Here is a 50399-nt window from a genome sequence, read left to right as displayed (position 1 = left end):
GATTAAAGGTATAAGAGTCATAGTTATCAATAATTAATGTTTGCATACATACTAAATTAACTACTATATAGAACATTTTTGCACTTAGAATAGCAACATTTTAGACGTAGGTTGGGTGGAGCGGAGCGCAACCCAACATATATCAGGATGTTGGGTTACGCAAAGCCTCCACCCAACCTACAATTTTTTTGCCACATTTTAGTGTCCTCCGCGCCTCTGTGGTTCGTTATTTTTTATTTAATGTATACTATAGCAATCCTGAATCATTCGTAAGAAACAAGAGCCTCGACTTCTTCAAGAAGTCGAGGCTCTGAATTAAATAAGATTACTATATGTCTAAGAAAACTTTCGCGGATGAAAAATCGTAAAGTCTTGCATATTGCTTGTTTGCCAAAGGTCGGGTTTATATGGGATTTTCGCTAAGTCTCGCCCCATTTCTGGACTTTATCTTCTTATTCTTGACCCTGATTTGCGGTAAATCTTTTTTATCTTTGTAAAAGTAACAGATTTCCACTAGAGTTGGCCATATTTCTAGAGAACCGTGAAATTGACTAATGACATCATCGATAATTCTGGAAACGTTTTGCTGAAAAAAGTCGGGTTCAAACCCATAAAATGCTCTCGATAAGTTCTCAGCAAAAAATTGCAGGGACTGCTTACGTTCTTCATTCTGGGTAGACATTGAAGCTTTGACTACCTGGCTGTGGATAGCAGAGATTTTTTCCAGGATTTCTTCCGAATCTAGCAACGTCACCTCGCCAGAGTAATCAAACTTGATTCCCAGGTCATCAAGATGATAAACACTGCTTTTAATCTTCTTTTTCAGCAGGCTACATATTTCCTCATTAAAGAGTTCACTAGCGAGAGGATTACGCATATAGTTATTTCTTATGTGGTTTTGGACAGCATCAACGTGTGCAGCGACAATCCCCTCTTGCTGTATCCAAATCCTGTAAATATAATCTTCAAACCTCAGGCGAGTTGGGAAAAAGGGTGGTAAACCTAGCTGATTATCATATCCAGCGACTCCACAATCCATTCTCCAGTTTTTGTTAGTAATAACAGGTCGAAAATTCGTAAGAATATAAAAATCATTCAGGTCATTTGGACTTATTTGGTTTTCATCATTGAGATACATCTGAATAAAATCAAGTGTATCGATATCATTAGTTCCTGTGCGAAAAGTCTGAGCAATCTTGACGATGGCATTATTCAATACTCTTCCCTGTTGTAATAAGAGACTATTTTCCCGAAAGTAACCCTTAGTCGTATTGGTTTCTAAATCCATTGCTGTATCGACAACCAACTCTCCAGCCTCGAAGTTTTCCGGTACATGGCAGGCTTTTTGACCTAGAACATCACTAAAGGCTGTGAGTAAGTCAAAAGATTTATGGATGTACCCGCCTTGCTGATTTGACTTGATTAATTTACCTCGACATATTTCATCGCCTGTTAAAGATTCTGGGCTAGTTTCAATTAATGCATCTGGTCGCATATCGTCATCTGCACTAACCATTAAATGACCAAGGGTATACATCAGTGTGAAGTTGCGATTTCCTCCATAACTAGGTCGGAATAAGTTTTTGACTAATGATTCTAGTTTCTTATCGCGCAGTCTTTCATTTAAAAATGTAATAAATTCCTCTTTCTGTTGGGGTCCGACATAAAACACGTCATTGACAGTCTTAGTCTGTTCTAAAATTGGGTAATATTTCTCGTGGTTGGCAATGCTTGAATCATCAAATACGATAATTTTTAAAGCATGACCATTTGCCCAGAAATTCTCATCATATTTTTCGATGGTCTGTGCTACATCTCTCAATCGATGAGTCGGAATAACAAATATCGTCTCTTTTTGTTTCATAAAATGTGTTCAGGTTTATAAAAGTAGATTTCAACACTTCAAACTCTGTTTAAATGTTCTCAGCTTACTAATCACTGCATCGCTGTTATTGCTCTTTCATCAAGATTAGTCAACTAAATTAAACTGATACATCGTTACCGATTTCCAGCTTATTTTTACTACGCTCCAACTCTTCCCAGAGTGCTTCAATTTTACCGAAAGCTTCTTCAGGAGATAGTTTTCCACCCGTTTCTAAACTACTAATGTAGCCAACTTTTTGAGCAAATTTTTGGAGATTGGCATTAAATACTAAGTTCTTTGGCTTAACTTGACCGTAGTAGCTACTGCGAGGGTAGAGAAAGCTATTTTTATCTTTATAATTCAATTGTGTCATTAATTTACTCATGATCAAAAACCTAGTTTTTTAACTCCAAAAATTACGAATTAGGAATTAGTCAAAGGTTATCGGAGTGCTGTAATCGTGCTATTTTCCGATGGCGATTTGAAAGGCTTCAGCAACAGGCCCTAAAACCAAAACCGGAAAAAATGTCAATGCTCCCAGAATCAAAATGGTGGCGGCAGTCACGCTGGTAAATAGTTTGGTATCTGTACTTAGGGTTGCCCTTGAGGGAGGTACGGGTTGCTTGGATGACAGGCTATCTGCTAGCAGTAACAAAACAATGATCGGAATAAACCGTCCCATCCAGAGGGTAAATGCTGTTGTCAGGTTCCACCACAAAGCAGTGGGAGCGGGTTGGGTGTCTGCCAAGCCTTCAAAACCGGAACCGTTGCCCGCCGCTGCCGATGCATACTCGTAAATCACTTGTGTAAACCCGTGAAAGCCAGGATTACTCATGCCTGAAAGTTGCTCAGGAAAAGCTAGGGTAATACCACTGGGCAGCAAAATTAATAGTGGGTGGATCAGAATAATTACGCTTGCTAGGGTAATTTCGCGTTTCTCAATTTTTCGTCCCAAAAACTCTGGCGTTCGTCCCACCATTAAGCCAGTCAGGAACACTGCCAAAAACATATAAACTACCAAAGAAGCGGCACCAGTGCCCATTGCTCCCCAGATCACTTGCAAAAACAGGTTGAGCAAAGCACAAAATCCACCAGACGGCATTAACGAGTCGAACATACCGTTAGCAGAACCAGTCATGGTTGCTGTTGTAGTGATGGCGAATAACGCAGTTTCCGCCCAGCCCAACCGGACTTCTTTACCCTCCAAATTGGGCTGCTGACTACCCAACAGGGCATTGACGGCGGGATTGCCCTGATACTCACCGATCGCAGTCACACCAATTAAGACTACAAAAATGGTGAACACCATCCAGAACAGCAAACGAGTCTGTTTTAAGTTACCGATGAAGATACCATAGGTATGAAGTAATGCTGTGGGAACCAGCAACATTGCCACCACTTGCAGCAAATTTGTACCGCCATTGGGATTTTCAAAAGGATGAGCAGAGTTGCCACCAAAAAAGGCTCCACCGTTCTCACCTAGCACTTTGATGCTTTCAAAGTGGGCAATCGGGCCACGAGCGATCGCCTGAGTTGCTCCCTCTAAGGTAGTAATATTTACAGGACCTGCCAGGGTTTCGGGTACACCACCCAACATCAACAACACCGTACTGACAATAGCCAAGGGTAGCAGTACTCGCGTCATTGAGCGAGTCAAATCTACATAAAAGTTGCCCAAAGGTCTACCTATTAAGCCGCGAATGAAGGCAATTCCCACCGCTAATCCCGTAGCAGGTGCAATAAACATTAAGAAGCCCAAGGCTATGATCTGGCTCAGGTAGGACATTGTGCTTTCTGGGACATAGTGTTGCAAATCTGCCGCAACCAAAAAAGAAATCGTGGTGTGTAATGCTGTATCCCAAGTGGGCATTCCTAAATTAGTAGGATTCAACGGTAGTGAACTCTGAAACATCAGTAGCAACAGGGCTAAAACTGCCATTGCTGTATTGCTGAGTAGCACAGCGATCGCATATTCTCTTCCAGTCATGCTCTCTTGCGGTTCAATACCAATGAGGAGATAAATTAAGCGCTCCAATGGGTTGATCAGTGGATCGAGCCAGGTTATTTGCATCAAAAAGACTTCAGCTATGTAGCGTCCTAGTATTGGTACTGACACCACAACCAAGAATAGGGTAAGGAAGATTTGCACAAAGCCTTGGAGCATACTGGGGATTGGCATAAAGCGATCGCTATAGGGGTAGCGGGAAACTCACCTATTATAGGTAGAACAACTCTATTTAGGCATATAATCAGAGCAATTGAGTGCTTCTTTAGTTAGAGCAGTGGAAGGGTGTACTGCACACTTTAGATAGTTGTTGTTGTTAAAAAATTGGCAGTTTTTACAGGGTTGTTGCTGTAAATCTTTGATGCTTACTATTTCGTCTTTATCTTGTACTGCATTTTGGGCTGCATCTTGTACCGCTTTTGAGGCAGATGAAACGATAAAAACGACAATTCCCCAAACAATCATGAAGGAAATATGAGCCAAAAACACTGCTAAAAAGGGAATGTCTCCCTGCTGTGGTCTTGGATGATTAACTGTTGTCTTAGGTACGATTGCTTCAATTAGGGTGGACTGATGAACACTTTTTTGGGCTGATACATCAAGTCGGAAAAAGTCCGAAATATGCATATTAAAAACCTTTAGTTAGTCGAACTCACATTTAGTAAAGGTCATCTCCAATTAAACATCTTTAGAAACTAGCGAGATACAGCTTTGCTTGGTTTCCATCCCCGGTTTTTGAAGATATTTGCTATTGAAAATAAACCAGAATAATTAGTTAGTTGCAACTTTTCTCTACTTGTTACCTCATCACTATCTGCCTCAGTCTCGGTGTGGCTGCTCCAAGGAGAGGTAATAACTTTAATCTGATGAATCTTAATTAATCCGCAATAGTTGAGGACAACGGCACCCCAAGCCGTAGTTTCTGGCTTCATATGAGTAACCAAAAGTGTAGAAACTCCTGCTGCTAACCAATCCCCTTGTAATATGGGTGGAGCTTCAACAATCACAATCGATTCAGTGGGAATAGTATGGCTGGCTCTAATTCTTTGCCCACCCAGAAACAGAGTTTCGATAAAAAATATCAGATTGCCTTTAGAGTAAATATCGCTAATTTCGCCCTTAAATTGGGTTGTAATTGGAGTACCTAAATGTTTAATCATCTTCGGGTCAGCTGGATGATAAGAGAAGAAGTAAATATTCATCTATCTAATAATATGTGGAAGGTAAATTAGCTAGAACCTCTGAATCATCAGAATCAACAGATTGGCTGGCTGTTGCTCGAGCTTCCAGCAAGCAACTGTTGAGGGAATAGTAAACAGAATGAATTTTCTTGAGAGTTACTTTGAGAGCCGGAACCATCATGGGATGGGTTGCGATCGCTAAGATATAGTCTCCAGCAAAAATTGCCGGATTATCTGTTGCGGAAATGACTTGACTTTCTCGTAAAATTCCTAGAAAAACGCATTGATCGGGTAATTGAATTTCAGTTAAATGAATGCCACAGTAAACACTATTAACTTGGATTAAAACACCAAACAGGCTTGGTTCTAAAGCTTTTTTATTTTTTAACACAAAACATTTTTTAACTCTAATAGTATTGTGCAATATTCTCCAGAGAAAATATGCTTTTTTTTAGATATATTTTCAGGATATATAAAATGTATTAAACAAAATCAAATATATGTTTATTAATTAGCTTTGGAGGCATATATTTAGAGATATAGTTTTGATATAGGAATCATATTTGATTTCTGAAAAATCTATCAGGACTTACGTTACTTACAGCTATTTTCAGGTAAATAGACCACGCGGTAGGGGCACAGAAAAAGCTCATTGGTGTCAACTTAACGTAGAAGTTAGGCAAGGCATGCTTTCGAGGTTTCACCCTCACAAGAACAGCCCCTCTCCCAATTTTGGGAGAGGGGAGCAAATTCTCTAGTTCCCCGAATCCCAACTTGGGATTCGGGGTTAGGGGATGAGGGCAAAACGTCTTCTCAAAGCAACTTTTTTCTTAAGTTGACACGCATGAGCATTGCTGTGCCCCTACGACAGATATGGTTCAAATACATGAAAACTGCTGTAATTATTCGTGAACAAAAAAAATCCCCGACTTATTTAATAAGTCGGGAATCTAAACTTTTCGATTTTAAGTAATCATTAAGGATTGCTATAGATAAGCATTCCGAATAGGAGGCGTAACAGTAATCAGGAAAACTCCCTTTTCGCTATTTTCCATCCCTTTATTTCTTAGTCTGATCGAGAGCTAAATTCAGCTTTAACACATTAACCCCAGGCTCACCAAAGATGCCAAGAAAGCGACCATCGGTGTTTTGAGCAATCAAAGTTTCCAGTTGGCTCGGCTGAAATCCTCGCGCCTTGGCTACTCGTGCAATTTGGGCGATCGCAGCTTCGGGGGTAATATGGGGGTCAAGGCTGGAACCAGAGGTGTAGAGTAGATCGCCAGTCGGCTGCACACCTGCTTTTTTCAGACGATTTAAGTCACCTTCAATTTTTTTGGTGGGGTCGGGGTCATCTTTACCTTTGATGCGTTCCAGTAATGCGGGATTACTGGGAGCCAAGTTACTAGCACCAGAAACCCCAGTTTTCAAAACTCCCCCATCATCTTTTTTGGGATCGGCTGTGCTGTAGCTGGTGGTACTGGGACGGCTGTTAAAATAGCGATCGCTAGTAAAAGGTTGACCAATTAAGGCAGAACCGACAACTTGACCGGCGCCATTTTTCAGGAGACTACCGTTTGCTTGAAACGGAAACGCAGTCTGCCCAATGGCAATCATCGCAAAAGGATAAATAATTGCTGTGATTACCCAGAGTACCAAGGTAGAACGAACTGCTCTGCTAGCTTCGCGTGCAAAACTCATAGGAACATCCCCGAAACGACTGGAAATAACTTGACTACAGACAGTGGAGGAAAGCCGAACGGCAATTTTAATTGCTGTGACAGCATACGCTTTTTTGGTAAAATCGAATAACAGTGAAATTAGCCCAACGCAGGAAGTTAACTCGCTTGTCATCGCTTATGCTACTAGCTGAGTTGTCTAAGGAGTAGCAACGAAAATTGAGTCATGGGGTGTAGGGATGAGCATGCGTGTCAACTTAAGGTAAAAGTTAGGTAAAAAAAGCGTTATAGGGTTGCCCTCATCCCCTAACCCCTTCTCCCAATATGGGAGAAGGGGAACTGGAGAATTTGCTCCCCTCTCCCATTTTTGGGAGAGGGGCTGGGGGTGAGGGCAAAACTCATACGGTCAGCAGATTTTAGCTTAAGTTGACACTAATGGGGGATGAGTACATCCTCTGGTCAACCGTAACCGCGCCTGTAAGTTCCGCAAACAACATAAGTGAACAAGCAATTGTTAGTAGTGTTGGGCGGGGGACAAAGCCCTGTCTTTTTAAACCAGGGAATGGTTACTAGAATTTCTCCGGTACAAACATTACAAAAAATAAATAGATGGAAAGCCCTACTGTAACCAGTCCTAACAGCCCCAATCCCCAAGATTGACTGCGGGAAAGTTGTTCACCAGTGGCTGCATGGACTAAAGGTGCAACCACTAGATTGAAACACATTGCCAGGAACAAATACAGTGGCAGCTTTTGTCTACGCCATTGACACCAGATTTCAGTTATTTCTTCTAATACTTGGGATGCAACGATAGTGCGTCGGATCTGAACGGGTTTCATAGTGAATTAAGACAAAGGTAAGATAATATCTATCAGTTTTATGGCAATGAAGGGAGCAACGATCCCACCAAGGCCATAAATCAAGATGTTGCGACGTAGGAGTTGATCTGCTGTTAAAGGCAAGAATTTTACCCCTTTGAGTGCTAGCGGAATTAATGCCGGAATAATCAAGGCATTGTAAATCAGCGCTGAGACGATGGCAGATTGGGCACTCTTTAATCCCATAATATTCAGTGCGCCGATTCCAGCAGCTGCAAAGATCGTGGGAATGATCGCAAAATACTTGGCAATATCGTTAGCGATCGAGAATGTTGTCAATGCTCCACGAGTAATCAACAACTGTTTTCCTATGGTTACTAGGTCAATTAGCTTCGTGGGATCAGAGTCTAAATCCACCATGTTAGCAGCTTCTTTAGCAGCTTGCGTCCCAGAGTTCATTGCCACACCCACGTTTGCTTGAGCTAGGGCAGGGGCATCGTTAGTACCATCTCCGGTCATTGCCACCAGTTTACCCTGAGATTGTTCGGAGCGAATCACTTCAATTTTGTCTTCTGGAGTCGCTTCGGCAATGAAATCATCAACCCCAGCCTCTTCGGCAATTACCGAAGCCGTAATTCGGTTGTCACCTGTGAGCATAACTGTGCGAACACCCATGCGGCGGAGTTGGTCAAATCGTTCCCGCAGACCAGGTTTGACAATATCTTTGAGGTAGATGACACCATAAATCTCGTTACCTTGGCAGACAGCTAAGGGCGTACCTCCTAATCGGCAAACTCGCTCATAAGCTGCATCTGTATCATTAGGAACCTGGCCACCATTGGAACGGACAAACCCTTTAATGGCATCCACTGCTCCTTTACGAATTTGTTTGCCATCGGGTAGATTTGTGCCACTCATGCGGGTTTTTGCCGAAAACTCCACACCTTCGGCTTTGTCGATGTTAAAGTCTACCGCAGCCTGAGACTTTTCTGCTAAAACTACAATTGATTTGCCTTCTGGGGTTTCGTCAAACAAGCTAGCAGCTAGGGAGACTTGCGCCACGTCTTTTAGTGAGTGATTATTCAGGGGAATAAACTCATCAGCCATGCGGTTCCCCAAGGTGATTGTGCCTGTCTTATCTAGCACCAGGGTATTGATGTCACCACAAGCTTCTACTGCTCGACCAGAGGTAGCGATGACATTAAACTGGGCAACCCTGTCCATACCTGCGATGCCGATCGCACTGAGCAAACCACCAATAGTTGTGGGAATCAAAGCTACGAGTAGCGAAATCAGGATGGCAACGCTAGCACCTGCACGCAAACTGTTTCCCGCCTCAACCCCAAAGGCTGTGCTGATAAAGCTGGCAATATAGCCCACAAAGGGAGGTATTGTTGACACCACAATCAAGAACACCTGTGTTAGTACTGCTAGCAATACTGTCAAGGCAATTTCGTTGGGAGTCTTAGTGCGTTGTGCCCCTTCTACCAAGGCAATCATCCGATCGATAAAGCCTTGACCAGGATCAGCACTAATGCGAATTGTCAACTCGTCGGAGAGTAGGCGTGTACCGCCTGTCACCGAACTGGCAATATCTGTACCTGGTTGCTTCAATACAGGAGCAGATTCCCCAGTAATTGCAGACTCATCCACTGAGCCAATACCTTTAATTACATCCCCATCGGCGGGAATCATGTTATTTGCAATCACTTGCACCAAATCCCCCCGCCGCAGTTCCGTAGAACTGACTTTTACTATCGAACCATCAGGGAGGATTTTGCTAGCGATCGTATCCGATCGCGTCGTTCTTAGTGAATCAGCCTGGGCTTTACCGCGTCCTTCAGCTACGGCTTCGGCAAAGTTGGCAAAAAGGAGTGTGAAAAACAGAATAAAGGTAATCAACCCGTTTAAGACGCGTTGTTGGTTCATATCTGCCTGGATTGTGCCAAACAGATTTGGGTTAAGGGTGACTAGAAAGGTGACAATCGTCCCCACCCAAACAACAAACATAACTGGGTTTCTGACGGTAATTCGAGGATCGAGCTTGATAAATGACTCCCGAATTGCTCTCTGATAAAGTCCCCGCAAATCCGCTTTGGGCGTGTGCCTGCGCGAATCACGAGTTCCAGATGGAGTCCGGGCCGAAAGAGAATCAGTAGTAGTTGGCATATATTAAATTTTGGGCATGAGTCTTTGAGGTGGATGAACGGAGTTCCGAGGTGGATGAACGGAGTTCTGAGGTGGATGAATCCAGTTCTGAGGTGGATGAATCCAGTTCTGAGGTGGATGAATCCAGTTCCGAGGTGGATGAATCCAGTTACGAGGGGGATGAATCCAGTTCCGAGGGGGATGAATCCAGTTCCGAGGGGGATAAATCTAGTTCCGAGGGGGATAAATCTAGTTCCGAGGGGGATAAATCTAGTTCCGAGGTGGATGAATCCAGTTCCGAGGTGGATGAATCAGTCTCTAATTCTCCTTGTCCCCTTGTCCCTTCATCTCCCCATTCCCCACTCCCTACCCAATACCTTTGGCAATAAAAAAGGCTTCACCGATGGGACCCAATGCTAATACTGGGAAAAATGTAAGTGCGCCTAGAATTAAAATCACGCCTGCGGTGACACCTGTAAATAATCCGGTATCAGTTCGCAATGTACCAGTCGTGTAGGGAACAGCTTGTTTGCGAGACATACTATCTGCTAACAACAGCAAGCCGATGATTGGAATATAGCGTCCGGCTACTAAACTGAAGCAGGTACTTAGATTCCACCACAGGGCGGTTGCAGTAGTTTTTGTCCCCGTAGCGATCGCTAACGGAGAAGGTTGTGAATCGCCTAAACCTTCAAAGCCAGAACCGTTGTTGGCAGCAGCTGAGGCATATTCGTATATTACCTGAGAAAAGCCGTGAAACCCAGGATTGCTAATCCCTGCCAGTTGGTCAGGAAAAGCTAAGGCGATCGCCCCCGGAATCAAAATGGCGATGGGGTGAACCAGCAAAATTAGGAAGCTAGCAAGGATGACCTCACGCTTTTCAATCTTGCGTCCCAGAAATTCTGGCGTGCGTCCCACCATCAGACCCGTGACGAATACTGCCAGGATGCTATAGGCAAACAAGTAAGCTGTTCCTGTACCCTGTCCACCCCACATGATTTGCAGGAACATATTAGAGAGAAAAATAAAACCGCCGGCAGGCATGAAAGAGTCGTGGAAACTGTTGACCGCGCCGCACATGGTGCCAGTTGTACTTACGGCAAACAGTACAGATTGTGCCCAACCAAAACGGACTTCTTTACCCTCTAGGTTCGGTTGCTGACTGCCCAAAAGCGCATTTACAGCCGGATTGCCGTTATATTCCCCAATGGCGGTGACAATCAAAAATCCGACAAAAATAACACCGACCATGCCGTAGAGTAACCAGGCTTGTTTGGTGTTATTTGCAAACAAGCCATAGGTATAGATCAGGGACGTGGGAATCGAAAGCATTGCCACGATCTGAATTAAGTTAGAAAATGCGTTGGGATTTTCAAAGGGGTGTGCAGAGTTGATCGCAAAAAAGCCGCCGCCATTCTCGCCTAGCTGTTTGATAATTTCAAAGTGGGCAACTGGGCCAAGAGCGATCGCCTGACTAATATTAGGATCTTCTAAAGTCGGAAACACCGCAGGTCCTGCCAAGGTTTCTGGTACACCAAGGGCGATGAAAACGATCCCACCGACAATACTAATCGGCAGCAAAATTCGGGTTATCGAGCGAATTAGGTCTACATAGAAGTTGCCCAAAGGTCTACCCGTCAACCCTCGAATAAAGGCGATCGCTACTGCTATGCCCGTTGCAGCCGAGGTAAACATGTGGTAGCCTAGTCCCAACATTTGACTACCGTAGCTCAAGTAAGTTTCACCAGAATAGTGCTGCTGGTTGGTATTGGTAATAAAGGAAATTGTAGTGTGTACTATGGTGTCCCAGGTTGGGGCACCTATCTTGGTTGGGTTAAGGGGTAGCCATCCTTGATTTGCGATCAGGAAGAAAATCAGCAACGCCATGACTACATTGCTGTACAGGATTGCTCGCGCATACTGCCAACCCGTCATATTTTCTTGGGTTTGAACGCCAACCAAAGAATAAAGCACTCGTTCAAGCGGATTCAAAATCACGTCGAGAAAAGTACTTTGTTCTAGGAATACACGAGCCATGTATTTCCCAAAGAAGGGAGTTATCGCTACTATAATTAGTAGCGTTAATGCAATTTGAATCCATCCTTGTACCATTGGATTAGTCGAACTCCGACATGAATAAATTTCAGATGAATATCAGATATTTTCTGGCGATGAATCAGAAAAAACAATCAAGTATAGCGGCATTATGATTAACTAACCTATAGCTATGAGCTTTCTCAATTAATCATGAAGCTTTTTGCTAAAGAACACAAGGTATAAATTAATATTTAAACTACCCTATAGAAGGAATATATCTGTCTATATATACAAATCTTTAGAGTGTTTATCTCGATATATCTGCAAATATAGAAGGACAGCTATAGCGGCTGCCATAATGGTTAGGACAAGTCTGCTATGGATAGCTGTGACAGACGCTCTCTTAGGGTTTGCGAATGTCCTAAGCTGTCTGTCTACTGCTATAAATGCTAAACAAACAGCTATAGCGGTTCTCAATTGCGTAGAATACAGCCCAATGGTAGGGGCACAGCAAGCAATACTGTGCCCCTACTGTTACATCCATACACAGATAGCGGCCACTCTACGAGTTCTGCAACGGAGTACCCGCAGGGTACGAGAACTGCGTATAGCACCAAAGGGTTGGTCATCTGGTTTGGATGAACCCGGAACACCATTAGCCAAAGAGTCATTGGCAATGATATTGCCATCTGCGGTAAAAGTTGCAATTTCGCGGAATGACGAGGGTTGACCAGAAGTATAATTTGTTTGGGTAAGTGTCGCTAGGTATGTGCCAACTACCGCTCAGGAGTCTAATTCCTAATTCATAACTGATTTTGGCGACAAATTCCAAATGCTGAAGTGTAGGCGTGTAAGAACGTTCTGCCACCAACAGGTCCGATTTCACCGCCACAGAAAAAGCCGCCTACAGGAATATCGTTAAGGTAGCGCCGAAATAGTTCCGAATCGAAATTGGGTTTACCATATAGTCCTTCACCTCGCCCCAGACAGGAAAACATCAAAGCAGCTACGGCAGAGGGTTCAGATTCTCGTTCGTGTTGATAACTTTGGAGGAGTAATTCTAGGTCTTCAGCAGAGGCTTGGGCATCGCGTATCTGGAATTGCAGCCTTTGACCAGGACGGACGCGATCGCCAATTGCGATCGCCCCAGCTGTTGGATCGACCCCAAGAATACCCCGAATTAAAAAGTCTCCTTGCTGCAAAGCCAGCTTAAATTCATCCATTGCCACACCAACAAACAGAGAATGCTGTGCTAAAATACGCTCTTCTTCGCTGAGACTGGCAATCAAATCTCGCAACACCATCAGAGGTACTTTCTCATCTAACTCCAGAATAATATTGCGATCGGCTTTTGTGACTTGCAATGGTTTGCCAATTGGTCGGCATCCTTGGGCGACAATCGTTTCCAAAACAATATTGCCAGTCAAAGCTATACCAACAGTGCCCTCACGATACAGGCTTTGGTCTTCCTCACCGCCGGCATCGTTACAAAATAGGGCAATACGACCACCCATTCCCCCACCACTAGCTTGTCCCCCTACGATCACTGATCCTGGATAAGCAAAATCCAGCCCCTGCAACAAATCGTTGATTCCAGAAGCGAAGGAACTAGACAGTAAGATGAACTGGGGTGTCGGTGATGCTGGCACACCGATCAAGTCAAGCCAAGTATCTGGTGAACTGTCTAAATCAGGTAATTCTTCAGCAACAACATGAAATACTTGAATCTTCACTCCTGGAAGGTGTGCTAAAGTCAAGCTGATAGCTGGTTCAGCTTCTAGTTCTTGGGTTTCTCCGCTAACTGTTGTCCCAATCACACCTCCACCACTACAGCCAATTAGCACTGGCACAGAAAGTTTCTCAGCTAACAAAGGTAACAGTCGGGAATACTCACTCGTAAAAGCAGACGAAATGAATACCAGTCCTAGATCCGCAGGTGCTGTTAACGATGAGACAGCTCGTTCCACCACATCTGTAACGGCGGCTTCCAAAGAATGATGAGTTGATAGGGCGTTTGCCCACTGCATTTGGTCTGCCATGAGTTTTGAGCTTCTTTCTCTTTTTAGGCTAGTAGGTTTTGATTTTTTCTTTTGGGAAGAATTACATCTTACAAGAACTGACGCCAGCCCTTTGTTTCCTGCATCCCAAAAAACTGGGGTCCTCATTCCCTAAATATATGCATCTCAATATATTGTATGATTATTTATCTCTAGTACTGATTCCACAAAATCTTAAAAAATAAAGCTAAATGCATCATAGATGCAGCATTTTGTTGTGTTGGTTAGAAATCAATCGGCTAAAACACTAACTTATGATCAGCTAAATGGTTAGAATGGTTAGTAATAAAGCCAAAAACTGCCATTTGTGAAGTTCTTCTATACTAGTATTAACTTTTACACCCTAAGTTCCCCAGTGAATTATGTACTCAGAATCAGTGGCGGGATATAAAGCGGGTGGGAAAAACATGGAAAAACGAACTTTTTTTTGGTATGATCAAACATCTTGACCATCAATGCCGTAAGCGAAAACCAAGCTAGTAGGTATATGTTACAAGATAAAAAATTTCGGTCTTGGGAACCAGGACTTCTGCCCTTGGAGGGAATGTAAGACCAACAGGATTACAGAGTTCTCTTGGCTATTCCCGATGAACTGGGAAGCCCACACTATACCGCCTAGCGGTTGGTGTGTGGTAGTTCACCAACACACAACGAGACTAAAGCAATGACCAACATCCAAGAAACAGCAAAGAGCGACATCCAAGAAAAAATTCACGAAGAAGTGGAACAAGCGCGTACTGTCTGTGATATTAACGGTAGCAACTCACCAGAGTGTGCTGCTGCTTGGGATGCAGTAGAGGAATTGCAAGCTGAAGCTTCCCACAAGCGCCAAAGCAAGCCAAAAAACTCTCTAGAACAGTATTGTGATGATAACCCAGATGCAATTGAATGCCGGGTTTACGACGACTAGAAATTGAAGCAAGTAAATTTTCTGTTCCTTTGGTCAGCAAGCAAGCAGGATTTACTTACTGAGATTTCGCATTTTTACGCTACTCCCGGCAAAATAGTACTCTCCTATTTGATCATTTTCTCCAACGGGTGGAAATTGGTTAGATATCTGGAGTTAGGAATGTCTAAGGGTTAAAATTTAATGAATTGGCTGTAGGGGCGTACATCTGTATGCCCCTATAAACTTGTTTGTAGTATAAATTTCGTGAAATCGGATGAGTTGGAGAGCCACTTGCTTACAAAAAGAAGTTAGAGCGCAGTCTTGAGGCTAACCACTGAGCTTTATGCTTTGATTAAACTATTATCAAAAAGAATTCAGGATGAATTGGAGTCCGACTGACTCCTAAATAAAAGGTAAGATTTACGCAAAACTACACGCTAGTAGGGGGAATTCATGTAGACGAAGGCTGACCGCAGGGTATTGCCCCTATCTGAAAATTAGGATTTCGGCTATTGTTTGCCTAAGTACTGAAAGAGTTTAAGATCCCTGCCTTATTAAGCGGTCTACAATCAGGTAGTGGATAAAACCCTAGTTGATTTATTCTGACTCCTGACTTCTAAATTCTTTTTTATTTATTGTTTGAGAACAACTATGGACTATAATATTTGGTTTCGCCCTTTTGTCTGGATTGATTACCGACTGGCGGTATTATTCCTGGTAATTATTCCGCTAATTCTTCTGATTTGGGCATTTGTACAAAAAGCAGAAAGCATACAACGCTTATTGACTATATACTGGCGAATATCAAGCTTGGTGGCAATCACGATTTACTTAATGATTGCCCAATATCCAGTTAGCTTTATCTCTGGGTTGATGGCTCGGATTTTGATCCCGATTTCGCTATGGTTCTGGGTGGATCTCAACGATGAAATTGAGTATCAAACCAGTGGCTCTTTGAAATTTATTTTTACCTCTTGGCGGTGGGCTACAACTGTTTATTGTATTTTGGGTACACTAGCTTTTATCCCTTTTTTGGGTTGTGCTTTTTCTGGCAATGCCCTGAATACTCCCTATTGTAGCGTCTGGTTCGAGGCTCCATTGCTATTCAAAGAATATTTCCATGCTAATAGCAAGGCTGAGTTCTTAGGTTTTCTTGGCATAACTAGTTTAGTAATTTATGTGCTTTACTTAAGCTATTTTGTTCTGATTAAGCTGGGCAAGCAGGGACGCTCGGCCACACCACAGTAACCGTCGCTGCGTCACTACACCCCTACTCTTAAAAAAATGAGTTCCATTGGCAAGCGACTGGAAGAATACACCGCTAAACGCCCTCAAGAAGTCCTACTTGTAACGGTGGGAATTGCCGATGAGCAAGATACAATTGCTATTTTCAAAGGCTTTTCCAGTTCTTTGATGCGTCCAACGGCATTTGATGCAGATGTACCAGTTATGCCAGATGGGGCAAATATCCTCAACATTGACCGAGTAGCCAGTCCTTACAATCCTGAAGCCCCGCGTTATATTCAACAAAGACTCTCTTGGTCAGCTATGGAAGCTCTATTATCAGAAATGGGAGTCTAACTAATTCGTAATTCGTAATTTTGTGGCAAGGGTGACTTTGTGATTGTTGATGGAGCATCGTCACAGCCCTGCTAAACTCCAGGACAAGATGGCGAGAAAATTTTGCATGGAATTTGAGTGGAACCCAAAGAAGACAGCGTTAAACCTTGAGAAGCATGATGTTTCGTTTCAGTAAGCTTCAACCGTATTTAATGACCTTCCATCTGTAACTTTCTCTGATCCCAATCATTCCATTAGAGAAAACCGCTACGTTATTATTGGCATATCTGGTTTTGGACAACTTTTAGTTGTTGCACATACTGACCGAGGAGAAAAGATACGAATTATTAGTGCCCGAAAAGCCACCCGACACGAGAGGAGATTCTATGAAGAGGGAAGTTGAAAATGAAATGGAAGACGAATTACTTTCTGAGTACGATTTTGCTCAAATGGAGGGGGGAGTTAAGGGCAAATATGTTGAGAGATATCGTGCGGGAACGAACTTAGTACTTTTAGATCGTGATGTTGCTCAAGCTTTTCCCAATGATGCAGCCGTGAATGGAGCGTTAAGGATGTTAATCCAGGTTGCCCAGCGTCAGCAACTCAATACTGCGGTGCAGCAGACGGAATAGAAATGGTCAGTGAGAGTTCTTAGATGCAACAGTCACAGGATGCGAATACCCCAAAACAATTGAGTCGAGAACAACGTTGGGAAATCGTCCAAACTTTGCTACCACGTAGCAACCTGAGCAGCGAGGCAAAACAGGCATTCCGCCAAGCTTATCCCAATGCACCAGAAGAGATGCTGAAAACTGCTGTTTTTCACACTTACGTTGATGGAATTGGAGCCGCAATAGACTGGTTAGTTGATTTAGAGTTATTTCTACGTAAACCTAGTCATGAACTAGATATCGGTGTTACGTATCACCTGCTGTATCACCTCTACAATTGGTATCAGTTCAATGCATTGCTTCCAGATGGAAAAACAGGAGTGTTGGAACGTCTCAAGGAAATTAAGGAGTTGGCTTCAGATGGAGATATAGAGGCAATTCTTGCAACAGTTAAGGAGCTAGAATCGATGTTTGAAGGTGGTCGGAACTATCCAAGCTTTTGGTAAGCAGCTGCATAACAAATTAAATGGAGCGGACAGTTGCAGTCCGTTGGTTCTAAATTCAAGGCTTTTTTATGAATTACCACGACATTATTACGATTGAACCTGGAAAACGCAGTGGTAAACCCTGTATCCGGGGAATGCGAATCACTGTTTATGATATTTTGGAGTATCTTGCTGGTGGAATGACTGAAGCAGAAATCCTAGAGGATTTTTCTGAATTAACTTCCGAAGATATTAAAGCGTGTCTAGCTTTTGCTGCTGATCGTGAGAAGAAGTTATTTGTGGTATCCCTGTGAAACTGCTTCTAGACGAAAATCTGTCTGATCGGATTATTTCACGGATTGTAGATTTATATCCTGATTCAGTACACGTTAAAACTTTAGGGTTAATCAACACAGACGATGTGATTATCTGGGAGTACGCTAAAGCACACGATTTCGTAATTGCTTCCAAAGATTCTGATTTTCATCAGCGCAGTCTTCTCTATGGTCATCCACCCAAATTTATCTATCTCCGTATTGGCAACAGCCCAACTTCTAAAATTGTCCAAATCCTGCGTGATAACTTTGGTATAATCAGCCAGTTTGTAATTAGCGAAGTGGAAAGTATTTTGGTGTTAGCGTAGGTTGAAAATAGTGTATCCATTGCAGGCTGGCAGTTTGCTCAGTGAGTAGGACTGTGGACGACTGTGATAGTGCGATCGCCCAGTTTGATAAAATGGTTGGCATAGTTGGAGAAGTTCATAAGTCATTCACCCGATGACAACCAAGAAATATGTTTACTGGCAAGATGAGGAGATGTGGCTTGGCTATCTCCAGGAGTATCCAGACTACTGGACTCAGGCAGAAACCGAAAACGAATTGAAGAAGAACTTACAGCTATTTTCAGGTAAATAGACCACGCGGTAGGGGCACAGCATTGCTGTGCCCCTACGACAGATGTGGTTCAAATACATGATTTCTGCTGTAACTGATATTTACAAAGAATTAACGAGTGGCACAATCCCCAATGTCCGAAGAGTGGCTGAACTTGAGGTATCGTGAAACGATGGGACTTGATCAAATGCCTCGAATAAATGGGTTGTGTATTTATTCCTCATGGTGGGAAATATCAGAGTACTATTGGCAAAACAGTTTATGTAGACGACCTCCATGTTGTTTGATTTTAGTCTCCGTCCGCTAAAAGAAGTACAAGCGTGGGGTAAGCCTCCTGATTTAAGCTTGTCGTGGTTCGGTTTCACAGAGGGTTTCTACCGCTTACAAGTCGGCTCAGAGTTTTTGCTCAATTACTCTGATGATTTTGTTGACCTCTGGGCTAAACGATTTCCTAACTATGGTGGATCGTTCGTCGATTATTACCTGGTGCGTCTCTGGGAAGACATCCTCGATATGCTCCCTGATGTGCTTGAACCTTTACCGACTGAGCTTTCTAACTTTTTTGAGAAGGATGAAACTGCTTGGTTTGAGTGGAAAAACGATGCGGTAAATTGGGTTGATAATCAACCCAATGAAGACAAGGCAATAGAGGCATTTGAACTTGCAGTCTCATGGCAAGATACTCGTCGGCTGGATGCTGGCTATCTTCAAAACGCACCCAGAATCTGGATATGGTCTACTGATCGTGATGTCATCATTAGTTGGGACAACACAGATATTGCATTAGAAGGCATCCAAGTCTGGTCAACAAGGCAAGGACACTACTACATTAAGCGGAATGAGTTTTTGGATGAAGTTCGCGCCTTCCACGATCAGCTGATGGGTGAGATGGCTGAACGCGTTGAGAGTGTTTGCGATCGCTGGTGTCGGTCAGAAATTTATGTAGACACTCAGCATCTAAGATATGAGCAACAAGACCGGAAAACGTGGTTTGATCAAGCTCTTAAAAGGTCTCCCTCTGTATCTTGGGATGATACACTGGCTGCGCTTAAAATGATTGATGTCAATCAATCTGCCAAGTAGTCGAACACTGCGTTGGAGCCGATAGCACAAAGATCCCAGTGCTTAGTTTAGAGTGATCTGCCGCCGCTCAACTGTGCCGTTACCCTAAAGGAAGCAAGCTACACTTGGGGTCTCAATTACCGTCTGAAACTGTCTTCAATTCTCTACCAGAGGTTGCGCCAAGGTGACGCGTTGCGCGTAGCTTGCTTAAGAGTAAGGGTACAATTTTGAAGAATTCTTTTGACTTTTAAATTTACAAAATGTCCCGTTCTGGATACACACTTCCCGTCTTTGCCTGCGCTGCTGCTGTTGCAGCTTTACATTGGTTACACGATCGCCAAGCTTTAAACATAGCGTCAGTATATCTAATTGAACCAGATCAAATCGCCGAAATTCCAATTGAACAGGTAGCAGGACTATCTAAAAGTATGGCTTTAGCAATCACCCGCAGCGATCCCGGTGATAATCTTGACCTCACTAAAGATACACCTGTTTGGGCGCTGGTGGAATGGCGAGAACAGGGTGATGATGCTGTAATTATTAAAGGTGGGGAAGGAATTGGTAGGCAATTAAATGCTGATGACAAGCCGGCTATTTATGCTTATGCTCAAAGGCTTTTAAAAGAAAATTTGCAACGGATGCTAGCACCGGCAGAAAAAATCACGGTGACGATTATTTTACCCCAAGGGCGATCGCTAGCTGTTAGAACTTCAAATTCTGCCTTTGGTGTGGTTGAAGGACTTTCCCTTTTAGGCACAACTGGCATTTCTCAACCCTTAAGTACACCAGATCAACTTGCAGTTTTTCGGGATCAATTACAAAATAAAGCTAGTCGGTTTGAGAGTTTAGTATTCTGTATCGGCGAGAATGGCCTAGATTTAGCGCGGAAACTAGGGATTAATCCTGAGCAATTGGTCAAAACTGCTAACTGGCTGGGCCCAATGTTAGTAGAAGCGGATGTGCTGGGTGTGAAAGAAATCTTATTATTTGGCTATCACGGTAAGCTGATGAAACTGGCTGGGGGGATTTTTCACACTCATCACTATTTGGCTGACGGACGCCGGGAAATTTTGGCGGCGCACTGTGCGATCGCTGGTTTAAAATCACCAGATGTCCAAGCTGTGTTTAATAGTGCGACTGCCGAAGCAGCACTAACATATTTACGATCGCTAGATGCTGAAACTGGTAGTGATTGGGTAAATCAAGTTTACACTGCGATCGCTGAAAATATTGATGTTCGTTCTCAAGAATACATTCAAAGCCATAGCGAAAGGGGCATAGGAGTAACAATCTGTGGCTCGATTCTTTTTGATCGCGATCGCAAAATTATCGTGAAGAGTAAAACTGCTGGTCTGTTGATGGGAAAATTATGTTAATTTATTATAACTAATCCTAAACAATCCAAATAAATAGTCTTTTAAGTAACCACTTTCGGATAAGTTTATCGTTTTAAGACCATTTCCGACTCAGGGACTAGACAAACGCACATAAACTCGCGTTTGTAAAGGCTCTCTATACCATTATCAGCCTGCCGAGGCTGAATAATAGCATCACCATAGACCACAAAGCATCTACCCTTAACAGATATAACTCTCCCGTCATGAATACAGCGGTGATACCAACACAACAAGCGCCTCAAACATTAGAAAATTTTGGGCGGCTTGATCGTCAATTGATTGTAATTCTGGACTTTGGCTCCCAATATTCTGAGCTGATTGCCCGTCGCATCCGCGAGACTCAAGTATACTCTGAAGTTTTGTCCTATCGCACTACTTCTGCAAATTTGCGCCAACTCAATCCGAAGGGAATCATCCTCTCCGGTGGACCGAGTTCGGTTTATGTTGATAATGCTCCCCATTGTGACCCTGAAATCTGGAATTTGGGAATACCCATTTTGGGTGTTTGTTATGGGATGCAGCTGATGGTAAACCAACTCGGTGGAGAAGTGGCAAAGGCTGACCGAGGTGAATACGGCAAAGCATCATTATATATTGATGATCCCACAGATTTGCTGACTAACGTTGAAGATGGCACTACCATGTGGATGAGTCATGGAGACTCAGTTACCCAAATGCCATCAGGGTTTGAATTGCTCGCACATACTGAAAATACTCCCTGTGCTGCGGTTGCCAACCACGAACGGAAACTTTACGGCGTTCAGTTCCATCCAGAGGTGGTGCATTCTATTGGCGGTATAGCATTAATCCGTAATTTTGTCTATCATATCTGCAATTGCGAACCTAGTTGGACAACATCGGCTTTTGTCGAAGAAGCAATTCGAGAAATTCGCGCCAGAGTTGGACAGAAGCGGGTGCTGTTGGCGCTGTCTGGGGGAGTGGATTCTTCTACGTTGGCCTTCTTGCTGTATAAAGCGATTGGCGACAAACTGACTTGCGTGTTTATCGATCAAGGCTTTATGCGAAAGTATGAGCCAGAGCGATTGGTAAAGCTGTTTCAAGAGCAGTTTCACATTCCTGTAGAGTATGTTAATGCTCGCGATCGCTTTTTAGCTGCGATCGCACAGATCACAGATCCTGAAGAAAAACGCCGCCGCATCGGACACGAATTTATCAGTGTATTTGAGGAAACATCCAAGCGCCTCGGTCGGTTTGACTATCTGGCTCAAGGGACTCTTTATCCAGATGTGATCGAATCTGCTGACACCAACGTTGATCCCCAAACTGGTGAGCGGGTAGCGGTGAAAATTAAGAGTCATCACAATGTTGGTGGTTTGCCTAAAGACCTAAGATTTAAATTGGTTGAACCACTGCGGAAACTATTTAAAGATGAAGTCCGCAAAGTTGGGCGTTCGATTGGTTTACCAGAAGAGATTGTCCAACGCCAACCTTTTCCGGGGCCTGGTTTGGCAATTCGCATTCTAGGGGAAGTGACATCTGAGCGGTTAAACATTTTGCGCGATGCCGATTTGATTGTGCGGCAAGAAATTAATCAACGCGGTATGTATCATGATTTCTGGCAAGCATTTGCTGTATTGCTGCCAATTCGTAGTGTTGGCGTTATGGGGGATCAACGTACTTACGCTTACCCGATTGTTTTGCGGATTGTGACTAGTGAAGATGGCATGACTGCTGATTGGGCGAGAGTGCCTTACGATGTCCTAGAAGTGATTTCCACTCGGATTGTGAATGAGGTGAAAGGGGTGAATCGCGTGGTTTATGACATCACCTCTAAGCCGCCTGGAACCATTGAATGGGAGTAATCAAGTTTTGAATTGACTTGATTCCTGACTCCTGGTGTATTTCAAAATGGCAATGCTGACTTGACTCGTTTTCAGCCTCGGCATTGTCTATTTTTTTGACTTTGGGTTTCCTAAGAGTAAGAATGCCGCAAAATTCCCTATTTGCTAAATTTTGAGTAAGTAAGTGGGCGTGAATAATTAGGGCTTGCTGAAAAAGTCATAAAAAAGCAATCTTACAGCTATTTTCAGGTAAATAGACCACGCGGTAGGGGCACAGCATTGCTGTGCCCCTACGACAGATGTGGTTCAAATACATGAAAACTGCTGTAAGGGTTGACTAGTTATTTAAGCAAGGTCAAAGATAAGTTTTTGTTGCCTATTGAGAAGAAGGCGAAGGAGGTCAAACCAGACGTGGGCGCTGCTGTAGCTGAAGCTGATGCAAGATAGATGCGTGCCTGCGTTCAACGTTTCCCTAACTTATTTCTACGCTACTGCCCGCGCATAAACGGATTCAAGCAGAGAAACCAATTCGTCCACTTGGGACGACGTAAATAATCCATCTGGGCCCTGTGGTGTAATGTCGGTAAATGGGGATTCATAAAGGAGAGCAGCATCCATTACGCCGTGTTCTGTTAGATAGTCCACAATCATATTTGCAAACTCAATTTGATTAGAGTTAAGCTTCTTGCCAGATAGGAACCTAGCGAGTTCCTGTTTTGCTACCTCACGTTCTAGCCCCACCAAGGAGCGAACGAACAAACCCAGACCCTGTGACTGTTCTTTAGCACGGACGATATCCTCCGCCTCACCCACACCACTCTGCGCCAGTATTCTCTCTAGCTCAGACAGGTCGGATGAAATCAGTTGCAAGTTTTTCCGCAGTTTGAAGATAACTACATGATCCTGATGCGATCGCAAAAAAGCCCTTGCTTTAGCTCGGAATTTCTCAAAGTTATCCGATGATGTAAAGCCAGGTAACTCCACTGTGATCTCATCCCCCATCACATCCTCAAAGTCGGTATAAATGGGTTGGCGTTTCTGTTTCTCAATCAGCTTTACTAGCCCCCGTAGGCGTTTGCGTACTACCTCCAGCATGGGCAATGTCACATCCTGCCACCACTCATCGGTTTGTACATCCTGGATCAAAGGCAACTGCTCCCGTACTAATGGGATAGCGGATTTCTCCTCTAGCAAAGAGGTAAGTGACTTCACCTGTTCTCGTAAACGCTCAAAGGCAGGCTCCGATCGCAGTATTGCTAATTGTAACTTCAGTACCAGGACATCAAACCGCTTTGTCTCTTCTGCTTCCGCTTCCAATTGGGAGGGCAAACCAGCTACTTCTTGGCTCAGTGCGGTAAAATCTTCATCGGATAGCGATACCCATGCTTCGGAACTAGCATATTTTTCTACCAGTCGTCGCTTAGGGCGTACTACGAAGTTTTCGCTATTCATGGCAGCAACTTCAGTGTGGAGTAGATTAGCCACTTGCTGGCGCAATTCTGTATCGGTCTTTGGTTCAGAGTCGGAGACTTGAGGTGTTTTGATTGTGGTACTGTCAACCTCAACGACCTTTTTATCTAGCTCTGTGATTAACTCCAATCGCGCAGTAAACAACTGCTTGCCCAAGGATTTACCTATTGGGGCATCAGTCGTCTCTGGATTATGCTGAAAAAACTCCAGGTTCTGGCAATAGTCGAACAAGTAGAAAAATTGCTTATCTTGTCCTACACCAAATAAATCGGGGCAGCGACGGGTTCCCCGCCCTACCATCTGCCAGAACTTAGTTTTGGAGCGTACAAGTTTGAAAAGCACCAGATTTACTACCTCTGGCACGTCAATCCCAGTGTCAAGCATATCCACTGAGATAGCAATATGGGGTTCTTTATCTTTGTTGGAAAAGCTATCAATTAGGGTTTGGGGATATGTGGTTTTGAAGGTAATAACGCGGGCAAACTCACCTTTAAAGTGCGGGTAGTTGAGATTGAAGCGTTCACCAATAAAATTGGCATGATCTTGGTTTTTAGCAAAGATAATAGTTTTGCCCAGGCGATCGCCACCTGCAACTTTCAGCCCCCTGGTCATCAAATGCGCTAGTACCTTGTCTACAGTATCTTGATTGAATAGCCACTTGTTGACAGCTTCTGCTTCTACACGCTCAGGTGCGTTGCCTTCGTCATCCCATTCCAGAGCGTCCCATTCTTCCCTTTCTGCTTCAGAAAGTTCATCATAATTAATCCCCTGGCGTTGAAACTTCAGGGGTACTGATACAGCTTTGGGTGGTACGAGAAAGCCATCATTTACGGCATCTTCTAGCTGGTAGGCATCGGTAGGTACGCCGTTTTCTAGGTCAAACAGTCCGTAGGTATTGCGGTCTATTTCATCCTTGGGCGTGGCGGTTAGTCCCAGCAAGAGAGAATCAAAGTAGTTGAAAATGGTGCGGTATTTCTGGAAGACTGAGCGATGGGCTTCATCAATAATTATCAGGTCAAAATGCCCTGCGCCAAAACGACGCTGCCCATCGCGGGTATCATCAATTAACCCCATCATGGTGGGATAGGTGCAAGCAAACACTCGTCCTTCGGTATCTTTCTCTGTCACCAAGTTAACTGGTGCAGCATCGGGGAGGTGTTTCTTAAATACATTTATTGCCTGATTTACCAGGGCTACACGGTCTGCTAGAAACAGTGCGCGTTTGACCCAGTTACAACGCATCAGCATCTCTACCAAAGCGATCGCAGTTCTGGTTTTGCCTGCACCAGTAGCCATGACTATCAGTGCTTTGCGGTCTTTATCAGTCTCGAAGGCTTCGGTAATGCGGCGAATAGCACGAGTTTGATAATAGCGTTCGGCAATGCTAGGCTTAATGGTGGCTTCTGCTAAAGACTTACGGGTAGTCCGGCGCTGTACAAGCAATTCCAATTCGGTTTTTTTGTAAAATCCCTGCACCTGTCGCGGTGGGTAATTGGTATTATCCCACAGCCAATGCTCGTAACCGTTGGAGTAGAAGATTATTGGACGCTGACCAAACTGTGTTTCTAGACAATCGGCATATAATTTAGCCTGTTGCTGCCCGATGCGGGAGTCGTGTCGGGTACGCTTGGCTTCTACGATCGCCAGGGGTTTACCATCATCGCCCCAGAGTACGTAGTCTACAAAACCTTTACCCGATGCGTTGGGCATCCCTGTAACTTCAAACTCGCGGTCGCGGGGTTGATCGAGCGCCCAACCTGCTTCTTTTAGCAAGAGGTCGATGAAGATATCGCGGGTTTGTGCTTCAGAATAGTCGTGAGTATCTGGCTGGGTGGTACTGGCTTTCTTGGCTGCTGCTATCTCTGCCCGTAATCGCTTTAATTCTTCATCCAGTGCGTTTTTGTCAGCGAGAAGTGTGGAGAGTTTTTCATCGCGCTCCCGCAGTTGGGTTTCCAGTTTCTGGAGTTGCTCAATGGTTTGTTTAGGCACTGGTGCAGTTTTGGGCAATGCTTCCGGGTTGAAAGCCAGCCCCGGTTCAGGTTTGCTGCTGCGTCCGTAGGTGTGTGCTAACCAGTACGCAACGTGAAAAAATTCCCGTACTGCGTTTATGGCATCGTTGACAGGGATGGGTTTAGCGCTGTGGACTGCTTGATTACCCAGTTTGATGATGACTCGTGTTTTGTTAAATACTGCCTCGCCTACCAAAGTTTTAAAGGTGGGTTCATGAATCAGGGCGCTCAAGTTGTCATGATAGGGCAGTTCTAGGGAATTATCGTGTTTATACAACCAGTTTACGGTTAACTCCAAGGCACGACGGGCATAAAAGCAGGCGGTGCGGGGGTCGGGATATACTGCACTAAAAGCTTTCTTTGCGGATTCGTAAACTGCGGGGAATTCAGCTTGGAGGAATGTAAACTGGCTCATTCAATTAATCAAGCTCTTGTTAATTAAATTACATTATATTCAGTATTTATTTTGTCTTCAAGTTAGAATTCCACGGGCTGTTTATCCCGCAACAAGAGCATAGCGATCGCTTCGCGGGTGAACTACGCCACCGGAAAGGGCGGTTACGCCATCGCCCATTTCGTTAAAAATTACATATCATATTTTTAGAGCCAGAAACTAAAAACTGAAAAACTGAAAATGACAGCGTATGCTCTAAATTTACCTGACCATTTAAAACATGAAGTTTAATGGAGAAATCAATGCGTAAACAAATCATCGAATATACGTCTCCACTAGATGCGTTGATTGCCCTTACCAAACAGTTAAATACCTATGAAATAAAGTACCAAATGAATTCAGAAGAATTTTTTGCAAAATATACCCAAGGAGAAACTTCTGACGATGAAGTGTTTGTAGAATGGGCAGGAAACTACCAGCATTATCTAGCTCTACACCAAGAGATAAAAAGCAAACTCAGAGATGTCGCGTAAAGTTATCCAAGCCTATTTAGATGAAATTGAGCAACTTTTAGTCAACTGCTCTAATACATACATTGAGGAATATAGTACAGTTATTTTAACGACAGAAAGAGCTAATCTCCGCATTAGGATACGTTTCGCTCTCAGATATTTACTGGCAGTCAGTGAAGCATTTATTATTGTAGATAATCAGATTAGATATATCGATTACCGCTATCACTTTCAAGATGAGCAAAATAATCTGATATTTCGTTATGACAGTACACCACACTTTCCCAACTTGCCTAGCTTCCCGCACCATAAACATCTTTTTGACAACGTAATTGCTTGCGAAAAGCCATATATAACGGATGTTCTACAAGAAGTGATGGAGTTTTTAGAGTAGGAATAATGTATTGAGTGAGGTGCTGATACCAGTAAATATGTTGGTTTCAAGCTAGAATTTCACGGGCTGTTTATCTAGATTTACAATATGATCTTTACTAGAGCCAGAAACTAGAGATTGAAAATGACAGCATACGCTCTAAATTTACCTGACCAGTTGAAGTATGAAGTTGAGCAATTAGCCCAGAGTCAGGGTATTTCCCTTGACCAATTTATTCTGTGGGCTGTAACAGAAAAAGTAAGTACCCTGAAAGCATCTTTTCCACAAATTGCTTATCGCCAGGGGACAAATGGACAACTTGTGCCAGTCATCAAAGGGACGGGAATTCGGGTGCAGACTGTGGCGATCGCTTCCCAAAATTGGGGTATGAGTCCAAGTCAGATTGGTAATGAGTATGAGCTTACTGAGGCACAGGTAAGAGAAGCTTTGAGTTTTTCTGTAGTAAATAAGGGGCAGATTGATGCAGCGATCGCTTCTGAGCAATCCTTAGAAATTGCCAATGGTTAAGCTCAAGCTTCATTTGGATGCAGATACCTCCAGTAAATCGCTGCATTTAGCATTGGTGTCTAAAGGACATGATGTAACTCGTACTCCAAATGACTGGATGCCTTTAGATGCTAGTGATGAAACTCAATTATTACGCTCAACTGCTCAGGGTCGAAGTATCTTTACTTTCAATGTGAGAGACTTTATTGTTTTATCGCAACAGTATCCTCAGCATGGCGGTATTATCCTTGCTGCTCAAAATAGTTGGTCACTTTCAGATTTGATTGCGGCATTAGATAGCCTATTATCTGAGGCAGAAGCAGCAGATTGGGTTGGTCAGGTAGATTGGCTCAATCGGTGGCGGAAGTAGTCATTAAATCAGATTTATCTGGGCTATAACTCTCCTCTAAATGCTCGATGTTGGAGGGAGGCGAAAAGGGCATCGAGTTCTGAGAGTGAGGCGCAATGTGCGGCTTTGAGTTTTTCTACTGCTTCGACGCGTTGAGCAAATTCTTTTTGAAGTGGTAGTGGTGGAATATTAATTAAAAACCCTTTAACATCTTGCTGATTGATACTAGATTGGTTTACAGCGTTTTTTGATGAGCTTAGAATTTGTCCCTTAATGAACTTACTCTGAAGAAATTCCACAAGATAGCACGAATCAATAATCTCAAGGTTGACGCTAAACCGCATCATGTTTGACTCAAATACAATTGGTTCTGTCATAGGAGGAATTAACGCACTCTTTCCGAGATATTCCATACTATTAACTCGATTGATAACAATATCTCCTTCATTTAATTTGTATAGAGCCTGTTCATCTTGCGAAACGCGCACTCGCTTCAAAGTAGATAATTTGGTGACTTTGCCATCATAAAATGCATCTATCCGTAAAATCGGGGTTCCTGAACCATAATCAGATGAATGTTTATAAAGACCGTTTTGCAGACTATTAATAATTAATTTTTCAAGCCTATCTACGATCCACCCCTTCGGATTTGTCGCAGGATCGCCGAACATTTCTATGAAGATGGCTTGGGTGAGGGTGTCGAGTTGTGCGATCGCTTCCCGACGTTTAGACCTGAGTTCTTCGGCGCGATCGAGTATTTCTGCAATCCGCCTCTGTTCTTCCAAGGGTGGAATGGGTATTTCAAAGTTGGCAAGTACAGATGGGCTTAAGCGCGGTAGGTTTACTCCAACAGCCCGCGAATTTGCGTAGTCAACTATCTTGGGCTGACGAAGAAAGTGGAATAAGAATTTTCGGTCAACATTCGACCTTGGCAAAATCGGCAATATGTCTGTACTGCAAATGCCACTGAATTCTGGACATGCAATTTTGGCAAGGTAAGGACGGAGTTTGCCGTAGAGAATATGTTGCTCTGTAAACTGAAACTTAGAACTGGCAAGTTCACCAGCGTCTACAGGTTTCAGTCCTATAAATCTGCCACCTCTTTCAATGTGTTCAAGACCAACGTATATTGTGCCATCCCTGATTTGCTCTGGTTGAACACCCGATCTTTCGATGTTTGCCACTTCTGCAAGCGTGACTATCTTCCAAGGACTCATCTCAGCAGCCCCTCTAACTTTTTCATCCCCTGCTGATCAGTATTTTCATTTATTCCTATTCCAGCAAGACAACGCGATCGCCGAACTTAGCCGCCAGTTTGCGATCGTAAGTTAGCACCTGAGTATCAGATTGAATTGCTGCTGCCACGAATAACGTATCGTAGAACGAATGACTTGCCTCGACTGCCAGTTTGAGAGCAACATCCCGAATTTGAGAACTAGAAATCATCACATCAACCAATGCCTCAGCATCTTGCAACGCATCCAAACCTGTTTGCAAGGGTAGTTGCCGAAATTGTATCCATTGCCAAATCACATTACCCAACTCGGCAAACAACGAATCAGGCACCACGATTTGATCTACAGTTTCTAAAGCTGCGATCGCCTGCTCATACTTGTCTTCTACGTTTAAGAGTGCATAGGCAAACACCATCGTATCAATCACCATCAGAGTCGTCCTTCTGATTTCCAAGTTTGCACCCGACTTTCTGATTCCATCGGTAACGTCTTTGCCCGTTGACGAATACGCGCAAGCACTTCATCACGTTGTCCGTAGCGTTTTTGCAGCAAATCTCGGACTTCTTGCTCCATCGAAATTCCCTTTTGTCCCGCCAAGCGTTTAATGCGATCAACTAACTCATCAGATATATTGCGAATGGTAATTGTTGCCATACTGCCTCCTTTGCTAGTGCCACTCGACTAGCAGATCGTTACCTTTATGCTAGCAGTTTGCTGGCATCCTAGTAGCCTAAATTATTTCAGCAATCCCTCCAATTTCTCCATCCCCTGCTGAATTTCCACCTCTAACCTCGCCAAATTAGCCAGGATGTCTACTCACAACACCCCTGAGCGCGTTCAAACACAATTTTTCGTAAATTGGTAGGAATATAAGTTTTGCTCATGCACTTTGTTGTAACTTGAGCAGAGCTTGAGCTTTAGCAAGACGTACCAAATGCTCAATAAACTCATAATGTTGCCACAGACAGCGACGCCGAATAGCCCGTCGTAGACATCGCTTTCATCTAAACCTTGAGTACGATTTTTGTCTAAGAGAGAATCAATTTCAGCTTGAACCATAGGCGAAAGACGGAGAGCTAAAATTTCTTCAGGAGATGGCAACTTTGCTAAAAACTCCAAAATTTCAGTCAGTCCAGAAAAACCTGTGGAAGGATTAGCAATAATTTCTCGCAATTCTAGAGCCAAAATCTGGGGTAAATCTTCCTTGCGAGATTCTAAATTCCGAGCCATCTCATCAGGTATGTCTAAAGTAATTTGCATAATTTTTGATCTCAATAATATAACTTATAAGGTTTTCATCACATCTCATCCTTGCAAAACTTCAGCCGCAGTTAACTGAAGATTGGCAAAAATTGCAGAAACAATAACACTTTCTCCTTGATAAACTCGCTCATCATAAAAACCCTCCACCCATTCCAAAACCGTCACTTTTTGGGCAATCGGATCAACAATCCAATACTCCGCAATTCCCCGCGCTGCATACTCAGAACGCTTGTAACGATAATCCCGATTTTCCTGATTTGGACTCACCACCTCAACCACCAACAACGGCGGCGGCATATCCATCAAAATTAGCGATCGTGTAGCACCTTGCATTACCGTCGCCAACTCCTCAGAAAACACCACCAAATCAGGAACACGCACCCCCACCTGCCGACTATTCACAGCAATTTCTGTTTTCATACTCAAGCGGTAATAGGGAATACCTAATTTAGAAAAATAGATTAATAAAAACGTAGCTATTCGCCGATTTACCTCGCTTTCTAATGGCATTTGAATTAATTCTCCGTTCTCCAATTCATATAAATTATCCGTCCCATCGTCAAACTGAAGAAATTCCTCAAAGGTCATCTTTTTAGTGGCTGCAACTGTCATTGCTGTTTCTCCCATAGACCGCTTGTATTAACTATTTTAACAATGCCTCTAATTTCTCCATCCCCTGCTGAATCTCCACTTCCAACTTTGCCAAATTAGCCAGGATGTCTTGAGGTGCGCGGTGTTCTACCTCTTCATGCACCACTTCCTTATAACGATTCAAACTGAGGTCATACCCCTGAGCCGCAATATCAGCCTTCGGTACACAAAAACTCTGAGCTGTGCGGAGTCGCTCTCGTTCCGTAGTATTCCGCGATCGCCAACGACTCAACACATCCAGCAGGTTATTCTTAGTATGTTCCTCTGTTGTTAACTGGGCAGCCGGTACAACACCTAATTTATCTTCAGAAAGCAATCGAGCGAATCATGCTAATCGCTGGTAAAGTTCAGCATTTTTTCGCAGTACATAACTAGCGGCTTGCTTCAACTCACTTTTTGGGTAGTTTAACAAATCTTCTAGAGAGACAGATAACAATTCTTCAGTCGAGATACCCAACTTTGGCGCTAATGACTGCAATTTTTGCAGTTGCTACTCTGCAATATTAATTGTTATAGCAGCCATATTTCCTTTTCCTAGCTAGTCTTTGTCTAACATTATTATCTGGCATTTACCCCTCATCAGCCATCAAAGCTTATACTGTGAGCTTCTTTTTCTTTTTCAGTAACCCCTATTTAATCCACGTTCCTTAGTAATAAAGCAATGAGTAATTAGCAAGATTATTCTTGAACTGCAACTATTCGTTAAAGTGAATTTTTTAAATGTAAAGGAATTTGAAGAGTAACATAATTTTATCCAGTGAATAATTATAAATGCCAGCGAATTAATTAACCATCAATTCAATCATGGCTAGACGAATTGAGTTATTTTCTAGGAAAATAGGCGCGATCGCAGTAAAATTACCAATGGTGTGGTTACAGAGAAAAAAACAAGCAGCTTATTAGAAATAACTTTCATTTGATCAACGTTAATGGAGATGTTATGGAACCTGCTCTTCCCCTTGCTGGCTTAAACATCCTCGTAGTTGATGATGATGAGGATAGCCGCTTTTACATTACTACCGTGTTGGAAACTGATGGAGCTACCGTCATGGCAGTTGCATCGGCAGAGCTAGCATTGAAAGTACTACCTGAGTTGCAAGCAGATGTATTGATTTCTGATATTGCTATGCCTGGTGAAGATGGCTACACCCTCATCCGCAAGATCAGGGCTCTGAAGCCTGATATTTGGGGAAAACTTCCCGCGATCGCCTTGACTGCATACAGCGATAGCGAGTATCGTAGCCTTGCCCTGGAAGCAGGCTTTCAGACTCATGTGGCTAAACCAGTTGATCCAGGAGAACTAGTTGCGATCGTCGCAAATTTGGTTAGGACTTACGCACAAGTTACGGAATAACTATTTAGCTTCAGTTTCAAAGCTAATTTGCTCAGACTTATATCCTGGTGGCTCAACATGAATTAAAATTCTGACTGGACGAAACCGTTCTTCTAATCGTCTTTCTACTTCTTCGGTGAGGTGGTGGGCGGTTTCTACGTCTGCTGCATCGACTATTAAATGCATTTCAATGAACACTTGACGACCAAGAACACCGCGAGAGGCAATATCATGACAGTTAATTACACCTGGAACAGAAGTAGCGATCGCATGTATTGCTTCTGGTGCGATCGCCATGTGATCCACAAGCCAAGGCAAATTCTCTTTTAAAACTGACCAACCACTCCAAAATACCAACAAAGCGACAGGAAAAGCTAAGACTATATCCATCCATTGATAACCTAGCCAAACTCCTATCAAACCGGCAATTACAGAGATTGTCACCCAAATATCGCTCATGGTATGTGTCGCGTCAGCAATGAGAATTGAGCTACCTACCCGCCTACCTACACGACGTTCGTAAAAGGCAACAAAAATATTCACGCCCAGCACAATTAGTAATAACCACAACTCCGGTGGTGATATGATCACAGGTTCACCACCACCTTTGAGAATTCGTTCGATTGCTCCTCGCAGAATTTCAAAACAGGCTATTCCTAAAAATGAGGCAATTCCTAAAGCTCCGACTGCTTCAAATTTGTGATGTCCGTACGGATGCTCGCGATCGGGTTGTGGAGAAGAAAATTTACTCGCAATTAATCCTAAAACGTTGTTGGCGCTATCTGTCACACTATGCAAAGCATCTGCTAGCAAACTCAAAGAACCTGTCCAGTAGCCCACAAGTGCTTTCAATCCCATTACAAACAGGTTGAGCAATAGGGTAATAATTAAAACCTTTCGCACTTCGGCGCGGTTATCGTAAGTCATAGATAATTTCTCACATCAAGTTCTATGACTTCTAATGTATAACTCCAAACACAAATAAATACAAAGAAAATGTATCAAACTCTTACGCTGTAAGGATTAATTCTCTTGATAATCTTTTAAATTAGCGGAATCTATTAAGACTCTTTCTTATAGCGGCTGCCATAATGGTTAGGACAATTCTGCTATGGATAGCTGTGACAGCCGCTCTCTTAGGGTTTGCGAATGTCCTAAGCTGTCTGTCTACTGCTATAACTAAAATACGCTACAAGCTTTATAGTTATTAGTAATAGCTTTGCTTTTAAGAGCGGATCTTTCCCGTTAAGAGGATGTTTAAAAAGTGTACGGTTGTATCGAGATCCCTGACGAGGGGTTAGTGTAATTCAAAGAAAAAGAAGATTCCCAATATATTTTGAGTTATTATCAAAACTGGGTAGTAGCAATTTTGATGAACAGAAAAGGATTTTATCTCAACTCTTTCTAATTGTTAATAATTGTAATCTATGTCTATTAGGAAACCGATAATTTTGTTCAGTCAACCTAGCCTTTCGTCTCGCCTCGTCAGATATTCAGGATTTTTTCAATAGTTAATGTTATCACTAGCAACCCAAAATTTTATTTATGCTATTCTTCTTAAATACCAGTTAGCCCTCGCACATAATTTACAATAGCAAAAAGCTTTACATAGTAAGGTTTTCAAATATTTATTGCTAATATATTTTTACAGTTTTATTCATCTTATTTATTTTTTTGAGATAAAGGGAGCGGTAGAACCTAAGTTATCTCCAAAACTATGCTTCAAACTAAAGTCTTCATTACTCGTCGTCTACCCATTGAATTAGAGCAACTGCGATCGCTCGCCACTGTGGAAGTTTGGCCAGAACGCCAACCCCCTCCCCACAAAATTTTACTAGAAAAAGTCAAGGAAATAGATGGATTGCTCTGCCTGCTCACTGACCAAATTGATCGGCAATTGATAGAGTCTGGAAAACTCAAAGTCATCAGTCAAATGGCGGTGGGTTACGATAACATTGACATTGCCGCCGCTACAGCACGGCAGATTCCTGTCGGTTATACTCCTGGTGTATTAACCGATGCTACCGCAGATTTTACCTGGGCACTATTAATGGCAGCAGCACGGCGAGTAGTGGAGGCAGATCGGTTTACTCGTGCAGGTTTATGGCAGACTTGGGAACCAGACTTGTTATTGGGACCGAATGTTACGGGTGCTACCTTAGGCATTGTTGGTTTTGGGCGGATTGGTCAAGCGATTGCTCGTCGTGCTAAAGGCTTTGAAATGCGGATTTTGTATACGAGTCGGCAACGATGCCAGCCAGAATTAGAACAATCTCTAGGTGTGGAGTTTTATCCGTTAGAACACTTACTGGAAGAGTCCGACTTTGTGACACTGCATACACCATCTGCTGATGATACTTATCATCTTATTAGCGATTACCAATTTGAGTTGATGAAGCAATCGGCTATTTTGATCAATACAGCACGAGGAACTATTGTAGATCCAGATTCTCTGTATCGTGCCCTTGCAAATGGTGAAATCGCCGGTGCAGCTGTGGATGTTACAGAACCAGAACCGCTCCCCAGCGATAGCCCATTGTTGACCTTAGATAATCTGATTATTGCACCTCATATCGGCAGTGCCAGCCGTCAAACGCGCTTAAAAATGGCAACAATGGCGATCGCTAACTTAATTGCAGGATTGACAGGTGATCATTTGGCTGATTGTGTTAATCCTGAAGTTTACAATTTTTAAGGGACTTCCAAATAAAAAAATATCCAATTATTTATTGTGGGGTGGGCGTCTCGCCCGCCCAGCAACCAAAGGCGGGCAAGACTTCGGCGTGAGCGCTACTTCTCTACGAGAGGCTGCGCCAACGACAACGCTCAGTACAAGTCAGTCGAACGCTGCCCACCCCACAAGTAGTAGTAATTTATTTCTTGGAAATCCCTAATTTAGCGATACCTTCAGTGAGCTTCGCTAACGCAGAACTTTTAAGCCAGCAGCGAGGAACACAATTTGTCTTCGAGTTCGATTTCGTGTTCTTGGGTGGCGACAATCGCCTGAGTGATGACGCGCTGGCTGTCAAAACCGACTGCGTGTAATTGCAACCACTGTTGAGCTTCATTGCCTTCGCGGAGGATTTTGTGCAAAGGAGAAAGGAAACAGCTAAAGCCTTGTTGTTTAGTGATCGCCCAAACATCTTGGTACATTTGGGAAATCCAATCTCTGGCTAAGATGCTTCTGCCATCTTGCCAATGCCTCAAATGAGCATCAAGACTACCAACAGCAGCAGCAGCTTCATTCTCAGCAGTCAGGGTGACGAGTTCTTCAGCAGAGAAGGTACTTTGAGTTAACGTATCGATACTAGGATTTTCGATTATTTGCAATAAACGCGCTTCTAATAAGGCACTAATCGCTAGCAAGGCAATGGGATCTGTGACTAAATCACAAATTCGCAATTCTAGGCGATTCAAGTCATAGGGACGGCGATCGCCATTTGGGCGCACTGATGCCCACAAATGGCGTATATTTTGCATTGTTCCAGCAGCCAGTTGATTTTCCACCCATTGAATATGATCAGCGTGGCTGGCAAATAACGGCACATGGCTAGGCGTTTGCGGAAAGAGTCCCCAACGGGTGGAGTGATACCCAGTAGTTTTGCCATCTAGGAAGGGAGATGAGGCGCTGAGGGCGAGAAATAGAGGTGCTTCCATACGGATCACCCGACACGCTCGCATTAATACTTCTGGATCGCTGATGCCGACATTAATATGTACACTAGCGGTAACTACTTTCGTTCCGTAAGTGTTCTCAATGTAGTCATGATAGGGGTTTGCTGGATCTGAACGCAGAAAGCGATCGCTCCCACCCAAAGATAAAGTACTCCCCGGTATCAAAGTGTAATTGCCCAAGCGATTGAGATAGTTTCGCAACTCTCGCCGGGGACGCAGCAAAGCACACAATAAATTATCGTAATTAGGGGATGGTTGGGTTATATATTCGACGTTGCGGCTATCTGGCTCCCGCATAAATCCATCCAAATCTGCAACAATTTTGTCGGAGAGACCGACGATTTCACCTTGAGGCGTGCCAGTGTATATCTCTATTTCAAAGCCTTTTAATAAAACCACCTTGTTCTCCTCGGCTCTCTCTGCCTATAAATTGTATCCAATAAGACGAATTTCTGTATCTATCTTTAAGTCAATCAAAGGTTAAGAATCATTTTATTGCCAACTCACACAAAATCAGGACGACAGATTTCTGGGCTGTCTTCCGAAAAATCATTACTATTGAACTATGAAAAATATTCTAATATGTCTTGGTCACGGGACACAATAAAATCATTGGGTGAATCACTCTCTTGGGCAATATTGAGACGTAGAAACTGCGCCCATACTTGATCACTCAGTAAGTTTAAAGCCGTTTGAGGATTATTATTAGCGATCGCGCGGATAACTTTACGCCATCCCTGCTGTAATGACTCAATAAAAGCCTCTTCAATAGAAACTTGACTCAGTAACAAAAGTCCCGTTTTAAAACTTGCTGAATCAGCTTGTATATTCTTGGACTTTAACCCCTGAAGTGCCACATTTAACCATACAGGCAGAAGTTCCAGCCAGTTATTTTGCTGTATTTTTTGGAGTGCAATATCTTCCATACGTAGCGCACTCCACACAGATAAAGACTCTAGAGCCAGTTTATAATCGCGGTTTTCTAAAGCATTCTCCCATAATTTTTGAGCGTGATTTTGGAAGCGATTAGCGAGAAATTCATAAGCTTCCTGAACTTGATGGGGAATTGTAACTTTATAAACTGACTCGCCTCTTGGTAGGTAGTCACCGCGATAAGATAGCCAGTTATGAGATCCACAAAGATGGATTTGCTGATCAACTATTACTTCTTTGACATGGGAATCACCCAGCCAAAGAACCTGTACACATGGTAAACCATCAGGTGTTTTTATCGCTCGAAGTTTTTTCTCTAGTTCTGGTGGAATTGGTTTATCTTCATCTTCTTCTCGCCGCGCAATTCCATGTCCAATCAAAATCCAAACTCCGCGATTAGCTAATTTCTGTAACAGAGTTAGAAATTTTTCATTTACAACTGCCTGATTCACCCAAGGAGAATAAATGAGAACCTGATTTTTAGCCGAATTTAAAACTTCTGAAAAAGCTTGGCTAATTTGTCCATCGCGTAACTGTATAGCTTCACCTCCCACTGTAGAATTATCTACTTTCTCACCAGCTTTTGTAGCATTTTCTAGCGCTTTCTGGCGAATATTTTCGACTCTAGCTTCTATTTCAGTATTTTTTTGCTTGAGAATGGCTTCACGTTCAAAATTGATGGTTTCAGTTGACAATTTACATAATGCTTGCAAAGAAATTTTGCCTTCAGCATGTAGCAGTTCTAAACAATTTGATGCTGACTCTAAAATTTGCTTTCCATTTCTGATTTGAATACTTAATTTATCTTCAAGGGCATCGAAGATAACGAAAAGCGATATCTTTCTCCCAATTTTTTGAGTCGAAGCTAATATTTTAGAGGAAGTAACGATTTTTCCATCTTCTGGTACATGAAGTGCTAAACCTGAAGCTTGAATACTTTTTTGTATTTCTTCAAGTGAGAAGGAAGCAATATCAGCAATTGTATTATCTATAGTTATAAAGTCTGCCAAATCAGGCAAATTTATCACTGTCTCGTTTAAGGATTCAGATTGAAAGGTGATTTTGTCGCTTAAAGGGTCGATAATAGCATTAATTTGTATAGGATATGGGGGCTGTGGTACAAACCCTTTTTCATAAAATGAACGTCCTTCAGAAGTGACTGTAATTGGCGATGTTGCTGATATAGTTTGTAATGACCGAAGAGTTGCAGTAGTAGTTTGGATAAATATAGAATCAAGCCCAAGTACAGAGGCTAATTCATCCTCTGTTGGCGGAGGTTTAAATTCAATAGCAGCACGGATGATAAATTCTTCGAGTATGTTAAACTGGCGGGGTTCTTTGATATTTATTTCTACAGGAGTTTGACGCAAACTATAACGGAATTGACGCGCTGCTAAAACTGATAAACTAGAACTTTGCGCTTCTATTTCGTCTACCAAATTTTTGAGATTGTCATCAATAGGTTTAGATGAAGAGGCGATAAACATCAATGAAACCTCCATGTATACGCACGATTTGAATGTAGTTCTGTATTTGTGCTGTTAATCTCTTGAGTAACTTCCTCTAATGTTTATGTTAGTCTGGCTTTTGATGGGTCTCTTCTTGAGATATTATTGAGTTTTGCCACTTTTCAGCACGACTTCCAAATGCTGTTATGTCATGCTCTGGAGTTGCAATAGTTGCAGCCTCAATATTTGACCGGCTTCTTGCGTTTAGGCAAGTCTAGAACCGAGATATATCTAGTATCAGCTAATACATCCATGATGTTTATATGTTTGCATACATATTCATTTTAATAACATTATTTTAGTTTGTAAATGCTCCGATACAGTTCCTCAAAAGCGAAACTTTACGATAAAAAGTGTCGGCTTTTCAAATTGGTAATTTGCTCAGTATTTGGCCTCAATTTCATTTCCCAAATTTTTGAAATTGTCATCAATTGGTTTAGCATAAATCGCCAGTTATTTGTGAAGCGCCTGCTGAAAAGTCTTGATAGCATTAACATGATTCACCATATTAATGCAGCGTAACAACAAATCCAGATCGATCCCTTTAACCTCTTCACTACTAGAAACCCTTTCATAGTGAAGTGCGTTGCCTTCTTTTTGCAGGTGATAAACTTCTAACACTCCATCTTCCCAAAACCACACTTCTGGAATCAACAGCCGCTTGTATGCCTCCAGTTTGTTGATACCGCCACTGGTAAACACCACCTCGATCGCCAAATCGGGACGCACTCGACCAGGGGCAAGTTTATAAGATTCATCCGCCTCTCGCTTGACAGCACCCGATTCACTTTCTAAGGTCATTGACCCAGTTGGAGTAAAGTCAAACTCTGCGATGAGCAGATAAAGTTCTAACAATGCGGCAATTCTCTTCTTAACAGTTTCGTGGGGTTCTCCAGGCATTCTTCGGATCTCCAAAACACCATCCAGGAAAGACAGCCGATATCCTGGACGGTCTAATAACTGCTCAACTGCTTTGAATTCTCTCCAAGTCAGTCTTTCAAACAAAAGGGGTGATTCTTTTGTGGGTGTAGCGTAGACGCTTTGCGGTGAGGGGGTCGCAGTCTTGGCGGTTTCCGTCGATTGCGATCCCCCGAACCCGAAGGGCTTGTCGTCAGACATCGCTGCTGGGGTCATAAAAGTCTCCAGTCTGTTTCTAAATGAGAAATAATCAGTTTTGGAGGGCAGTTTGTTAATTGTAACTTCTTTCTAGGAGCTTAAAAATTATTTTTTCTCACCTTTTTATATTTGCTGTTTCTCACCTAAGCCTTTAATTAACAACAAAACCACTTTTCAAATAATTCGAGTATCTATCTTGCTATGATTTGGATCATGGTGAAGCATTTAGCATAAATTTTTACCACTCATAACTTTTCAAACACTCTCTTATACACTAAGACAACATTGCAGGTAATTTGCTAAAAGAAATCACATATTTCTCTCCAATATTGCGTTTCAATATCTTAATCGCCGCTTCATGATATTCCTGCCCACCACTAGAAGCACAGCCATCTGATACTACGAACGTCTCAAATCCAGCATCAAAGAGTCCTAAAGCTGTAGCCATCACACAAGCGTCTGTATCAACTCCACACACTGCGACTGTAGTAATAGCATTATTTTGCAGTGCTTGGAGCAGGGCAGATGACATCACAAAAGAAGTAGGAGCATGAGCATGAGAAAAAAGAAAGCGGGAATGGAGCAAGGGAGGTGAAATTGGAGAATATAAAGGCTTATCAAACGTTTTGCTGACAACCGGAATTAAGGTTTTAGAAAGCTCTGTTTCCTCTCCAGAAACCATATCGTTCCAGTTGAGTTGACGTGAAAAGTTAGGATTCCGGTTAAAAAAGCGAGTTGCCCAAACCTGATGAAACTTACTAGCATTATTAACTACCTTTGGCACAACCGCTTCACATTCAGGTGTGATCAAAAAGCCATTTTGTAAATCTACCGCTAACAAAATCCCTTTACGTTGACTTAATGAAGTAGACTTGTCATCAATAGGTTTAGCTGAAGAGGCGAGAAACATCAACGAAACCTCCATGAAGACTTACAATATTTGAAACTTCGGAATACATACTTCCAACTTTACCTGATTGATGGGTAAACAAATTATGACAACCCACAATTATCAAGAGTTCTTGAGCGCGAGAAAATGCAACATTTACCCGTTCTGGCTTCTTTGCAAATCCCACATCTCCTTTACTATTGTTGCGAACCATACTAACAATTACAACTGGTCTTTCCATACCTTGAAATCGGTCTACTGTACCAGTACGAATTTCTAGTGAAGGGAAAAGTTCAGATTGCAGGCGCTCATCGATTTTTCTTAATTGAGCGCCATAAAATGTAATTACGGCAATTTCTTTTTTTGGTTCACCATTAGCAACTCTAGAAGCCCAAATATTCTCGAACTGCTGACATAGACGTTCTATCGCATCAATTTCTTGAGCATTAAAGTAAGAAGTTCCATTTCGTTGCTCTAAAAACTGATTTTCGATAGGCGTTTTTACCCAGATAAGATGTTGAGATTCTTGGATGATTTCGCCTGCTAAATGATGTGCGCGTTTTGTATCCGGCTCCAAAATACCAGATTCTAATTTACCGTCATAAAATTGATTGATTGCTCCCATAATAAATGGGTGCATTCGATATTGTGTAGTTAGCATTTGTTTGATGCTTTCATCAGCAGATTCAAACTGACTTTTAAATAGTGATTCTTCTAAGAATTGTAATTCTTCTCGTGTATTACCAATTGTTTGAGCAACTTCTTCTAAAGTGCTAGTATCAAGCATGGGTGGTAATTGTCGATGATCACCTACCATGACTAATTTTTTACCTTTCAAGGCTGGAATTAGTAACTCTGGTGGAGTACACTTACTAACTTCATCAATGATCACGACATCAAAGGATTTGAATTCTTCCGAAAAACCTCTATTTGCAGCTTGAACACAGGTGATACCGACGACGTTGGCATTGTCTAAATATATACGCCTTAAATCGTCGCGGTCGCCTTCAGTTGGATTTCTTAATTTTCCGATCCAATCTTGTACAAAAATCTGATATTTCTTGAGATAATTTTCTTCTTTTTGAAGTTCCTGTTGCCAAGATTCAAACTTCATATTAATGCTGCGTAATAACTCTACATTAAACAAGTCAGCAGCAGAATTTTCTGGTTTAAATTTATCCGGTACTCTTTGCCATTCTGTCAACCACCAGTTTCTTTCTTCGATTAATTTTTCTGAGGGTTGTAGTTGTGATTTCTGTTGTATTTCACCGAGATTAACTTGTAATTTCTGAAGCTGTTCTAGGGAAATTTCAGTTTCTTCTTTTAGTTTTAATAAATGCTCATCTAGAGAATTTCTAATCATCTCCAATACAGCAAAAGGTTCTAATGATGAAATTAAGGTTTCAAGTTGACTGATGCAATTTCCCCAAGAATGCACTTGATTTGAGAATTCTTGGGGTTGATCCCAAATATTTGATTGTGTTGTGAGATATTTTTCAACTAGAATGTGTAATTGAGCAGGGATATTTTTTTGATTCAGTTCTTGCAAGATATTAATAACTTGTCCAAGTTGCAAATTAGCATCCTGTTGTGCTTTTTCTACCTCAGCTTGAGTAATAGATATTTCCTGCTGGCTGATTTCATTTTTCTGAAGTTCATTTAATTGTCGTTGTAGATGCTGAAGCTGTTGTTCAGTTTCCGTTTTTACTTTTAAAACGCATTGACGCGCATTTATAAGGATAGTATCGAGCAATTCTTGTGTAAGCTGGGTGAGAGTAGAATCAATGTTATTCCATTCCCATGATGCACCATAGGTTTTTTGCATTCTAATTAAAAAAACCTGGGTGTTCTCAACTAGTAATTTTCGCTGTTTTGTGGTAAGTAGTTGATAATTGTTAAACTGTTGATAAGTTTCATACCATTGGGTGCGTAGGCTTTGCCCACCGTAGGTATCGCTCTTTGATAGCACCATTGGAATCTGACTAAAATTTTGTTGTAAAAAATAGCTAAAATTATGCTGTTTACCCCGCCTATCAGTAAAACTTCCATCTATTTCATAAGCGATCGCTTTTGCCAATAGCTCCCATTCTGGTAAGTTAATATTATAAGTTTTTGGTACTATTGGTAATTTTAATGTATTAGCAAACATCAACAAACCTAGTGGTAAGTCTGCTAAATTTTCTGTTAGTGGTAAACCTGATTGATGACAATCTTTCAAAGTTTGATACAGATGGGAATGTGCTGTAGACTTCCATTCCTTAACTGCTGAAATAATATAATCAATTTCTCGTTTACGGTTTTGCAAAATCTGGATTGTTTGCTGAATATTTTGCAGCTTGGTAAGATATTGCTGATAATCTGGTTGTAGCTGATTTAACGAGGCGAAATTCTGTTTAACAACCTGTACCCGCGCTGCAACTTCTGATATAGCTTGACTTGCATCTTGAGCATGAGTAAAAGCAGTTTTAAATTTAAAAATTTCTGTTGCTACAGTTTCACGCAACCAAACCGCTAAACCAAAAGCACCAACTGTCGGTAGTACCAAGCCAAGTTCTTCAGTATATTTGATGGCTTTACGAACACTTGCTAAAAATTCTTCTACTAAAGTGTTGCCTTCTGTATAGGGCTTAAGAAGTGGCAAAAAATCTGTAACTTCTGGAGATTCCCAATTGATATTTGGTATAGTATTTAGGATGTTTTCTAAACCTGCAATTAGAGATTCAACCTGATTTTGTTTGTCTACAGTTTCGTTGTAAGATTTTTCTTGATTTGTAAAGTTCGTCTCTATTTTTAACTTGTTTTTATAGAATTTATTTTTTTGCTGATTCAATTCTTCCTCGGCTTGGAAGTAGGCTGTGAATCTTGGCAATGATGCCAGTAATTGACTGAAAATTTTGATATTTTCGAGCCGTTGAGTAAGATTGTTTTCGCAGTCATTCGCTGTATTTTCTAGCCATCTGCCAATCACTTGATCTTCTAAAAATGGCTGTCCTTCTTCCCCAACTTTTTCGGCTCTCCCCTTGCGTAGTGCCCGAATCACTGGGTTGTGAACTAATCGACTTAGGGCATTATCTACTGCTAAATTGGCTTGAGAAGCAATTAAAGTGCGTCCACCGCAAAGCGCAATTTGATAGCAAATCTCGGCAATTACGGTAGTTTTACCAGTACCCGGTGGCCCTTGGATGAGAACAAGATCCTTAGCGGCAAGTACCTTTTCTACTGCTGCTTTCTGGCCAGGATTAGCAGAAGATAACAACAAATCTTGTGGTTTAAGTTCGATAGTTGTTTTGATTTGTCTAGCCTGAGAAGCATCAAATAAAAAGTTGCCCAAGTAGGGATTCTGGGTATAACCATTATTCAAATCATCTAAAGCTTTTTTCTTGCGCTGAATCTGCTGAATATCACCAACTGCCTCAAAACATAAAAATCCGGTAGCTGGTAATTGATAACGTTCTGCTGCCATGTGTTCAGCTAAATCGCGTTCTAGTCTGAGACTAATAATACAACGGTTGGGGTCAACATCTTCAACAGTCCCAAGTTGGCGGCCATTAATCCAATTTTTTCCGATGGGAGCAGTTTCAAAAAGTTTCAAATCTTCGTTTTTTGTCCGTCTTGCTCGTTCCCAGAAATTGTCCACATCGAGGGAATTTTGATAAAAGCCGTCAAGTGTGGCTGAAGTTACATCAATTTCAAAACTGATTCGCCTTTTAAAGTTATAGTTATGACTTAGATAACGCACGCAAAATTGACGCGCTTTAGCAATTTTTTCCTCAATTTGCAAAAACGCTTTCCAAGCTTTAAGCTGATCTTCTGTAGGCACATGATCGCCACAAACTGGCGCGGCGGCGATGCGTTTCAATGTCGCCGGCGAAATGTCGAGATGATGCTGATGATTTGATAGCAAACGTAAGCGACAAGGCACAGCATAACTATCAGCGTGTCCCCGTGAGGGTTGTAACAACTGAGCCGATAGTATTTTTAAGCCGCCACGTCCATCTTTTTGTACAGCCGCTCTAAATCCTAATGTTTTTCTGAGCTTCTCAAGTCTTGCGGGTAATTGAAAATCATCGCTGTCTGTTGCGATTGTCAAATCCCAAATTTCTTCTCTTGACTCTTTCCCTGCACCTTTGCGACGCACATAAAATAGAGAAGGCTTTTTACCAACACATTCATACATTAACTCATTGGCACGATCGCGCCGCTCCCTAAATTCGGGATATGATTTCAGGGCAGTTTCACCTTCCAGATGGCGGATAAAACTATCAATTGCTGAAGCTATAAACATATAGCCCCAATCTTCAGAGGTTGTTTTAATTTTCGAGGATTTTGCTGTTAGTTTATTTGCCGCTACACGAATGCTTTCAGCCTCGGATTCTGAGATGGTGCTGTTATGGCTTTTGACTGCAATTTTGAGCTGTTCGCAAATTGCTAATAGCTTCTTGCTATCCAAATTCAATTCTTTTGCTAGTTCGTAGATTCTGAGTTTGACTTTGTTCATCCACTATTACCCTTTTCCGTATTAGCCCTACCGTACTGAACGTTTTACGGATTCAAAAATACTTTTTGTAATCGCAAAAAGTATCAAGATTATCAAACCGTAAAAAAAGGCATTTAATAAAAATGCCCCAAGATTTAGACTAATAAAATCCTCTTCACCAATTCTCCCCCAGCCATCTACAGGTGAGCCAGCATTGTCGTCATGTATTATTGGGAATGGGAACCCAGCTGTTAAGGATTCACCACCCATACACGCATTTGGAGGACATGGTTCCCTGAAGCAGGATTGCTTACAACCAGGAGGATTATGATACCACAGCGATAAAATAGCTAACGGAATTCCTAAGAATGTACTCACTATTATTACTTGTATTACTTTTACAAATATTCTCATCTAAGGGACTTCCAAAGAATAGAGGCTGCATCAAAGTTTATGTTGCTGGTAAACTTCACTAGCGGCGCGATGCAGCAGGGAATGCCGCCAGACTAAAGATTTCATATCATCAGCATAACCGCCACCAATAACGCAAGCGACGGGATAACCGCTATTCATACAGGTACTTAAAACCTGCATTTCCCGGCGGAAAATACCAGCATCGGTTAAGGCTAATTTGCCCAAGCGATCGCCTATATGAGGATCAACACCTGCATCATAAAATACTAAATCCGGCTTGACTTTAGACAATAAATCTGCTAGGTAATTCGCTAAAGTTTGTAAATAAGCGTCATCTTCCATTCCCACTGGTAAAGGAACATCCAAATCGCTGTTTTGTTTAGTACCGGGGAAATTGACTTCGCAGTGCATGGAGAAAGTAAAAACACTCTCATCGTCTTGGAAGATAAAAGCGGTGCCGTCTCCTTGATGGACATCCAAATCTACAATCAAGATTTTTTGGACAAGTCCGAGTTTTTGTAAAACGCGACAGGCGATCGCTAAATCGTTGAAAATACAAAAACCAGACCCATAACTAGGAAAGGCATGATGAGTTCCACCAGCTGTATTACAAGCTAAACCCTGACTTAATGCCAGTTTAGCAGTGAGTATTGTACCACCTACCGCTACACAAGTGCGATTCGCTAATGCTGGACTCCAAGGCAAACCAATGCGACGCTGTGCTTTAGCATCTAGGGTTCCTTCACAATAAGCTTGAACATAGTTTGGGGTGTGGACTAACTCTATCAATTCTCGTGGGGGACATTCGGGAGTGTGAAATTGTTCTGTTTGCGCCACGTCGTCAGCTAACAGCAATTCATACAGTTGTCGGAACTTAGACATCGGGAAGCGATGCCCATCAGGTACGGGAGCAATGTAATCTGGGTGGTAAATAATTGGCAAGTCCATAAGGAAAGAAAATCTCAAGCAATCCGACAATTAACCAGCTAAAATTTAGCCATAATCACACCAAAAATGCTGCTCTCTTAAATCTAAAACTCCAAATTTAAAATTCAGTGACGTTAGTCTTAGCCAAATTGACTGCCGGTTTTGTTAATTTATTTATTCGCAGAGCAGAAGGGATTCCCACATCAATAATTTCTAACCTTGCTAAGACTATTATTTTAATTTTGGTAACATTAATCATATTGCAAACGGTGGGTGTTGAAATTACACCGATCATCAGAACTTTAGGTATTGGTGGTATAGCAGTTGGTTTGGCACTTCAAGACATACTTGCAAATTTATTTTCTGGTTTTTACTTAATTATTTCTAACCAAGTTAGAACCTGAGTATATGCAAGATAATTAAACCAATTCGCAATCCGCAATTACGTTTTGTGACGGGGATTTAGACCCCCACACAAAACGCGCTGCCATTCTTAGGCAGGGGAATTAAACTGAACATACTTTGTTCATAAAGCCCTGGCGACTGGAAGTCACGGCTACACAGGCAAAACCCTTGATTTTCTCTTAGTCCACCTTCGTGGACTACCCTTCTCCTGACGGAGACGCTACGCGAACGGGTTCTCCAAAGGAGTACGTTTGTATAGCCGCGATTTCTAATCGCCAGGGCTATGTGCAAGATGTGAGCTAACTTAGATTGTTAATGCTCGCTTTTCTAATGGTAGTTCAAAGCGATCGCCTGGTTTCGGCTCAAGCACCCGCGTCGAAAGATTGTTTTTTTCTAATAGCGAACGAAATTCTTCAGCACTTCCTTTACTCTGAAGGAGTTTCGTGATCAATCCTTCAAACACTACATCCCCTCCAGCTGCTGTAGGTAATATTACTTGAGGTTGTAGCCACTTTACCACTTCCAAAGCGCTATTTCCTCCTTTAATAAAAGACCCAAGCAAAGGCAGCGTTAAGTCAACAAATGGTGTAATCACCACATCAACTGGTGCAACCTGCTTAAGTTGCGTTGAATGATACCCATGAGGCTCGTAGTATACAGTTAAACTACTCTCCAATTCTTTCAGGAGATAACTATTTTCTACCAGAGTCGGACCAACGGGTGAACCGGGGAAAGCCTTGATTTCAACTTGATTATTTAAAGTGAAAGTTTCCCCATGAGCCAGAGTTGTTACTTGGCTGTAACCTAACTGCTGTACTACTTTGGCTGCATTGGGAGAAGCTACAACTTTGATGCTGTGATCAAGTAATTTGAGCGTTTGTGGGTGAGCGTGATCTTCTAAACCCTGAGATAGCAGAATCAAATCAATATTATCTGGTATTGGACGATTTTGCGATCGCAAACCTTTAAATAGCCAATCCAAATTGCTGAAAATCAAAGAACCAACCAGCCAAGGGTCAATTAATATTCGTTTCCCGCCGATTTCCAGTAACCAACTATTGCTGTCTAACCAAGTTAAGAACATAAACTTATATGAAGATAACGCCTACCTTCATTATCAAGCGTATACAGCCACAGTAGCCACAGCTTCGGAACAGCTTGTATTAAAATATGCGAGACCTCTCTTTTAGTGTCATATAGTGAAGTATTTTATTACGTACATTTTGCATTACTGAGGGATAAGGAAGGTGAGATAGATAGTTGTTATTACTGTTGTTATATAAAATACTGCGTGAAAAACTGAAAGAATATCTAGTGTATGGAGAGTAGAAATGCCCGGAACACCGAAGCCACCCAAGCCACCCAAGCCACCCAAGCCACCGAAACCAAGCACAAGAGTCCAAGGTTATCGCAAAAATGATGGGGCTTACATTAGCTCTTATCGTAGAAAAAGTATTTGATCAATAGCTTTTTTTGCTTCATTTAAAGCTACTTCATATCCTCAATACTGTTTACCATTTGATATGAAGTTTGTCGTTTTGTCTCCGATTTGCCATGCTTCAAATTTCCAATAAGTTTCACCTGATAACTTGTCTACTGGGGTTTGTTCGATTTGAATTTCAAAGCCGTTATATTTTTCGCGTTGATTACCGGACATGGTTTTATCTCCGTTAAAGTGAAATTTTAACATTCACTAATAGCTATCTTCACCTGGATGTCGGGAAATGACACTTTAACGATATTTACCTTAAACCAGAATACAAAAGGACTTGAGGCGTTTTCAACAAGTCATCTGTTTATAGCGATCGCACTTCGCCACCAATGCAAAACCCCGTAGCTATAAGAAGCGCTACGGGGTCACAAAGACAATTTTGGGATTGGGGAGGTATACGAACTACAAATTTACCACTGTAATTTTTTTCTAAAATGGCTCTGGAATAGTTTCATCATTCGCTTCCATATCAGCTACTACATCTTTTACCAAGTCTGTAAGACCTTCGAGTGCTGTATTACGATTTTTATCCAGAAAAGATAGACTAGGAAATTCAGCGCACAATCCTACAAATTCTTCATCTTCGCTTGACCAAGTAACTTTATAGGTGTAGTGGTCGTAGTTAACCATCTTTCGTTTCCTCAAATTCTTCAATCGCTTCTAATTTTTCAATTGCTATAAAATGCAAAACTTTATCCTATCTCTAGCTTCCCTCTCCTTTATAAGGAGAGGGATTGAGGGTGAGGTAAGCCAGGGAAATAAATTGTAAGTTATTTAATTCCTATTCCTTAACGAACCGCATTCTCTGCGAGAGGCTTCCGCCAACGGGCGGCGTCTGGTTAGAGAAGGACGCAAAGGAAGAAATAGGCGATGCGATCGCAGTAGATCATAAACTAGCGATCGCATCGGCAACTAGTTTAGAAACAAAGGGTAAAATAGCCTGACTCTTAGCATGCACTTTACCTTCAGTAAATACCACTAAAAGGTAAGGGCGCTGATTTGGTATTTCAATATACGCAGCATCATGGCGAACTTGACTTGTCCAACCTGCCTTTGACCAAATTTGAGCATTTTCAGTCAGTCCACCACCTAAAAAACCTGTAATCTGATTTTCCTCGCCGTCAGAGGACAAATCGTTGAGAGGACGTTTGAGCAAAGCCATCATTGCTTGCGATCGCACACTTGAAACCGCTACTCCACCTACAATACTATGCAGTAACTTAGCGATCGCATTTGTTGTCACCATATTGCGATTTTCCAGTAATTCTCCCACAAACGCCCGTTCTCGTCCATAGGGGCCATCACCCCAAGTTTTTTGACAGACGTTAATCGTCTGCATTTCTTCCCAACCCAAAGTTTGGTAATAACGGTTAACAATATTACGCTGATATTTCCAGGTTTCAAAGGGACTGGTTGGTAATTCTGGCCCGGAAGTGGTGCCACTGAGAATATCCACAACCAAGTTAGTAGCATCATTACTAGAATCTACAATCATATCCCGCAAGGCTCGCTCCAACTCCTTGGAAGTCTGCTGGAGCATACCTTTTTCTAACCATTCGTTTACCGCCACCAGATAAAATAGCTTAACTACACTGGCGGGATAAATCCGCTCAACACCGCGATAAGTAAAACCACGCACTGGATGATCCCAAAAAGCGTTGGGAGTCAGCGCACCACCAGTATTTACTAGCACTGGGGGATCGTAAACAACCCAAGTCAGGGCAATTTGATTACGGGCTAAAGTCGGAAATGCTGCCCAAGTTGCATCTAAAATACCATTACCAAGATTTTCGAGTTGTTCGTCTTTATTAAAAAAAACCATTCTCTAATAATGTCCTTTAATCTAAAATCCCAAATCGTTCGACTGAGCCAAGCCGAAGTCCCAAATCCCAAATCAGAGGAGTATCAGTGTTTAGCTGACGTAAATTTATATGATTCTCCTGAATGTACACGTTTAGCAACTCAAGCCGCCTCTGGGCGAC

Annotated in this window: 51 protein-coding genes and 4 pseudogenes; 24 read left to right on the top strand and 31 right to left on the bottom strand. The window is 42.3% G+C overall.

Features of this window, described 5'->3' with window-relative positions; translation table 11 throughout:
* Positions 1-403: 403 nt before the first annotated feature.
* The 9 genes from ACYTXL_RS32585 to kdpB all read right to left on the bottom strand — a co-directional run bounded on the left by ACYTXL_RS32585 (position 404) and on the right by kdpB (position 9713).
* Positions 404-1864, bottom strand: coding sequence for a hypothetical protein (locus tag ACYTXL_RS32585; RefSeq protein ID WP_461928204.1), 1461 nt, complete (start codon positions 1862-1864; stop codon positions 404-406).
* A gap of 118 nt (positions 1865-1982) precedes the next feature.
* The gene (locus ACYTXL_RS32580) at positions 1983-2237 is read right to left on the bottom strand and encodes a DUF7219 family protein (RefSeq protein WP_461928203.1); all 255 of its coding nucleotides are present in this window, start codon (positions 2235-2237) and stop codon (positions 1983-1985) included.
* Between the two features lie 90 nt (positions 2238-2327).
* The gene (gene kdpA, locus ACYTXL_RS32575; protein WP_461928206.1) at positions 2328-4028 is read right to left on the bottom strand and encodes a potassium-transporting ATPase subunit KdpA; all 1701 of its coding nucleotides are present in this window, start codon (positions 4026-4028) and stop codon (positions 2328-2330) included.
* Between the two features lie 69 nt (positions 4029-4097).
* Complete coding sequence (locus ACYTXL_RS32570) at positions 4098-4496, bottom strand: hypothetical protein (RefSeq protein ID WP_461928202.1); 399 nt, start codon at positions 4494-4496, stop codon at positions 4098-4100.
* Between the two features lie 68 nt (positions 4497-4564).
* On the bottom strand, positions 4565-5071 hold the full coding sequence (locus tag ACYTXL_RS32565) for a hypothetical protein (protein ID WP_461928201.1): 507 nt from the start codon (positions 5069-5071) through the stop codon (positions 4565-4567).
* Positions 5072-5075: 4 nt separating this feature from the next.
* Complete coding sequence (locus ACYTXL_RS32560) at positions 5076-5441, bottom strand: TrkA C-terminal domain-containing protein (RefSeq protein WP_461928200.1); 366 nt, start codon at positions 5439-5441, stop codon at positions 5076-5078.
* 668 nt (positions 5442-6109) lie between these two features.
* A complete protein-coding gene (kdpC, locus tag ACYTXL_RS32555) occupies positions 6110-6748 on the bottom strand; it encodes a K(+)-transporting ATPase subunit C (protein ID WP_461928205.1) in 639 nt (212 codons plus the stop codon).
* Between the two features lie 547 nt (positions 6749-7295).
* On the bottom strand, positions 7296-7565 hold the full coding sequence (locus ACYTXL_RS32550) for a potassium-transporting ATPase subunit F (protein ID WP_461928199.1): 270 nt from the start codon (positions 7563-7565) through the stop codon (positions 7296-7298).
* A 6-nt stretch (positions 7566-7571) separates the two neighbouring features.
* Positions 7572-9713 (bottom strand): potassium-transporting ATPase subunit KdpB, encoded by a 2142-nt coding sequence (gene kdpB / locus ACYTXL_RS32545; protein WP_461928198.1) that lies wholly within the window; start codon positions 9711-9713, stop codon positions 7572-7574.
* Between the two features lie 29 nt (positions 9714-9742).
* On the opposite strand from kdpB, the gene ACYTXL_RS32540 reads away from it, so the two are divergent.
* Entirely contained in the window at positions 9743-10081 is a 339-nt protein-coding gene (locus ACYTXL_RS32540; protein WP_461928197.1) for a hypothetical protein, read from the top strand.
* Here ACYTXL_RS32540 and kdpA (ACYTXL_RS32535) read toward each other — a convergent pair.
* A complete protein-coding gene (gene kdpA, locus ACYTXL_RS32535) occupies positions 10059-11804 on the bottom strand; it encodes a potassium-transporting ATPase subunit KdpA (protein WP_461928196.1) in 1746 nt (581 codons plus the stop codon). The genes ACYTXL_RS32540 and kdpA (ACYTXL_RS32535) overlap by 23 nt on opposite strands.
* A gap of 283 nt (positions 11805-12087) precedes the next feature.
* Between kdpA (ACYTXL_RS32535) and ACYTXL_RS32530 the strand changes: the two genes are divergently transcribed.
* Positions 12088-12459, top strand: coding sequence for a hypothetical protein (locus ACYTXL_RS32530; RefSeq protein WP_461928195.1), 372 nt, complete (start codon positions 12088-12090; stop codon positions 12457-12459).
* A 73-nt stretch (positions 12460-12532) separates the two neighbouring features.
* Here ACYTXL_RS32530 and ACYTXL_RS32525 read toward each other — a convergent pair whose 3' ends face one another.
* Positions 12533-13768, bottom strand: a complete 1236-nt coding sequence (locus ACYTXL_RS32525; protein WP_461928194.1) for an FIST signal transduction protein — start codon at positions 13766-13768, stop codon at positions 12533-12535.
* 682 nt (positions 13769-14450) lie between these two features.
* On the opposite strand from ACYTXL_RS32525, the gene ACYTXL_RS32520 reads away from it, so the two are divergent.
* The 12 genes and pseudogenes from ACYTXL_RS32520 to guaA all read left to right on the top strand — a co-directional run bounded on the left by ACYTXL_RS32520 (position 14451) and on the right by guaA (position 22506).
* Positions 14451-14696, top strand: coding sequence for a Calvin cycle protein CP12 (locus ACYTXL_RS32520; protein WP_292769998.1), 246 nt, complete (start codon positions 14451-14453; stop codon positions 14694-14696).
* 630 nt (positions 14697-15326) lie between these two features.
* The gene (locus ACYTXL_RS32515; RefSeq protein WP_461928193.1) at positions 15327-15923 is read left to right on the top strand and encodes a DUF3177 family protein; all 597 of its coding nucleotides are present in this window, start codon (positions 15327-15329) and stop codon (positions 15921-15923) included.
* 36 nt (positions 15924-15959) lie between these two features.
* Positions 15960-16256, top strand: a complete 297-nt coding sequence (locus ACYTXL_RS32510; protein ID WP_461928192.1) for a DUF7734 family protein — start codon at positions 15960-15962, stop codon at positions 16254-16256.
* A 187-nt stretch (positions 16257-16443) separates the two neighbouring features.
* Positions 16444-16638 (top strand): annotated as a pseudogene (locus ACYTXL_RS32505) (BrnT family toxin); the annotation flags it as partial.
* Positions 16622-16867, top strand: coding sequence for a hypothetical protein (locus ACYTXL_RS32500; RefSeq protein WP_461928191.1), 246 nt, complete (start codon positions 16622-16624; stop codon positions 16865-16867). The pseudogene ACYTXL_RS32505 and the gene ACYTXL_RS32500, both read left to right, overlap by 17 nt.
* Before the next feature lie 23 nt (positions 16868-16890).
* Positions 16891-17352 carry a hypothetical protein gene (locus ACYTXL_RS32495; RefSeq protein ID WP_461928190.1) on the top strand — a complete coding sequence of 154 codons (462 nt, stop codon included), beginning with the start codon at positions 16891-16893 and terminating at the stop codon, positions 17350-17352.
* A gap of 68 nt (positions 17353-17420) precedes the next feature.
* Complete coding sequence (locus tag ACYTXL_RS32490; RefSeq protein ID WP_292867582.1) at positions 17421-17645, top strand: DUF433 domain-containing protein; 225 nt, start codon at positions 17421-17423, stop codon at positions 17643-17645.
* Positions 17642-17974, top strand: coding sequence for a DUF5615 family PIN-like protein (locus tag ACYTXL_RS32485; RefSeq protein ID WP_335213913.1), 333 nt, complete (start codon positions 17642-17644; stop codon positions 17972-17974). The genes ACYTXL_RS32490 and ACYTXL_RS32485 overlap by 4 nt, the downstream gene beginning before the upstream one ends.
* Before the next feature lie 133 nt (positions 17975-18107).
* Entirely contained in the window at positions 18108-18245 is a 138-nt protein-coding gene (locus ACYTXL_RS32480) for a hypothetical protein (protein WP_461928189.1), read from the top strand.
* A gap of 255 nt (positions 18246-18500) precedes the next feature.
* A complete protein-coding gene (locus ACYTXL_RS32475; RefSeq protein WP_461928188.1) occupies positions 18501-19307 on the top strand; it encodes a DUF5984 family protein in 807 nt (268 codons plus the stop codon).
* 239 nt (positions 19308-19546) lie between these two features.
* Positions 19547-20662: a cobalt-precorrin-5B (C(1))-methyltransferase CbiD gene (cbiD, locus tag ACYTXL_RS32470; protein ID WP_461928187.1), complete on the top strand. Its 1116-nt coding sequence runs from the start codon at positions 19547-19549 to the stop codon at positions 20660-20662.
* A 224-nt stretch (positions 20663-20886) separates the two neighbouring features.
* Positions 20887-22506, top strand: a complete 1620-nt coding sequence (guaA, locus tag ACYTXL_RS32465) for a glutamine-hydrolyzing GMP synthase (protein WP_461928186.1) — start codon at positions 20887-20889, stop codon at positions 22504-22506.
* Positions 22507-22968: 462 nt separating this feature from the next.
* Here guaA and ACYTXL_RS32460 read toward each other — a convergent pair whose 3' ends face one another.
* Positions 22969-26379 (bottom strand): DEAD/DEAH box helicase family protein, encoded by a 3411-nt coding sequence (locus ACYTXL_RS32460; protein WP_461928185.1) that lies wholly within the window; start codon positions 26377-26379, stop codon positions 22969-22971.
* Positions 26380-26660: 281 nt separating this feature from the next.
* Between ACYTXL_RS32460 and tumA the strand changes: the two genes are divergently transcribed.
* The 4 genes from tumA (at position 26661) to ACYTXL_RS32440 (ending at position 28120) form a co-directional block, all read left to right on the top strand.
* Positions 26661-26891 carry an antitoxin TumA gene (tumA, locus tag ACYTXL_RS32455; protein ID WP_190571047.1) on the top strand — a complete coding sequence of 77 codons (231 nt, stop codon included), beginning with the start codon at positions 26661-26663 and terminating at the stop codon, positions 26889-26891.
* On the top strand, positions 26881-27264 hold the full coding sequence (tumE, locus tag ACYTXL_RS32450) for a toxin TumE (protein ID WP_461928184.1): 384 nt from the start codon (positions 26881-26883) through the stop codon (positions 27262-27264). The genes tumA and tumE overlap by 11 nt, the downstream gene beginning before the upstream one ends.
* Before the next feature lie 123 nt (positions 27265-27387).
* On the top strand, positions 27388-27771 hold the full coding sequence (locus ACYTXL_RS32445) for a DUF433 domain-containing protein (protein WP_461928183.1): 384 nt from the start codon (positions 27388-27390) through the stop codon (positions 27769-27771).
* Complete coding sequence (locus tag ACYTXL_RS32440) at positions 27764-28120, top strand: DUF5615 family PIN-like protein (RefSeq protein ID WP_461928182.1); 357 nt, start codon at positions 27764-27766, stop codon at positions 28118-28120. The genes ACYTXL_RS32445 and ACYTXL_RS32440 overlap by 8 nt, the downstream gene beginning before the upstream one ends.
* 23 nt (positions 28121-28143) lie before the next feature.
* On the opposite strand, the gene ACYTXL_RS32435 is transcribed toward ACYTXL_RS32440, so the two are convergent.
* From ACYTXL_RS32435 to ACYTXL_RS32405, 7 genes are all read right to left on the bottom strand, one after another.
* Complete coding sequence (locus ACYTXL_RS32435) at positions 28144-29316, bottom strand: restriction endonuclease subunit S (protein WP_461928181.1); 1173 nt, start codon at positions 29314-29316, stop codon at positions 28144-28146.
* Positions 29317-29371: 55 nt separating this feature from the next.
* Complete coding sequence (locus ACYTXL_RS32430; RefSeq protein ID WP_461928180.1) at positions 29372-29764, bottom strand: type II toxin-antitoxin system VapC family toxin; 393 nt, start codon at positions 29762-29764, stop codon at positions 29372-29374.
* The gene (locus tag ACYTXL_RS32425) at positions 29764-29988 is read right to left on the bottom strand and encodes a FitA-like ribbon-helix-helix domain-containing protein (RefSeq protein WP_461928179.1); all 225 of its coding nucleotides are present in this window, start codon (positions 29986-29988) and stop codon (positions 29764-29766) included. Before ACYTXL_RS32425 ends, ACYTXL_RS32430 begins: the two co-directional genes overlap by 1 nt.
* Before the next feature lie 183 nt (positions 29989-30171).
* Positions 30172-30594 (bottom strand): hypothetical protein, encoded by a 423-nt coding sequence (locus ACYTXL_RS32420; protein ID WP_461928178.1) that lies wholly within the window; start codon positions 30592-30594, stop codon positions 30172-30174.
* Positions 30595-30639: 45 nt separating this feature from the next.
* Positions 30640-31209, bottom strand: coding sequence for a Uma2 family endonuclease (locus ACYTXL_RS32415; protein ID WP_461928177.1), 570 nt, complete (start codon positions 31207-31209; stop codon positions 30640-30642).
* 31 nt (positions 31210-31240) lie between these two features.
* Positions 31241-31564, bottom strand: a complete 324-nt coding sequence (locus ACYTXL_RS32410) for a hypothetical protein (protein WP_461928176.1) — start codon at positions 31562-31564, stop codon at positions 31241-31243.
* Positions 31565-31573: 9 nt separating this feature from the next.
* Positions 31574-31726 (bottom strand): DNA-binding protein, encoded by a 153-nt coding sequence (locus ACYTXL_RS32405; protein ID WP_461928175.1) that lies wholly within the window; start codon positions 31724-31726, stop codon positions 31574-31576.
* Positions 31727-32188: 462 nt separating this feature from the next.
* Here ACYTXL_RS32405 and ACYTXL_RS32400 point away from each other — a divergent pair, with 462 nt between their 5' ends.
* The gene (locus ACYTXL_RS32400; RefSeq protein WP_461928174.1) at positions 32189-32602 is read left to right on the top strand and encodes a response regulator; all 414 of its coding nucleotides are present in this window, start codon (positions 32189-32191) and stop codon (positions 32600-32602) included.
* Here ACYTXL_RS32400 and cdf31 read toward each other — a convergent pair whose 3' ends face one another.
* Complete coding sequence (gene cdf31, locus ACYTXL_RS32395; RefSeq protein WP_461928173.1) at positions 32603-33508, bottom strand: CDF family zinc efflux transporter Cdf31; 906 nt, start codon at positions 33506-33508, stop codon at positions 32603-32605. It abuts the gene before it with no gap.
* Between the two features lie 390 nt (positions 33509-33898).
* Here cdf31 and ACYTXL_RS32390 point away from each other — a divergent pair.
* Positions 33899-34027: pseudogene (locus tag ACYTXL_RS32390) on the top strand (IS4 family transposase); the annotation flags it as partial.
* 271 nt (positions 34028-34298) lie between these two features.
* Positions 34299-35276 carry a 2-hydroxyacid dehydrogenase gene (locus ACYTXL_RS32385; protein ID WP_461928172.1) on the top strand — a complete coding sequence of 326 codons (978 nt, stop codon included), beginning with the start codon at positions 34299-34301 and terminating at the stop codon, positions 35274-35276.
* 239 nt (positions 35277-35515) lie between these two features.
* Here ACYTXL_RS32385 and gshA read toward each other — a convergent pair whose 3' ends face one another.
* The 7 genes from gshA to ACYTXL_RS32350 form a co-directional block, all read right to left on the bottom strand.
* Positions 35516-36655, bottom strand: coding sequence for a glutamate--cysteine ligase (gshA, locus tag ACYTXL_RS32380; protein ID WP_461928171.1), 1140 nt, complete (start codon positions 36653-36655; stop codon positions 35516-35518).
* A 164-nt stretch (positions 36656-36819) separates the two neighbouring features.
* Positions 36820-38676, bottom strand: a complete 1857-nt coding sequence (locus tag ACYTXL_RS32375) for a hypothetical protein (protein WP_461928170.1) — start codon at positions 38674-38676, stop codon at positions 36820-36822.
* A gap of 474 nt (positions 38677-39150) precedes the next feature.
* On the bottom strand, positions 39151-39816 hold the full coding sequence (locus ACYTXL_RS32370; protein ID WP_461928169.1) for a Uma2 family endonuclease: 666 nt from the start codon (positions 39814-39816) through the stop codon (positions 39151-39153).
* 271 nt (positions 39817-40087) lie between these two features.
* Positions 40088-40723, bottom strand: coding sequence for a cysteine hydrolase family protein (locus ACYTXL_RS32365; RefSeq protein ID WP_461928168.1), 636 nt, complete (start codon positions 40721-40723; stop codon positions 40088-40090).
* Complete coding sequence (locus ACYTXL_RS32360; RefSeq protein ID WP_461928167.1) at positions 40701-45200, bottom strand: translation initiation factor IF-2 N-terminal domain-containing protein; 4500 nt, start codon at positions 45198-45200, stop codon at positions 40701-40703. The genes ACYTXL_RS32365 and ACYTXL_RS32360 overlap by 23 nt, the downstream gene beginning before the upstream one ends.
* 27 nt (positions 45201-45227) lie before the next feature.
* Positions 45228-45593 (bottom strand): hypothetical protein, encoded by a 366-nt coding sequence (locus tag ACYTXL_RS32355; RefSeq protein WP_461928166.1) that lies wholly within the window; start codon positions 45591-45593, stop codon positions 45228-45230.
* A gap of 30 nt (positions 45594-45623) precedes the next feature.
* The gene (locus ACYTXL_RS32350; protein WP_461928165.1) at positions 45624-46541 is read right to left on the bottom strand and encodes a histone deacetylase family protein; all 918 of its coding nucleotides are present in this window, start codon (positions 46539-46541) and stop codon (positions 45624-45626) included.
* Between the two features lie 104 nt (positions 46542-46645).
* Between ACYTXL_RS32350 and ACYTXL_RS32345 the strand changes: the two are divergent.
* Positions 46646-46921, top strand: a pseudogene (locus tag ACYTXL_RS32345) (mechanosensitive ion channel family protein); the annotation flags it as partial.
* A 308-nt stretch (positions 46922-47229) separates the two neighbouring features.
* Here the strand turns inward: ACYTXL_RS32345 and ACYTXL_RS32340 are convergent.
* Positions 47230-48009: an MBL fold metallo-hydrolase gene (locus ACYTXL_RS32340; RefSeq protein WP_461928164.1), complete on the bottom strand. Its 780-nt coding sequence runs from the start codon at positions 48007-48009 to the stop codon at positions 47230-47232.
* A gap of 247 nt (positions 48010-48256) precedes the next feature.
* Here ACYTXL_RS32340 and ACYTXL_RS32335 point away from each other — a divergent pair, with 247 nt between their 5' ends.
* A complete protein-coding gene (locus ACYTXL_RS32335; protein WP_461928163.1) occupies positions 48257-48385 on the top strand; it encodes a hypothetical protein in 129 nt (42 codons plus the stop codon).
* Between the two features lie 41 nt (positions 48386-48426).
* On the opposite strand, the gene ACYTXL_RS32330 is transcribed toward ACYTXL_RS32335, so the two are convergent.
* The 3 genes from ACYTXL_RS32330 to ACYTXL_RS32320 form a co-directional block, all read right to left on the bottom strand.
* Positions 48427-48582, bottom strand: a complete 156-nt coding sequence (locus ACYTXL_RS32330; protein WP_461928162.1) for a hypothetical protein — start codon at positions 48580-48582, stop codon at positions 48427-48429.
* Positions 48583-48846: 264 nt separating this feature from the next.
* Positions 48847-49047 (bottom strand): hypothetical protein, encoded by a 201-nt coding sequence (locus ACYTXL_RS32325; RefSeq protein WP_461928161.1) that lies wholly within the window; start codon positions 49045-49047, stop codon positions 48847-48849.
* A 256-nt stretch (positions 49048-49303) separates the two neighbouring features.
* The gene (locus ACYTXL_RS32320) at positions 49304-50239 is read right to left on the bottom strand and encodes a serine hydrolase (protein ID WP_461928160.1); all 936 of its coding nucleotides are present in this window, start codon (positions 50237-50239) and stop codon (positions 49304-49306) included.
* 9 nt (positions 50240-50248) lie between these two features.
* On the opposite strand from ACYTXL_RS32320, the pseudogene ACYTXL_RS32315 reads away from it, so the two are divergent.
* Positions 50249-50399 (top strand): annotated as a pseudogene (locus tag ACYTXL_RS32315) (NlpC/P60 family protein); the annotation flags it as partial.

It is taken from the genome of Nostoc sp. (assembly GCF_054880495.1).
The sequence above is the reverse complement of the archived record's forward strand: the minus strand, read 5'-3'. Positions and strand labels throughout refer to the sequence as shown.

Excerpts from the sequence above, each read along its gene's own strand:
- ACYTXL_RS32515 (WP_461928193.1), top strand. The coding sequence starts at position 15,327 with ATGGACTATAATATTTGGTTTCGCCCTTTTGTCTGGATTGATTACCGA.
- ACYTXL_RS32325 (WP_461928161.1), bottom strand. The coding sequence starts at position 49,047 with ATGGTTAACTACGACCACTACACCTATAAAGTTACTTGGTCAAGCGAA.
- ACYTXL_RS32445 (WP_461928183.1), top strand. The coding sequence starts at position 27,388 with ATGACAGCATACGCTCTAAATTTACCTGACCAGTTGAAGTATGAAGTT.
- cdf31 (WP_461928173.1), bottom strand. The coding sequence starts at position 33,508 with ATGACTTACGATAACCGCGCCGAAGTGCGAAAGGTTTTAATTATTACC.
- ACYTXL_RS32440 (WP_461928182.1), top strand. The coding sequence starts at position 27,764 with ATGGTTAAGCTCAAGCTTCATTTGGATGCAGATACCTCCAGTAAATCG.
- ACYTXL_RS32360 (WP_461928167.1), bottom strand. The coding sequence starts at position 45,200 with ATGAACAAAGTCAAACTCAGAATCTACGAACTAGCAAAAGAATTGAAT.
- kdpC (WP_461928205.1), bottom strand. The coding sequence starts at position 6,748 with ATGAGTTTTGCACGCGAAGCTAGCAGAGCAGTTCGTTCTACCTTGGTA.
- ACYTXL_RS32355 (WP_461928166.1), bottom strand. The coding sequence starts at position 45,593 with ATGAGAATATTTGTAAAAGTAATACAAGTAATAATAGTGAGTACATTC.
- ACYTXL_RS32420 (WP_461928178.1), bottom strand. The coding sequence starts at position 30,594 with ATGCAAATTACTTTAGACATACCTGATGAGATGGCTCGGAATTTAGAA.
- ACYTXL_RS32550 (WP_461928199.1), bottom strand. The coding sequence starts at position 7,565 with ATGAAACCCGTTCAGATCCGACGCACTATCGTTGCATCCCAAGTATTA.
- kdpA (WP_461928206.1), bottom strand. The coding sequence starts at position 4,028 with ATGCTCCAAGGCTTTGTGCAAATCTTCCTTACCCTATTCTTGGTTGTG.
- ACYTXL_RS32370 (WP_461928169.1), bottom strand. The coding sequence starts at position 39,816 with ATGTCTGACGACAAGCCCTTCGGGTTCGGGGGATCGCAATCGACGGAA.
- ACYTXL_RS32530 (WP_461928195.1), top strand. The coding sequence starts at position 12,088 with ATGGTTAGGACAAGTCTGCTATGGATAGCTGTGACAGACGCTCTCTTA.
- ACYTXL_RS32585 (WP_461928204.1), bottom strand. The coding sequence starts at position 1,864 with ATGAAACAAAAAGAGACGATATTTGTTATTCCGACTCATCGATTGAGA.
- ACYTXL_RS32480 (WP_461928189.1), top strand. The coding sequence starts at position 18,108 with ATGACAACCAAGAAATATGTTTACTGGCAAGATGAGGAGATGTGGCTT.
- ACYTXL_RS32495 (WP_461928190.1), top strand. The coding sequence starts at position 16,891 with ATGCAACAGTCACAGGATGCGAATACCCCAAAACAATTGAGTCGAGAA.
- ACYTXL_RS32435 (WP_461928181.1), bottom strand. The coding sequence starts at position 29,316 with ATGAGTCCTTGGAAGATAGTCACGCTTGCAGAAGTGGCAAACATCGAA.
- ACYTXL_RS32500 (WP_461928191.1), top strand. The coding sequence starts at position 16,622 with ATGAAGAGGGAAGTTGAAAATGAAATGGAAGACGAATTACTTTCTGAG.
- ACYTXL_RS32375 (WP_461928170.1), bottom strand. The coding sequence starts at position 38,676 with ATGTTTATCGCCTCTTCATCTAAACCTATTGATGACAATCTCAAAAAT.
- ACYTXL_RS32570 (WP_461928202.1), bottom strand. The coding sequence starts at position 4,496 with ATGCATATTTCGGACTTTTTCCGACTTGATGTATCAGCCCAAAAAAGT.
- ACYTXL_RS32460 (WP_461928185.1), bottom strand. The coding sequence starts at position 26,379 with ATGAGCCAGTTTACATTCCTCCAAGCTGAATTCCCCGCAGTTTACGAA.
- ACYTXL_RS32415 (WP_461928177.1), bottom strand. The coding sequence starts at position 31,209 with ATGACAGTTGCAGCCACTAAAAAGATGACCTTTGAGGAATTTCTTCAG.
- ACYTXL_RS32580 (WP_461928203.1), bottom strand. The coding sequence starts at position 2,237 with ATGACACAATTGAATTATAAAGATAAAAATAGCTTTCTCTACCCTCGC.
- ACYTXL_RS32365 (WP_461928168.1), bottom strand. The coding sequence starts at position 40,723 with ATGTTTCTCGCCTCTTCAGCTAAACCTATTGATGACAAGTCTACTTCA.
- ACYTXL_RS32430 (WP_461928180.1), bottom strand. The coding sequence starts at position 29,764 with ATGGTGATTGATACGATGGTGTTTGCCTATGCACTCTTAAACGTAGAA.
- ACYTXL_RS32490 (WP_292867582.1), top strand. The coding sequence starts at position 17,421 with ATGAATTACCACGACATTATTACGATTGAACCTGGAAAACGCAGTGGT.
- ACYTXL_RS32510 (WP_461928192.1), top strand. The coding sequence starts at position 15,960 with ATGAGTTCCATTGGCAAGCGACTGGAAGAATACACCGCTAAACGCCCT.
- ACYTXL_RS32350 (WP_461928165.1), bottom strand. The coding sequence starts at position 46,541 with ATGGACTTGCCAATTATTTACCACCCAGATTACATTGCTCCCGTACCT.
- ACYTXL_RS32320 (WP_461928160.1), bottom strand. The coding sequence starts at position 50,239 with ATGGTTTTTTTTAATAAAGACGAACAACTCGAAAATCTTGGTAATGGT.
- kdpA (WP_461928196.1), bottom strand. The coding sequence starts at position 11,804 with ATGGTACAAGGATGGATTCAAATTGCATTAACGCTACTAATTATAGTA.
- ACYTXL_RS32340 (WP_461928164.1), bottom strand. The coding sequence starts at position 48,009 with ATGTTCTTAACTTGGTTAGACAGCAATAGTTGGTTACTGGAAATCGGC.
- tumA (WP_190571047.1), top strand. The coding sequence starts at position 26,661 with ATGCGTAAACAAATCATCGAATATACGTCTCCACTAGATGCGTTGATT.
- tumE (WP_461928184.1), top strand. The coding sequence starts at position 26,881 with ATGTCGCGTAAAGTTATCCAAGCCTATTTAGATGAAATTGAGCAACTT.
- ACYTXL_RS32330 (WP_461928162.1), bottom strand. The coding sequence starts at position 48,582 with ATGTCCGGTAATCAACGCGAAAAATATAACGGCTTTGAAATTCAAATC.
- kdpB (WP_461928198.1), bottom strand. The coding sequence starts at position 9,713 with ATGCCAACTACTACTGATTCTCTTTCGGCCCGGACTCCATCTGGAACT.
- ACYTXL_RS32525 (WP_461928194.1), bottom strand. The coding sequence starts at position 13,768 with ATGGCAGACCAAATGCAGTGGGCAAACGCCCTATCAACTCATCATTCT.
- cbiD (WP_461928187.1), top strand. The coding sequence starts at position 19,547 with ATGTCCCGTTCTGGATACACACTTCCCGTCTTTGCCTGCGCTGCTGCT.
- ACYTXL_RS32565 (WP_461928201.1), bottom strand. The coding sequence starts at position 5,071 with ATGAATATTTACTTCTTCTCTTATCATCCAGCTGACCCGAAGATGATT.
- ACYTXL_RS32400 (WP_461928174.1), top strand. The coding sequence starts at position 32,189 with ATGGAACCTGCTCTTCCCCTTGCTGGCTTAAACATCCTCGTAGTTGAT.
- ACYTXL_RS32385 (WP_461928172.1), top strand. The coding sequence starts at position 34,299 with ATGCTTCAAACTAAAGTCTTCATTACTCGTCGTCTACCCATTGAATTA.
- guaA (WP_461928186.1), top strand. The coding sequence starts at position 20,887 with ATGAATACAGCGGTGATACCAACACAACAAGCGCCTCAAACATTAGAA.
- ACYTXL_RS32475 (WP_461928188.1), top strand. The coding sequence starts at position 18,501 with ATGTTGTTTGATTTTAGTCTCCGTCCGCTAAAAGAAGTACAAGCGTGG.
- ACYTXL_RS32520 (WP_292769998.1), top strand. The coding sequence starts at position 14,451 with ATGACCAACATCCAAGAAACAGCAAAGAGCGACATCCAAGAAAAAATT.
- ACYTXL_RS32335 (WP_461928163.1), top strand. The coding sequence starts at position 48,257 with ATGCCCGGAACACCGAAGCCACCCAAGCCACCCAAGCCACCCAAGCCA.
- ACYTXL_RS32425 (WP_461928179.1), bottom strand. The coding sequence starts at position 29,988 with ATGGCAACAATTACCATTCGCAATATATCTGATGAGTTAGTTGATCGC.